Origin of the sequence: Pseudonocardia acidicola (assembly GCF_012911935.1) — a bacterium.
Classification (GTDB): domain Bacteria; phylum Actinomycetota; class Actinomycetes; order Mycobacteriales; family Pseudonocardiaceae; genus Pseudonocardia; species Pseudonocardia acidicola.
Map to the genome: position 1 here is coordinate 1 of NZ_JAAXLA010000043.1, position 56,160 is coordinate 56,160.

The following is a 56,160-nucleotide window of genomic DNA, read 5'->3' on the forward strand; positions in this document are numbered from 1 at the left end:
GGTGGTTACATGGCGCGGTAGTCGCGGGGGGAGTAGCGGGGGCCGAACCGGGGGCGGCGGAAGCCCGACAGCTCCACGTAGCGCACGGCCCGATGCCGCTGCGGGGCGTACGGCGCCAGGACGGTGAGCATGCCCGCGTCGTCCAGCGGCCGACCCACCAGCGCCCAGCCCACCACCGTGGGTATGTGGAAGTCGCCGAAGCTCACCGCGTCCGGATCGCCCCAGACCCGCTGGGCGATCTCCGCCGCGGTCCACACCCCGATCCCGGGGACCTTGCGGAGCAACTCACGGCCTGCCTCCCCGCCGAGCTCGGCCGCGGCCTCCAGCCGGTGCGCGACGGCCGCCGCGGCCAGGATCGCCCGGCGCCGCGCCGAGTCCACCCCGGCCCGGTGCCACTCCCAGTCCGGCACCGCACGGATCTGCGCCGGCGTCGGCGGAACCCGCATGCCCTGCGGCGCGGGCCCGGGCGGCAGGTCGCCGAAACGCCAGCACAGCTCGCGCCAGGAGCGGCGCGCCTCCACCCCGGTGACCTTCTGCTCGAGCACCGCCGGGATCAGCGAGTCCCACACCCGCCGCGACGAGCCCAGCCGGATCCCCGGCATGCGCCGGACCGCGTCGGAGATCAGCGGGTGGTGGGCGGCGAAGGCGCTCGGGTCGTCGTCGGCGCCGAGCAGCGCGGGCAGGCCGTCGAGGGCCCACTGCGCGCCCGCACCCCACGCGGCGGCCACCACGGTGCCGTCGTCGCGGCGGTGCAGCCGCATCGTCATCGGGCCGTCCGGGGTGCTCGACACCCGCCAGATCGCCGAGCCCTCGCCCACCGAGCGCCATGTCGGATCGCCCTTGCCCCGGCGCAGCGGGGCCAGCACACCGGACAGGTCCAGCGGGAACGGCGGCCGCCATTCGCGTGCCTGTGCGCGGGAATCGTCGCCGGAGCGACTATTTCCGCGCACGAGCGCTTGGCGCCTATACATCAGGTGAGAAACGTACCCCGTGCGGTGGAAGCACGACGTCGGGCCAGACCCGCATGCCGCCGCGCAGCTCGCACTGCGCCCCGACGACGGCCCGGTCCCCGACCACGGTGTCGACCACGCTCGCGCCGTCGTCGACCCGGGCGCCGTACCCGACCACCGAGTGCTCGACGACCGCGCCCTCGCCGACCACGGCGCCGTCGAAGAGCATCGCGCCCTCCACCCGCGCCCCGGCGCCGATCCGCACGCCGCGCCCGACCGTGGTGCCGCCGAACACCAGCGCGCCCTCGGCGATCTCGGCGCCCTCCAGAACGAGCGCCTCCCCGGTCGGGCCGGGCAGCGCCGCCGACGGCGCGACGCCGCGGACCAGGTCGGCCGAGCCGTGCACGAGGTCGGCCGGGGTGCCCATGTCGCGCCAGTAGGAGGTGTCCACGTGCCCGGACACCCGGGAACCCGATGCCAGCAGCCCGGGGAAGGTCTCCCGCTCCACCGACACCGGCCGGCCCTCCGGGATCGAGTCGATCACCGAGCGGCGGAACACGTAACAGCCGGCGTTGATCTGGTCGGTCGGCGGGTCGTCGGTCTTCTCCAGGAACTCGAGAACCCGGCCCTCGGTGTCGGTCGGCACGCAGCCATAGGCCCGCGGGTCCTGCACCCGCACCAGGTGCAGGGTGACGTCGGCGGCGGTGCGCCGGTGGGTCGCGACGACGGCACCCAGGTCGGTGCCGGCGAGCACATCACCGTTGAACACCAGCACGTCCTCGGCGCTCAGGTGCTTGGCCACGTTGCGGATTCCGCCGCCGGTGCCCAGCGGGGCCTCCTCCACCACGTAGGTGATCTCCAGGCCGGCCGCGGTGCCGTCGCCGAAGTGGTCGGCGAACGTCTCCGCCAGGTAGGAGGTGCCGAGGATGACGCGACGCACCCCGGCCGCCCGGATCCGCGACAACAGGTGGGCAAGGAACGGCACGCCCGCGGTGGGCAGCATGGGCTTGGGCGCGGACAGGGTCAGCGGCCGCAGCCGGGTCCCCTTCCCGCCGACCAGCACCACCGCTTCGACGTCGTCCAGCACAGTCGGTCCCCCTCGTCTCTTGTCAGCGCGCGGCGCGCCGCACGGCTGCCCCCGCCCGCACCCGCAGCCCCAGCCTCAGCGCCACCCGCAGGGGCGCCCAGCGCAGGCCCGGATGCCGGTCGGCCAGGTAGCGGTAGGCGCTGCGGTGGTGCTCGGCGAGCATCCGCGCCGACACGTCGGCCCGCCCGGTCGAGTGCCCACCGGCATGCACCACGTCCGCGCTCGGCACGTAGATGTTCAGCCAGCCCGATCGTTGCAGCCGGTCGCCGAGATCCACATCCTCGAAATACATGAAGTAGCGGGAGTCGAACCCGTCGACCGAGTCGAAGGCCGCGCGGCGCAACAGCAGGCACGACCCCGACAGCCAGCCGGCCCGGCGCTCGGTCACCGCGGCGTCGGACTGACGGTACTCCCGGGTCCACGGGTTGCCCGGCCAGACCCGGGAGAACAACGCGTGCCCGACCCCACGACCGATCGACGGCAGTAGCCGGGCCGAGGGGTAGACCGTGCCGTCCGGGTCGCGGATCAGCGGCCCGAGCGCACCGGCCCGGGGCCAGCGCGCGGCCGCGGCGAGCAACGCGTCGAGCGAGCCCTCGCCCCACACCAGGTCCGGGTTGGCGACCACGACCCAGCCGACCTCCGGCCCCAGCTCGGCCACTCCCCGGTTGGCCGCACTGCCGTAGCCGACGTTCTCCCCGATCCGCAGCAGTTCCACACCCGCTCGCTCGGCGGCCCGCTCGGGGGCGCCGTCGACGGATCCGTTGTCGGCGAGCACGACCCGCACGGGGCGCTCGGTGGCCCCCTTCAGCGAGTCGAGGAAGCCGTCCAGGGTCTCCCCCGGCGAGTAGGTGACGGTGACGACGGCGAGCTCGTCGCCGTAGTCCCGCAGGGCTGGCTCCACGGCGGGCACCCTAGCGGCCGCACCGCAGCGTCATGCTTCCGCCGCTCGGCCTCAGTGCCCCGCTCCGGCCGCCGACCGCTCGGCCTCAGTCGTCCGTCGGGTCCTCGCCGTCGAGCTCGGCCAGCGCCCGGGCCGCGTTGCGGTCCCCCGCGTTCGCGCCGACGACCAGGTGCTCGCGGGCCTCCTCGGGCCGTCCGTCGTCGAGCAGGAACTGGCCGAGGGCGTACGCCGACCCGGGCTCACGGTGCCGGCGGGCCTCCCGGAACTCGCGCTCGGCGCCGGCGGCGTCACCGCGGCCGTCCAGCAGGAACCCGGCGTACGCGGTGTGCGCGCGCACGGCACCGAGCGCCCCGGCCCGCCGGTAGAGCTCCTCGGCCTCGTCGTCGCGGCCGGCCGCGGCGCGGGCGTCGGCGAGCGCGACCACGGTGTCCGGGCGGGCGTCGTCGACGTACCGCTCGGCGGCCGCGATGGCCGCGCGCAGGTCCCCGCTCTCGAGGTGGAACGCGACGAGGTTGTCCGGGGCCAGCGCGTCGCCGGCGTCGGCCGCACGGGTCAGGACCTGGATGGCCTCGCCCGACCGGCCCTCGTCGCGCAGCAGGAGGGCCAGGTCGTTGGCCGCCGCGAGCTCACCGTGCTGCAGCGCCAGCCGCAGCGCGTCCTCCGCCCGGTCCTTGTGGCCGAGCTCGGCCAGCGCGACACCGAGCCGGCCGGCGAACTCGACGCGGCCACGCTCGACGAGCTGGCCCAGCCATTCCGCGGCCGCGTGCCAGCTGCCGCTGTCCAGGTAGGCCCGGGCCAGCAGGTCCGGTGCGGACGGCTCCGCCGCGGCCACCGCGTGCCGCAGCACCTCCACTGCCTCGAAGGCGAGCTCGCGGTTCAGCAGGTCCCGGCCCTGCTGTGACAACGGTTCGGTCATCGGTCCCCACTCGGTCGGGTGAGGCGCGAGGATCTCACCGACCGCGCAGCGCGTCACCCTCCGCCGCAAAGGCCGCGCTCAGCGCGGCGCGCCACGATCGTGGCGGGGTCAGTCCGGCCGCCCGCCAGGCGCCGTCACCCAGCACCGAGTACGCAGGCCGCGGCGCGGGCCGGGGGAACCGGTCGGTGCCGCAGGGGCGCACCCGCTGCGGGTCCGCACCGAGTTCTTCGAACACCGCACGGGCCAACCCGAACCAGGTCGTCCGCCCGCCACCGGCGAAGTGCAGCACACCACCGGGGACGTCGGAGCCACCCAACTCGACGAGCGCGGCGGCGAGGTCCGCGGCCCAGGTCGGACTGCCGCACTGGTCGTCGACGACGTCGGGGTCGCGGCCCTCTCGGGCCAGCCGCGCCATCGTCGAGACGAAGTTCGGGCCGCCGGCGCCGTAGAGCCAGGCTGTGCGGACGACGTGGTGCCGCGGCGAGGCGGCGAGCACCGCCTGCTCACCGGCCAGCTTGCTGGCCCCGTAGACGGTCCGCGGGCCGGTCGGGTCCCCGGGCTCGTAGGGTGCGGTGGCGTCCCCGGAGAACACGTAGTCGGTGGACACGTGCAGCAGCCGCGCCCCCGCCCCGGCGCACGCCGCGGCCAGCACCGCCGGGCCCTCGGCGTTGCCGGCGTAGGCCGCGGCGTGCTCGGTCTCGGCGGCGTCGACGGCGGTGTACGCGGCGGCGTTGAGCACCACGTCGGGACGGTGCGTGGCGAGTGCCTTCTCGACCGCACCCCGTTCGGTGACGTCGAGGTCCGCGCGGCCCAGCGCGACCGGCTGCCGCCCGGCCAGGGCGGCCCGCAGCGCGGTGCCCAGCATCCCGCCCGCGCCGGTGATCAGCCAGCGCGTCACAGCGCCGCCCGGGCCCGCAGCGGCTCCCACCAGTGCCGGTTCTCCCGGTACCAGGCCACCGTGTCGGCCAGCCCGGTGGCGAAGTCCTTCGCCGGGGCGTAGCCGAGCTCGGTGCGGATCTTGGCGTCGTCGAGGCTGTAGCGCCGGTCGTGTCCGAGCCGGTCGGGCACCTGCCGGACGAACGACTCGTCGCGGCCGGTCGCCTCCAGCAGCAGGGTCGTCAGCTCGCGGTTGGTCAGCTCGGTGCCACCGCCGATGTGGTAGACCTCACCGGGCCGGCCGGTCTCGGCGACGAGCTGGATGCCCCGGCAGTGGTCGTCGACGTGCAGCCAGTCGCGGACGTTGCCGCCGTCGCCGTAGAGCGGCACCGGGATCCCGTCGAGCAGGTTCGTGATGAACAGCGGGATGACCTTCTCCGGGAAGTGGTACGGCCCGTAGTTGTTGGTGCAGCGGGTGATCCGCACGTCCATCCCGTAGGTGCGGTGGTAGGACCGGGCGATCAGGTCGGCGCCCGCCTTGGCCGCGGAGTACGGCGAGTTCGGCGCGAGCGGGGTCTGCTCGGTCCAGGAGCCCTCGTCGATCGAGCCGTAGACCTCGTCCGTGGACACCTGCACGAACGTCGTGACGCCCGCGTCCAGCGCGGCCTGCAGCAGTACCTGGGTGCCTGCGACGTTGGTGGAGACGAAGTCGGCGGCACCGGTGATGGACCGGTCCACGTGCGACTCGGCCGCGAAGTGGACGACGACGTCGGTGCCCACCATCAGCTTCGCCACCAGGTCGGTGTCGCGAATGTCACCCCGGACGAAACGCAGCCGTGGCGATCCGGCGACGGGGGCGAGATTGGCCTGGTTACCGGCGTAGGTGAGCAGGTCCAGCACCACCACCTCCGCCGCGTCGAAGGCCGGGTAGCCACCGTTGAGGAGGGTGCGGACGTAGTGCGAGCCGATGAAACCGGCACCACCGGTGACCAGCACGCGGGAAGGGGACGGCATGCCGCGAATCGTGCCACGAGCACGTTCGGGCACGCCGACACGCAGCCCGTCGCCCACTTTCCGGGGTCGGATGCTGCACCCTGGGGGCCCGAATGGTGCAGGACGGGAGGAACATGGACGACTCGGCGACGCGGAGCGGGGTGCGCGCGGGGGCCGCGCGTCCCCGCGGTGCGTCGTCCGCGTCCGGCTCGTCGCGCCGGCCCCGCGCCGGCTCGACCGCCCTCGCCGGCGCGCGGCCGCGGCCACCCGGGTCGCGCCCGCCCTCGACGCGGCCGGCACCCCGGGGCCGCCCACCGGGCGACAGCCCGCCCGCGTCCCCGGACTGGCCGCGGCGCATCCGGATCACGCTGACCGTGATGTCGGTGCTCGTCCTCGCCGTCACCGGCACCGGGTGGGGTCTCTACCGGGACCTCACCGGCGGGCTCGCCACCACCGACGTGATCTTCGGGGGCTCCGACGGCAACGGGATGAACATCCTGCTGGTCGGGGTGGACAGCCGGACCGACGCGCAGGGCAACCCGCTTCCCGACGAGGTCCTGGCCCAGCTGCGCAGCGGCGCCGAGCCCGGGGTGCTCAACTCCGACACGATCATCATGCTGCACCTGCCCGCCGACGGCAGCAGCGCCGTCGCGTTCTCCGTTCCGCGCGACTCCTACGTCGACATCCCCGGCTACCGCCGGGACAAGATCAACGCCGCGTACCCGGCGACCAAGGCGCTCAAGGCCGAGGAGTTGGTCTCCGCCGGCGTCCGCGATCCCAGGCAGGTCGAGCGCGAATCGGCCGCCGCCGGACGCAGCGCCCTGATCGGGACGGTGCAGGACCTCACCGGGCTGCACGTCGACCACTACGCCGAGGTGAACCTGCTCGGCTTCTACAACCTGACGACCGCGATCGGCGGCGTCGACGTGTGCCTCAAGGCCCCGGTCGACGAGCCGCTGTCCGGCGCGAGGTTCCCCGCCGGCCGGCAGACCATCTCCGGGGCCGACGCGCTGGCGTTCGTCCGGCAGCGGCACGACCTGCCCGGCGGCGACCTGTCCCGGATCCGCCGCCAGCAGGTGTTCCTCGCCGCGGTCGCCGACAAGATCCTCTCCAGCGGCACGCTCACCAACCCGAGCACGCTGAGCGCGCTCATCGACGTGGCGCAGAAGTCGCTGGTCATCGACTCCGGCTGGGATGTGCTCGGCTTCGCCCACCAGGCGTCGAACCTCGCGGCCGGCAACCTCGACTTCCTGACCATCCCGACCCGGGGCGGGGAGACCAACGCCCGCGGCGACGTCGTGCTCGTCGACCGCGCCGAGGTGCGCACCGCCATCGAGCAGCGGACCAGCGCGGCCGCATCGCCCGGGCCCGCCGCCCCGGCGACCCCGCCGGTGGACCCGAAGACGGTCACCGTCGACGTCGGGAACGGCTCCGGGGCCACCGGCCTCGCCGCGCAGGTGGCCGACCGGCTCGCCGCGGCCGGGTTCGCCCGCGGCAGCGTGGACAACGCCGGGCGGCGGTCCACCTCGGTGGTCCGTTACGCCGCGGACGCCGGCGAGGACGCCGCCCGGGCGGTCGCCGCCCAGCTCGGAGGCCTGCCGGTGGAGCGCTCCGACGCCGTGCCGGCCAGCCGGGTGCTGGTGCTGCTGGGACCGGACTTCCACCGCGCCGGCGGGCCGGCCACCGCGGCGGCCGCACCCGCGGGTCCCGCCGCACCGGCGACCGCCGCCGCGGATCAGCCGATCAACGCCGGCGGCGTACCGTGCATCGACTGACGCGCCCGTTCTGACCGACCCCTGCGAGGCCCCGCCGTGACCCTGACCGCCGCGCTGCTCGAACCGGCGCTGGCCGGCAACCCGGCCCGGCCGCTGATCACCTTCTACGACGACGCGACCGGCGAGCGCATCGAACTGTCGGCCGTCACCACCGCCAACTGGGCGGCCAAGGCCGCGAACCTGCTCCGCGACGAGTGCGACGTCGAGCCCGGCACGCCGGTGGCCGTGCTGCTGCCCGCGCACTGGCAGACCGCGGCGGTGCTGCTGGCGGTGTGGTGGTGCGGCGGCCAGGTGGTGACCGAACCCAGCGAGGCGGAGTGGGTGCTCTGCGACGCCGACCGCGTCGACCTGGCGCTCGCGGCCGCACCCACGGGCGGCGTCATCGCGCTCTCGCTCGACGCGTTCGGCCGCGGGCTGACCGGGCTGCCCGCCGGGGTCCTCGACTTCGCGACCGAGGTCCGGCTGCAGGGCGACGAGTTCGTGCCGTGGCAGGACGTGCCGGACGCGGCCCCGGCGCTGGCCGGCGGCTCGGTGGCCGACGTGCTCGCCGACGCCCACCACCGCGCCACCGCCCTCGGCGTGTCCGTGGGTGACCGGGTGCTCTCCACGCAGGACTGGTCGAGCCTGGACGGTGTCCTCGACGGGTTGATCGCAGTGCTCGCGGCCGGCGCGTCGCTGGTCCAGTGCCGCAACGCCGACCCGGCGAAGCTCGATCACCGGGCGGAGACCGAGAAGACCACCGTCCGGCTCACCTGAGGCCTGCTCGCCAGGGCCGAAGCATCCACGCTGCGCGCTCGTGGCACGGTGACCACCGTGACAACCGTGACTGCGCAGGATGTCGATGCCGCCGCCGAGCGTCTGCGCGCCGTGATCGGCCCCAGCCCGCTGCAGCTGTCCCCGCGGCTCTCCGACGCCATCGGCGGCGAGGTGTGGCTCAAGCGCGAGGACCTGCAACCGGTCCGGTCCTACAAGATCCGCGGGGCGTACAACCTCATCGCCCAGCTCGAGGACACCGCCCGCAACACCGGTGTGGTCTGCGCGAGCGCGGGCAACCACGCCCAGGGCGTCGCCTTCGCGTGCGCCCGGCTCGGGGTCAAGGCCCGGGTCTACCTGCCGCGCACCACGCCGCGGCAGAAACGCGACCGGGTGGCCAAGCTCGGCGGCAAGGTCGTCGACGTCATCGTGGTCGGCAACACCTACGACGACGCCGCCGCGGCAGCCGCCGCGGACTCCCGGGACACCGGCGCCACCCTGGTGCCCGCGTTCGACGACCCGCGCACCGTCGCCGGCCAGGGCACGGTGGCCCGCGAGATCCTCAGCCAGCTCGGCGGCGAGCCCGACCTGCTCGTCGTGCCGGTCGGCGGCGGCGGGCTGCTGGCCGGGACGCTCGCCTGGCTGGGCGAGCGGCACCCGGACGTCCGGGTGGCCGGGGTGGAGCCGGCCGGCGCGGCCGGGATGGCGGCGGCGGTCGCCGCCGGGGAGCCGGTCACGCTGACCGAGCTGGAGCCGTTCGTCGACGGCGCCGCGGTGCGCCGCGTCGGCGACGTCACCTTCCCGATCGTCCGCGACGCCGGTGTGGTGCTGACCCCGGTGCCCGAAGGCCGCATCTGCATGGAGATGCTCGCGCTCTACCAGACCGACGGCATCATCGCCGAGCCCGCGGGCGCGCTCGCCCCGGCGGCGCTGGACGCGCTGGACATCCCGCGCGGGACGACGACGGTGTGCGTGCTCTCCGGCGGCAACAACGACGTGAGCCGGTACGCGGAGATCGTCGAGCGCGCCTTGGTGCACGAGGGCCGCAAGCACTACTTCCTGGTCGACTTCCCGCAGGAGCCCGGCGCGCTGCGCCGCTTCCTCGACGACGTCCTCGGCCCCGACGACGACATCACGCTGTTCGAGTACGTCAAGCGCAGCAACCGGGAGACCGGGCCTGCGCTCGTCGGCATCGAGCTGGGCCGCCCGGAGGACCTCGGCCCGCTGCTGGAGCGCATGCATGCCGCCCCGCCGCACATCGAGCGCGTCCCGCCGAACAGCCCCCTGTTCCGCTTCCTGCTGTAAGCGCCGGCGCCGGCGCGGTCGTGGGCGGTACGTGGTGCTGGCGCACCACTTACCGCGCCCGGACCCGTCAGGGCACGACCTGGTAGCGGGTCAGCATGCCGGCCTCGATGTGGTCGGCGACGTGGCAGTGGAACAGCCACCTGCCGGGGTTGTCCGGGGTCATGTCGGCGACCACCATCTGCGCGGGCAGCAGGCTCACGACATCGGTGCGCATGCCGTTGGCGACGACCGTGTTGCCGTGCCAATGCGGTGTGTGCAGGTCGACCTCGTTGCCCATTCCCATCAGGTACCAGCGCACCCGTTGACCCACCTTGACCGTCATGCCCTCGCCCGCGGTTGTGCCCAGTGGCTGGTTCCCGAACACGTAGCCGTTGATGCTGTGCATCTTGTTCGACTCTTCGAACTCGGCGTCGTCCTTCGCCGGCGCAGCGGTGAGCGTGGCCATGTTCTTGTCCAGGTAAGAGCTCTTGTTCTCGTCGCTGACCTCGAAGTTCGCGATGAGTTCGCGGTCCACGTCGACCGGCGTGCCGTCGGGGCGGGCCATGCCGGCCCGGGTCACGATGACCGGCCCCACCAGCCCGCTGTAGACGTCGGCGACCTCGTCGGTGTGCGAGTGGTACATCCACATCACCGAGCTGGGGTCCATCGGCCCGGGACCCGCACGTTCGGGCACCGTGTAGTCGTAGGTGTAGATCTTCCCGGGTGCGACGGCGTCGTCGCCCTGCTGGGTGGCCGTGGTCCCGTCACTGTAGGGCGCGCCCTCGGATCCCTTGTCGTACTTCAGGCCGTGCATGTGGATGCTGACCTTGTGGTCGGCGAGGGTGAGATTGTTCTTGAACACGATCCTGACCTTGTCGCCGACGACGGCGCGGATCACGGGGCCGAGGTCACCGAGATGCTCCCACGCGGGCGGGCGCGGCGTGAGCGTCGTGAACGTGGCGTCGGTGTACTCCCGGTACAACGACTTGACGTACGTCGTGCCGATCCGGGCCGGGCCGGCGGCCGTGTACTTGCTCGCCACGGCGTCGAACGCGGCGCCGGTGATGTCGTTCTTGCCGTCGGGGGCGTAGTTCCAGGGCACCTCGTCGGCGGCGATGTAGTAGGTCCGCGTCTGCGGTGCCGACTGCTGCGACGGATCCACACCGGCTGCCGCAGCAAGGCCGGGCGGGCGCCCCACCGCAAGGACGGTGACCGCGAACGCCAGCACGACGGCGACCACCACGGCCACGATTGGCAGAAGACGACGCTCCCACGATTTCCTGGGCCCGATCGCCGACGGATCCTCGATACCCTCCACCGCATTCCCCCCTCATCGACGCACACCATCGCCGATCATGGGGAACGATGCTTTTCACGATGGAACACCGGCTCGCGGGGTGTCCACCCCCTCATTTGGGGGGTGGACACCCACTCCTCACCAGGCGGTCGACATCGAGCGCCGGCCGAACGGGCTGGGATCAGGCCCCTGGGCGGCCTGTGAACAGCACCTTTCCTCAGCACGTCGGAATCGCGAAAACGGACGATTCACAACCCCGCCGAGAAGTACCGCCGAACATTCTCCGGAGCGCCGGACGACGATTCGGCCGCCGTGCACTGCATCCGGTCGCCCCCTGACCGACCCGGTGCTCGTGGCCGGGGCAGGCGGACGAGGCGTGCGCGACCGCAGCCAGGTCCTCGCGCACCGCCGCACATCGAGCGGGTCCCGCCCGGCAGCCCGCTGCACGCCTGAGCGGCCGGGACCGCGGCATCGGAGCCGCCGGAGCGACGATCGGCGGCGGCCCGGGGACATGGTGGCCGCAGATGGCCGCCATGTCCCCGAACCGCCGGTCGATCGGCCGGTCAGCGCAGCAGCGAGCGCGCCATGACGAGGCGCTGCACCTGGTTGGTGCCTTCGTAGATCTGAGTGATCTTGGCATCGCGCATCATGCGCTCCACCGGGAAGTCCCTGGTGTAGCCCGCACCGCCCAGCAACTGCACGGCGTCAGTGGTCACCGACATCGCGACGTCGCTGGCCATGCACTTGGCGGCACTGGAGATGAAGCCCAGGTTCGCCTCGCCGCGCTCGGCGCGCGAGGTGGCCACGTAGACGAGCTGCCGGGCGGCCTCCACCTTCATCGCCATGTCGGCGAGCATGAACTGCAGACCCTGGAACTCGGCCAGGTGCTTGCCGAACTGCTTGCGCTCCTTGACGTACTGGATCGCGATGTCCAGGGCGCCCTGCGCGATGCCGACGGCCTGCGCACCGATGGTCGGGCGGGTGTGGTCGAGCGTCTGCAGCGCGGTCTTGAAGCCGGTTCCCTCAGCGCCGATGATCCGGTCGGCCGGGATGCGGCAGTCCTGGAAGTAGATCTCCCGGGTCGGCGAGCCGTTGATGCCGAGCTTGCGCTCCTTGGGCCCGACCTCGAAGCCCGGGTCGTCCTTGTGCACGACGAACGCGGAGATGCCGTTGGCCTTCTTCTCCGGGTCGGTCACCGCCATGACCGTGTACCAGGTCGACTCGCCGGCGTTGGTGATCCAGCACTTGGTGCCGTTGAGCACCCACTCGTCGCCGTCGCGGTGAGCCCGGGTCTTCATCGACGCCGCGTCGGAGCCGGCCTCCCGCTCGGACAGCGCGTAGGAGATCATCGCCTCGCCGCCGGCGATCGACGGCAGCACCTGCTGCTTCAGCTCGTGCGAGGCGGACAGCAGGATCGGGGTCAGGCCCAGACCGTTGACACCGGGGATCAGCGACGACGACGCGCAGGCCCGCGCGACCTCCTCGATGACGATGCAGCCGGCGAGCTCGTCGGCACCCTCGCCGCCGTACTCCTCCGGAATGATGATCGCGTGGAAGCCCGCCTTGGTCAGCGCATCCCGGGCCTCGACCGGGTAGCGGCCCTGCTCGTCCACCTCGGCCGCGTAGGGCGCGATCTCCTTCTCGGCGAGCGCGCGGACGGCCTCGCGCAGGGCCTCGTGCTCGTCGCTGAGCCGGTAGCTGTCGAAATCGGCGTTCATGTCCCCGTTCCTGTCCGAAGGCGGTGTCACGGAATGCGTCGACATACCGTAACGGCACTCCGTGCCATCTAGCAAACGTGATGCTACCCTCGGTGCCATGACACGCTCGGCCGACGCGCCGTCCACCGCGCGCCGCGGTCGCTCCGCGGAGGGCCGCGCCGAGGTACGTCGCGAGCTGGTGAACGCCGCAGTGGACCTGTTCACCGGACGCGGCTACGACGAGACCACCGTCGACGACATCGCGGCCGCTGCCGGCGTCGGACGGCGCACCTTCTTCCGCTACTTCCGCAGCAAGGAGGACGCGGTCTCCCCCGACCACGAGTCCTGCCTGGAACGGGTGGCCGCGGTCTTCGCCGACGCGCACCCGTCGGAACCGCTGCTGTCGGTGGTGCTGCGCGCCGGGGAGACGGTGTTCGACCTCTACTTCAACGACGCCGAGGTGGCCCGCAAACGGTTCCGGCTCACCCACGAGGTTCCCGCGCTGCGCGACCGGGAGGCCGCCAGCGTCGACCACTACCGGCGGCTGTTCACCCGGCAGCTGCGCGTGCGCCTGGCCGACGTGCCCGACGGCGAGCTGCGGGCCGCGGTGACCGCCGCGGCGGTCGTGGCGGCACACAACCACGCGCTGCGGGCCTGGCTCGCCGACGGCGCCACCGCGGCCGGTATCGAGCCCTGCCGGGCGCACTTCCGCCGGGTCGCGGACCTCCTGCCGGTCGAGGCCGCGGACGAGCTCAAGGACGTCGCGCGCCGGCTCGAGGAAGCGGTCGGACGCCTGGAGCAGCGCAACGCCGGGTCGTGAGGAGTCGCGACAGCGGTCGCGCCGGCCCCGCCGAACGCTGCGCTGCGGGTGCCGCTCACGTCACCCGGCGCCGACGATCGGCGCGGCGCCGGTCGTCGGGGCGGAGGATGGGGCGGCCCGTCCCGGCCTGCGGACATGCATGATCCCCGGGCCGCACCATGGGGTGCGCACGCCGAGCTGGACGGGCTCGGGCCCGGGGATCACGGGTGACTGCCTGGAATTCGCCGGCACTTGCCCGGCTTCCACTGGCCGTCGGAGACGCGTCCTGTAGTGCTAGCGGACAGCCACCTCACGAGTCCTGTAGCTAATCAACGCTGGACCACCTCCTCTCACGTGTACCGCCACACTACGGCCGCTCCCCCGCGGCCCGCCACACGAATTCCGCCCGCTCCCCCGAGGCCGGGCCCGGTGACGCCCCGACCCCGTACCGCCCCATTGACCACCGCCCGGCCACGCGAATCGAGAGGCCCCGCGACGTGCAGGACGAACCGCGTCCCGCGGATCCATCTCCGGACCGGGCGAGATACGCACGCGAAACGGCTCCCCGTGTGATTTCCGGCCCCGGCATCGCGGATTCGGACGGTTTCGTCTCACGCGGGCCGGGCGCTGCACCCACATCCAGCCGCTCACCCTCTGCAGCGGCTTTCGGGCACGCGGAACCACACGGTTCTCCGAGCCGGGCGCGAGGCACATCACGCCCGGACACAGCCACGGCGGTCAGCCCGCCGCGGTGTCGTTCACCGACGCCCGCAACGCGGCGTCCTTCTCCAGCACCGTGCGCTCGAGCGCCGCCTGGAACGCCTCCATCCGGGCCCGCAACTGCGGATCGGCCGCAGCCAGCATCCGCACGGCGAGCAGGCCGGCGTTGCGCGCACCGCCCACCGCGACCGTGGCCACGGGCACCCCGGCGGGCATCTGGACGATCGACAGCAGCGAGTCCAGGCCGTCGAGCTGGCGCAGCGGGACGGGCACCCCGATCACCGGCAGCGGCGTCGCCGCGGCCACCATCCCGGGCAGGTGGGCGGCCCCGCCCGCCCCGGCGATGATCACCCGCAGGCCACGGCCGGCGGCGTCGCGGGCGTAGTCGAGCATCCGCTGCGGGGTCCGGTGCGCGGAGTAGACGCCGACCTCGTGCGGAATCTCGAACTCGGCCAGCGCCTCGGCCGCGGCCCCCATCACCGGCCAGTCCGAGTCGCTGCCCATGATCACGCCGACCTGCGGCGCCCCGTCCCGCGGTTCGGTCATCGCGCGTACCCCGCTCCCTCTCCTGCCGCGCCGTCGTGCGGCGACCAGCCGTCGGACCACACCCCGGTCGACAACCACTGCGCGGCGAGCGCCGCCCGCTCCCGGACGGCGTCCAGATCGTCACCGAGCGCCGTCACGTGGCCGACCTTGCGTGCCGGGCGCTCCTGCTTGCCGTAGAGGTGCACCTTGACGTCCGGGAACCGGGCGAACAGGTGGTGCACCCGCTCGTCGACGCTCATCCCCGGCGGGTTCACCGCGCCCAGCACGTTGGCCATCACCACGACCGGGGCGGTCGGCGTGGTCACGCCCAGCGGGTAGTCCAGAACCGCGCGCAGGTGCTGTTCGAACTGCGAGGTGCGGGAGCCCTCGATGGTCCAGTGCCCGGAGTTGTGCGGGCGCATGGCCAGCTCGTTGACCACCAGCCCCTCAGGGCCGTCCCCGGTCTGGAACAGCTCGACGGCCAGCAGGCCGGTGACGCCGAGCTCGCTGGCCACCCGCAGCGCGAGCTGCTGGGCGGCCAGCGCGGTCTCCTCGGCCAGGCCGGGCGCCGGCGCCAGCACCTGCACGCACTGGCCGTCCTCCTGGACGGTCTCCACCACCGGCCAGGCCGCGGCCTGCCCGTACGGCGAGCGCGCCACCTGGGCGGTCAGCTCGCGGCGCATCGTGACGGCCTGCTCGACCATCAGCGGGGTGCCCGCGGCGAGCAGGTCCTCGACCAGCTCGGGGTCGGGGCCGTCGAGCTTCCACACGCCTCGTCCGTCATAGCCGCCGCGGACGGCTTTGAGGATCACCGGCCAGCCGTGGTCGGCGCTGAACGCCTTGACGTCCGCCGCGCTGGTCACCTCGGCGAAGGGCGGCACCGGCAGTCCCATCGCGGCCAGCCGGCGGCGCATGACCAGCTTGTCCTGGGCGTGCAGCAGGGCATCCGGGCCGGGGTGCACCGGGACACCGGCATCGACCAGCGCGCGCAGCTGCTCCTGCGGGACCCCTTCGTGGTCGAAGGTGACCGCGTCGCAGCCGCGGGCGAAGGTGCGCAACGCGTCGAGATCGTCGACCGTGCCGAGGACGATGTCGGGGGCGACGAGCGCAGCGGGCTCGTCGGAATGGACGGCCAGGACCCGCAGGGACTGGCCGAGCGCGATCGCGGCCTGGTGGGTCATCCGGGCGAGCTGCCCCGCCCCGACCATGCCGACGACAGGGACGCCGGTGGTTGTGCTCACGGTGTCAAGAGCCTACGTCGACCGGGCCGACGGCCGCGGCCCACCCCGTGAGTTCGTGAGCACATCTGGCACGATCGATCAGGTGTCCGTGGTCGAATCGGTGCTGGCGCGCTTCCCCGAGCAATACCGCGATGCCGCCATCAAGCACCGCGAGCTGGTGAAGTTCGCCTTCGTCGGCGGCGTCACCTGGGTGATCGACACCGTCGTCTTCCTGGTGCTCAAGAGCACCGTGCTGGAGCCGAAGCCGATCACCGCGAAGGTCATCGCGGTGCTGGTGGCGACGATCGTGTCCTACGTGCTCAACCGCGAGTGGTCCTTCCGCACCCGCGGCGGCCGGGAACGCCACCACGAGGCCGCGCTGTTCTTCGTCATCAGCGGCGTCGGCGTCGCGGTCTACACCGCGCCGCTGGCCATCTCGCGCTACGTGCTCGACCTCAAGGTGCCCGGGGTCAGCCTGCTCACCCAGGAGATCGCCGACTTCGTCAGCGGTCAGATCATCGGCGTGCTGGCAGGCATGGTGTTCCGCTGGTGGGCGTTCCGCCGGTTCGTCTTCCCGGACGAGAACGCCCGCCGCCGGGTGCCGGTGGTCGGGGACTGACCGGCCACCGGCCGGCTCAGCGCGGCGTCCCGACCGGGCGCGGCACGCTCACCACGTCGTCGGCCCGGGCGGCCGGCAGGAAGATCGTGAACGTCGCCGGCCGGGCCCGGGAGAGCTCCAGCCGCCCGCCGTCAGCCTCGACGAGGGCCCGGGCCAACGCCAATCCCAGCCCGGTCGACGAGCCGACCGACACGCCGCGGTCGAACACGTGCGGCACGAGCTCCTCGGGCACCCCCGGCCCGGTGTCGCTGACCTCGATGACGAGGGTGTTCTCCCCGGCCCGGGCGCTCACCGTGACCGTCCCGCCGCCGTGCTGGGTGGCGTTGTCGACGAGCGCGCCGACGGCCTCCCGGATCCGCGCCGGGGTGGCCCGGGCCAGCAGCCCGTCGGGAACCCGCACCTTGAGCGAGCGCCCGGCCGCGCGCAGCGTGGGGCGCCACTCCTCGGCGACCGCCGTGATGCCCTCCTTCAGATCCAGCGGTGCGGCGCCGGCGGCGCGCGCCAGCCGGGCGGCCTCGAGCAGCTCGTCGAGCACCCCGGACAACCGCTCGGTCTGTTCCAGGGCGGCCAGTGCCTCCTTGCGGGCACTCGGGTCGGGATGGGTGCTCAGCTCGTCGAGGCGCAGCTGCAGCGCGGTGAGCCTGCTGCGCAGCTGATGTGAGACGTCGCCCACCAGCGCCCGCTCCCGCTGCACGAGCTCGGCGAGCGCGGCCGCGGAGGTGTCCAGCACGTCGGAGACCCGGTCGAGCTCGGAGATGCCGTGCCGGTGCGGCGCCGAGCGGAAGTCACCGGCGCCGAGCCGGGCCGCGCGGTCGGCCACGTCGAGCAGCGGCTCGGCCAGCCGCCGCGCGGTCACCGTCGCGACCACCGCACCGGTGCCCACCGACAGCACCACCAGCAGCAGCACGATGACGGTCACCTGCACCTGCTCGGCCCGCATGATCGACCGGGGTTGGGCGAGCGTCACCGCGCCGCCCGGGCCGAACGGGAGCGTCTCGGCGACCGGGTTCGGGCCCACGTCGGGACCCAGCCGCTGTTCCGGGCGCCCGGGCAGGGTCAGCGTGAGCTGCCCGCCGGACGGGACGGCCAGCCCGATCGCCGCGTTGTCCACCTGGTCGTTGACGTCCGGGTCGTCGAGCCGGGCGGCGATCTGTTCGAGCCGCGAGGTCAGGTCGGTCCGGGTGAAGTCCTCGACGAGCTGCCAGGTGGTGATGGCCAGCGGGCCACCCAGCACCAGCGCGGTGATCGCCACCACGAACAGGGTCGACTGCAGGATGCGCCGGCGCATGGGTCAGTCGTGGCTCTCAATCATGGTTGAACCGGAATCCGACTCCCCGGACCGTGGCGATCCGCCGCTCCCCGCCGATCTTGCGACGCAGCCAGGACATGTGCATGTCCAGCGTCTTCGACGTCTTGAGGTCCGGGTCGTTCCAGACCTCACGGAGGATCTCCTCCCGGGTCACGACCTGTCCTGCCCGCAGCAGCAGGACCCGCAACAGCTCGAACTCCTTGTTCGCGAGGCCGACCTCGGCGCCGTCGACGAGCACCCGGCGCCCGGACAACTCCATCCGGACGCCGCCGACCTCGACGGTCTCCGGGGTCAGCCGGCGCAGGAGGGCGCGCACCCGGGCCAGCAGCTCCGCGAGCCGGAACGGCTTGCCCACGTAGTCGTCGGCGCCGGCGTCGAGGCCGACGACGAAGTCCACCTCGTCCGTGCGGGCGGTCAGCATGAGGACGGGAAGGTCGGGGAAATCCAGGCGGAGTCGCCGGCACACCTCGAGCCCGTCCATCCCGGGCAAGCCGAGGTCGAGCACGAGCAGGTCGATATGGCCAAGGCGGACCCGTTCCAGCGCGGCGACGCCTTCCGACGCCACGTCCACCTCGTAGCCCTCACGTTGCAGGGCCCGCGAGAGCGGTTCGGCGATGGCCGCGTCGTCCTCGGCCAGCAGGACGGTTGTCACATCAGGCAGCTTATGCCTGTGCGGGCCAAAGGGGCCGCGGGACGTGATGTGCAACCGTGATGGACGATCCCCGCACAGACTCGAGGCCGGCCGCCGCGAGGCTCCGATGCTGTTCAGGCATCGTTGCGCGCCGCAAGATCCCACCAGCGAGGTATGCCGGGTCGTCGCCGGGCGGGGTGTCGCGCCGTCCCCGCCGGGGCTCGGACGTCACCTCGGCGTGACCGGCGAGGGCCGCCCGCGGGCGGCCTGGGATCCTGGCTGATCGTGGATGCCGATCTGCAGCTCGCCCTGCGCCTGGCCGACATCGCCGACGCGATCACCCTCCCCCGGTTCCGCGCAGCTGATCTGCGGGTGACCAGCAAACCCGACCGCACCCCCGTCACCGACGCCGACACCGCGGCCGAGGACGCCCTGCGGGCCGCGCTGGCCGGCGAGCGGCCGGACGACGCGGTGCTCGGCGAGGAGCGCGGCGGGGCGGTACCGGCGAGTGGCCGGGGCTGGGTACTGGACCCGATCGACGGCACCAAGAACTTCTCCCGCGGCATGCCGGCGTGGGCCTCGCTCATCGCGCTCACCGAGCACGGCAAGCCGGTGGTCGGGGTGGTCAGCGCCCCGGCGCTGGGCCGGCGCTGGTGGGCCGCGGCGGGAGCCGGGGCGTGGGCGGCGGACTCCGGCGGAGCCGGCGCCGAGCCGCGGCGGATCGTCGTGTCGGGTGTGGCGGACCTCGCCGACGTCTACGTGTCCACCACGAACCTGAACACGTTCCGCGAGAACGGCACGCTCGGGCAGTGGCTGGAGCTCACCGACCGCTGCTGGGAGACCCGCGCCTTCGGCGACTTCTGGCAGCACTGCCTGGTCGCCGAGGGTGTGCTGGACCTCGCGGTCGACCCGGCCGCGAGCACCTGGGACCTGGCCGCGATCCAGGTGATCGTCGAGGAGGCCGGCGGCCGGTTCACCGACCTCGCCGGGACCCCCACCTTCGCCGGCGGGAACGGGATGTCGTCCAACGGGTTGGTGCACGATGCCGCGCTGAGCTGCTTTCGGCCATGATGCGCACGCACCGTCACTGATCGACAAGGGAGTCTCCGTGACCGACACCGTCTCCGTGTCCACCATCAGCACCGCCGCCGCGCACCGCATCATCGCGGCGGCCGAGGCCAGGGCTACCCGTTGACGGTGGGCGACGCCGTCGTCGGGGCGATCGGGGTCAGCGGCGGGCACTACGCCCAGGACCGGGAGGTCGCGCAGGCCGGGCTCGCCGTCCTGCGCTGACCCCGGCCGCGAGTGGCGAGCATCGCGTCGCTGCGCCCCGCGTCCGGCGGGGCGCACCACATAGGGTCACGCCATGCCGGAGCTCGCTTTCGAGGACTTCACCCCGGGTCGGGTCTTCGACCTGGGCACGATCGTGATCGACCACGACGAGATGATCGCCTTCGCCCGCCGCTTCGATCCGCAGCCGTTCCACCTCGACGAGCGGGCCGGCAAGGAGTCGATCTTCGGCCAGCTGGCGGCGTCGGGCTGGTTCACCTCGTCGCTGTGGATGCGCGCCTACGTCGACGCCGTGCTCAGCCGCTCCACAGCGCTCGGGTCGCCCGGCGGCGAGGAGATCTCCTGGCCGGCGCCGGTGTTCGCCGGTGACGAGCTGCACGCGACCCTGGAGATCCTCGGCGCCCGCCGCTCGCGCAGCCGCCCCGAGATGGGCCTGGTCACGCTCGGGGCCCGGCTCCGGCGCGACGGGGACGTCGTCTACCGCGCGACGTTCACCGGGATGTTCGGGGTCCGCGCCTAACCGGCCAGCGCCCGCACCACCCGGGACGGGGACGGGCGGCCCAGCTGCTCGGCCATCCAGGTGCTGGTCTCGACCAGCTTGTCCAGGTTCGCGCCGTGTGCGATGCCCAGGCCGTCGAGCATCCAGACCAGGTCCTCCGTGGCCAGGTTGCCGGTGGCCGACTCGGCGTACGGGCAGCCGCCCAGCCCGCCGGCGCTCGCGTCGACGGTGGTGACCCCGCGGCGCAGCGCGGCCAGCGTGTTGGCCAGCGCCTGGCCGTAGGTGTCGTGGAAGTGCACGGCGAGCACGTCCACGCCCAGCCCGGCCGCGACGCACGCGTCGATGACCGCCTCGGCGTGCCCCGGGGTCCCGGTGCCGATGGTGTCGCCCAGGGAGAACTGCCAGCAACCCATGTCGACCAGCCGCCTGCCCACCGCCGCGACCTGGGCCGGCGCGACCGCGCCCTCCCACGGGTCGCCGAACGCCATCGAGACGTAGGCCCGTACCCGCAGCCCCTCGCCGCGGGCCCGCTTCACGACCGGTTCGAACATCGCGAACTGCTCGTCGAGGGTGCGGTTGAGGTTCTTGCGGGCGAAGGTCTCGGTGGCGCTGGCGAAGATCGCGATGTGCTGCACGCCGGCGTCGAGTGCGCGGTCCAGGCCACGCTCGTTGGGCACCAGTACCGGGTAGTCGACATCGCTGCGCCGTTCGAGCCGCTCCAGCAGGTCGGCGGCGTCGGCGAGCTGGGGCACCCACTTCGGGTGCACGAAGCTGGTGGCCTCGAGGACACCGAGCCCGGCGCCGGCCAGCCGGTCCAGGAACTCCGCCTTGACCTCGACGGGGACGACGGTGCGCTCGTTCTGCAGCCCGTCCCGGGCGCCGACCTCGTAGATGGTGACCTGCTCCGGGAGCCCGTCGGCGGGCACGTGCATCGGCAGCCGTCGGCCGGTCGGGCTGGTCGGGCTGGTCGGGCTGGTCGGGCTGGTCGGACTAGTCACTGTCGGCCACCTCGTTGTAGAGCATCGCGTGCACCTTCTCGACGCCCGGCACGTCGTCGAACTCCAGCGGTTCGTCGGACGCCGATTCGATGACCAGGGTGCCGCACCCGAGGAGCCGTTCGACGATGGTGTGACGGAACTGGACGCTGTTGATCCGGCTCATCGGGATGTCGATGCCCTGCCGGGAGAACACCCCCTCCCGGACCAGCACCCGCCGCGTCGTCACCACGAAGTGGGTGGTCCGCCAGCGGACCACCGGTACGACCGTGAGCCAGATGATCATCGCGCCGGCCACGGCGGCCAGCCCCAGCCAGCCGTACGAGGCCCAGCTCTGGTTGCGGACCAGCGCGGCCAGATAGCTGGCGAGGCCCACCGTGATCAGGAAGACCAGCACCGGCGGCACCAGCATCTTCCAGTGCGGGTGCTTGTGCATGACGACCTGCTCGCCCTCGACGAGCAGGTCGTCCGGATACGCCATCCGGCCAATGTAGTGGCCGGATCAAACCGGGCGGATCACTCCGCGGGGCGCAGGTGCACGACGTCGCCCGCCGCGATCGGCTGCCGCCGACCGTCCGCCCCGAGCAGCAGCAGGCGGCCGTGTGCGTCGACGTCCTCGGCCATCCCGACCAGCGACGTGCCGCCGGGCAGCTCGACCCGGACCGCTGAGCCGAGGCTCGCGCAGCCGGCCCGGTAGTCCCCGCGCAGCCCGATCGCCTCGGCGTCGCCGGCAGCGGCGCGCCACTGCTTCTCCCGTGCGGCGAGCCGGGTGAGCAGCGTGATCAGCAGCGCGCCGCGGTCCACCTCGGCGCCCTCCGCGGCGAGCGAGGTGGCCCCGGGGGGCAGCTCGTCGAGGGCCGCGCCGACGTTGAGGCCGATGCCCAGCACCACGCCCGGGCCCCCGCCGGTGACCGCGGTCATCTCGGCCAGGATCCCCGCGGCCTTGCGCTGCCCGGGGCCGAGCAGCAGGTCGTTGGGCCACTTCAGCCCGGCCTGGACGTCGGTGACATCGCGGACGGTGTCGAGCAGGGCCAGCCCGGCCAGCATCGGCAGCCAGCCGAACCGGTCGGCCGGCACCCCCTCGGGCCGCCACAGCACGCTGACCGTGATCCCGGACCGCGGCGGCGACTCCCAGATCCGGGTCAGCCGCCCGCGACCCGCCTCCTGGTGCTCGGCGACGAGGACGGTGCGATCGACCGCGCCGGCGGCCGCGGCGGCGAGCAGGTCGGCGTTGGTCGAGCCGGTGCGCTCGACGAGGTCCAGCGCCGCCCACGGGCCGATCGGAGCGAGGAGCGCCGCACGCAACGCGTCGACGTCCAGGGGTGGGGCTTCGCAGGTCACGGAGGGCGACGGTAGCGGCTGGTGCGGGATTTCTCCGGGTGCACCGGTGCCGGACGCGGCGGGCGGCCCCGGGCGGGCGCCCGGCGAACCCCCGGGCGAGCCGAACGCGCGAACCCGCTCACCCATCCGATACAACGGCGTGACTCAGACCGCTCCGCGGCGGCGTCCCGGGAGCATTACCCGCGGGTTAGGCTCCGCTCCTATGAGCGCCGCCACCGAGCCGATGGGGGACCCGTCGGCCGCACCCGACGTCGAGCCCGATCTGCACACCACCGCCGGCAAGCTGGCGGATCTGTATCAGCGTTTCGACGAGGCGGTACACGCCGGGTCCGCGGCGGCGGTCGAGCGCCAGCACGCCAAGGGCCGGCAGACCGCGCGGGAGCGGATCGACCAACTGCTCGACCCGGGCTCGTTCGTGGAGCTCGACGCGCTGACCCGGCACCGGTCGACGAACTTCGGGATGCAGGACAAGCGCCCGTTCGGCGACGGCGTGGTGACCGGCACCGGCACGATCGACGGGCGGCCCGTCGCGGTGTTCAGCCAGGACGCCACGGTGTTCGGCGGTTCGCTGGGCGAGGTCTACGGCGAGAAGATCGTCAAGGTGATGGACCTCGCCGCCAAGATCGGCTGCCCGGTCATCGGCATCAACGACGGCGGCGGCGCACGGATCCAGGAGGGCGTGGTCGCGCTCGGCCTCTACGGCGAGATCTTCATCCGCAACGTGCGCAGCTCCGGCGTGATCCCGCAGATCTCGCTGATCATGGGCCCGTCCGCGGGTGGCGCGGTGTACTCCCCCGCGCTGACCGACTTCACCGTGATGGTCGACGAGACCAGCCACATGTTCATCACCGGCCCCGACGTCATCAAGACGGTCACCGGCGAGGACGTCGGCATGGAGGAGCTCGGCGGCGGCCGGGCGCACAACACGAAGTCCGGCGTCGCGCACTACCTCGGCTCCGACGAGGAGGACGCGATCTCCTACGTCAAGGAGCTGCTGAGCTTCCTGCCGTCGAACAACCTCTCCGAGCCGCCGGTCTACCCGGCTCCGGAGCCGGTCGCCGGGTCCATCGAGGACGGCATCACCGACAGCGACCGCGACCTCGACACGATCATCCCGGACTCGCCGAACACCCCGTACGACATCCGCGAGGTGGTCAACCGGGTGGTCGACGAGGGCGAGTTCCTCGAGGTCCAGGAGCTGTTCGCGCCGAACATCGTCGTCGGCTTCGGCCGCATCGAGGGCCGCAGCGTCGGCGTGGTCGCCAACCAGCCCACCCAGTTCGCCGGCTGCCTGGACATCGACGCCTCGGAGAAGGCGGCCCGGTTCGTCCGCACCTGCGACGCGTTCAACATCCCGGTCGTCACGTTCGTCGACGTGCCCGGCTTCCTGCCCGGCACCGAGCAGGAATGGAACGGGATCATCCGCCGCGGCGCCAAGCTGATCTACGCCTACGCCGAGGCGACCGTCCCGAAGGTCACCGTCATCACGCGCAAGGCCTACGGCGGCGCGTACGACGTGATGGGCTCCAAGCACCTCGGCGCCGACGTCAACATCGCCTGGCCGACCGCGCAGATCGCGGTGACCGGCGCGTCCGGCGCGGTGGGCATCCTCTACCGCAAGGAGCTCAAGGGCCTGGAGGGCGACGAGCTCGCCGCCAAGCGTGCGGAGCTGCAGCAGGAGTACGAGGACACCCTCTGCAACCCATACATCGCCGCCGACCGCGGCTACATCGACGCGGTCGTGCCCCCGTCGCACACCCGCGGGTACGTGGGCCGGGCGCTGCGGATGCTGACCACCAAGCGGGAGGCGGCGCCGGCCCGCAAGCACGGAAACATCCCGCTGTGACCGAACGCAGCGAGAGCCCCGACGACGCTGCGGTCGAGCGCCGCGAGGAGACCGTTGACGCGGTGGGCACCGAGGAAACCTCCGAGCCCACCGGGGCCACGGAGGCCGCAGGGGCCGCCGAGGCCACCCCGGAGGAGCGCCGTGCGCTGTTCCGGGTGGTCCGCGGCGAGCCGACGGACGCCGAGGTCGCCGCGCTGACCGTGGTGCTGGCCGCGGTCGCGGCGGCCTCCGGCGAGGCCCCCTCCGCCGGGCCGCGCAGCGCCTGGAACGACCCGGTCGCCCGGCTCCGCGCGCCGCTGCGCCCGGGGCCGGGTGCCTGGGCCATGTCCGCCTGGCCGCGCTGAGCACGAGCCCGATCCCCACCCCGGGGTGGAGATCGGATCAAGCCGGGTCCCACCTGCGGCCCGACGCCGCGCGGCCGGGCGCGGAGCGGCGTCTCCAGGCATGGGGACATCGGGCAGCTCCTGCTCATCGCCCTGGCCGCCGTGTGGGCCGTGGCCGGCCGGCCAGGTCACCGGCCGGTACGTCGCGCTGCGCCGGATGACGGCACTGCCCGTGGTGATCACGGTGCTCGGGCTGTACGCGCTGGTACAGGCGCATCCGCCGGTCGCACCATTCGTCGCCACCTCGATGAATCGGCCGCACCGGACGGCCCAACGGGTGCGGCAGAGGGCTGCGTCCGCAGCGGTCGCCCGGAGTCGCGCAGACAGGTTCTCGCCGGGGGTGATCGGCGGGCGTGTTCCCCGCTGCCGCGGGGCCGACACGAAACCGCGGGACCGGCGCCGGCCGCATCCCGGTTCCCGGTGCGTCGTACAGTCTGCCGACGTGCACGTCGTGCTGGCTTCCGCTTCCCCCGCCCGGCTCTCCGTCCTCCGCGCGGCCGGGCTCGACCCCCTCGTCGAGGTCTCCGATGTCGACGAGGACGCGCTGCTGGCCACCGTCCCGGACGCCACCCCCGGTGAGAAGACCACCCGGCTGGCGGGGGCGAAGGCCACGACGGTCGCGCGCCGCATCGCCGACGCCCACCCCGATGCGATCGTGATCGGCTGCGACTCGATGCTGCACATCGACGGTGAGCTCCTCGGCAAACCGGTGGACGCCGATCAGGCGCGCAAGCGCTGGCGGGCCATGGCCGGCGGCGTCGGCGAGCTGGTGACCGGGCACGCGGTGCTGCGACTGGCCGACGGTGAGATCGACCGGGTCGCCGAGGGGCACGCCGTCACCACGGTCCGGTTCGGCGAGCCGACCGAGGAGGAGCTGGAGGCCTATCTCGCCAGCGGCGAGCCGCTGGCGGTCGCCGGGGCGTTCACCCTGGACGGCCTGGGCGGGTGGTTCGTCGAGGGGATCGACGGCGATCCGTCGAACGTGATCGGGATCAGCCTGCCGCTCACCCGCAGACTGCTCGCCGGAGTGGGGGTTGCGGTCACCACGCTGTGGTCACCGCAACCCCGCCGCGGTTAGGAGGCGACCGCGGTCCGGGCCAACGCGTGCTCGACCAGCACGATGAGCGTCCGCAACCCGGACTCGGGCTGCCGGGCATCCATCCGCACGACCGGGCAGCCGGGCGGCAGCGCCAGCGCGTCGAGGACGGTCTCGTCGTCGTAGGTGTCGGCGCCGGGGAAGCTGTTGACCGCGACGACGAACGGGATCCCGCGGTTCTCGAAGTAGTCGATCGCCGGGAAGCAGTCGTCCACCCGCCGCAGATCGACCAGCACCACCGCACCGACGCAGCCACGGGCGAGCTCGTCCCACATGAACCAGAACCGCGACTGCCCGGGCGTGCCGAACAGGTACAGCAGCAACGACTCGTCGACGGTGATCCGGCCGAAGTCCATCGCCACCGTGGTGGTCCGCTTCTCGGGTACGAGTCCGGTGTCGTCGACGCCGATCGACGCCGTCGTCATCTCCTGCTCGGTCAGCAGCGGCGGGATCTCCGACAGTGCGGTCACCAGCGTGGTCTTGCCGGCCCCGAATCCACCCGCGACCAGCACCTTGAGCGGGATCAGCTCGGTCCGATCCGTGTCACCGCGCACGTAGTCCATCCAGCAATCTCTCCAGGATCTCCGGGTCGGGCCTGCCGTTCGAGCTCGCCGAGGGCGGCAGGTGCACGGCGAGGTAGCCGGCCTCGGTGAGGTCACCGACCAGGACCCGGGCCACCCCCACCGGCACCCGCAGGGTCGCGCCGATCTCGATCACCGAGATCGGCCTGGCAGCCAGCTCCACGACGGCGTGGTACTCCAGTTGCAGGTCGGCCCGCCCAGCTGCCCCGGTCCGGGTCACGAGTGCCTCCACCGGCAGCTCCCGGCCCGTCGAACGGGTTCGGCCACCGGTGACCGCGTACACCGGGACCACCCGGCCGCCCGAGGGGCCGCCGACGGCCGGCCGCTCGCTGTGCCCGCGGCCGGCAGCGTCCTGCGCTGCCACCGCGTCAACTCCCGGCGGTGCGGGGGGCCGGGTTCAGCACATGCCCGACGCGAGAGGCCAGCATCGTCATCTCGTAGCCGATCATGCCGATGTCGCAGCGCCGCTCCGCGTACACCGCGAGCGTCGCGCCGGGGCCGACGGTCGTGATGAACAGGTAGCCGCCGGCCATCTCCAGGATGGTCTGGGTCAGCGCTCCGGCCCCGAGCAGCTGCGCGGTCCCCCGGGCGAGACTGATCAGGCCGGACGCCGCTGCGGACAACTGGTCGCCGAGCACGACGCCGACGCCGGGCGAGGCGGCCAGCCGAAGACCGTCGCTGGAGACCAGCAGGGCATGCTCCACGCCCGGGGTCTCCCGGACGAACTCTCCCAGCAGCCAGTCCAGCTGCCCCGTCACCGGGCTCACGCGCCCTCCTCATCGATGTCGTTGATGCTCGTCGACCGTGTCGGCGGCGCTGCTGCGCCCGACGGTGAGCTCGCACGCTCGCTCACGACTGCTGCCTCTCATCGGCGCCGCTGGGCGGCTCGTCGTCCGGCTCGGGATCCACCAGCGCCCTCGCGGCCTCCCGGCTCGCCTGGTAGCGCGACAGCGCCGCGGCGGCCCCGGAACTGGGTCGCTGGGCCGGGACGTCCGACGCCGGTCCCGGCTCCCGGAGCTGGGGGGCCAGGTGGGACTGCGGTATCCGGCGGCGCAGACCGGGACCGGCGGGCACGGATGCCGGCGGGCCCGGTGGGGCCGCGTCGTCGGCTGATCGCGGCCGGGGGATGGGCTGTGCGGACAGCGATCGCCCGAGCGGCCCGGACGCGTGCGGCGCAGGCGTCCCGGCGCTCGGCCGGCCATCGGGCCGGGAGGCCGGCGGCACAGCACCGGGGTCGAGAGGTGCCGCAGCGGCGGAACCCGGTCCGTGCCCGTCGGGGCCCTCTGACGCCGCGCTCCACCAGCCCGTCCACCCGCTGTCCGCACCGGCCGGCAGGATGGCATCGGCGGCCGGCGACGACGCCTGCGACGGCACCAGCAGCGGTGCCGGGACGCGATCCGGGCGCGGTCCCGCGTCCCCGGCCGCGGCGCCCGCCCGAACGGGCGCGCCCGGTCCCACGGCCCCGGCCGGGCGCACGGCCGGCATCCGAACCGGTGTGGTGATCTCGACGGCCGACTCCGCACCGCCCGCGGTGAACAGGACGGCAGGCAGGGCCACGACCGCGGTGACACCGGATCCCGGCGCCGCACTGAGCGAGACCCCGATGCCGTGCCGGGCCGCCAGCCGCGCGACGACATGGAAGCCGAGGCGCTGCGAGACCGACAGATCCACCTCGGGCGGCCGGGCCAGCAATTCGTTGGCCGCGGCCAGGTCCTCGGCCGGCATGCCGACGCCCCGGTCCTCGACGGTCAGCAGCTGCCCGCCGTCGTCCTGCGGATTCGCCCGGGCGCGAATCATCACAGAGCTCTCCGGCGGGGAGAAGCGCACCGCGTTCTCGGTCAGTTCGGCCAGCAGATGGGTCAGGTCGGCGACCGTGTGCCCGGCGATCGCCGCCCGGTCGTCGACCTCGTACCCGACCCGATCGAGGTCCTCCGTCTCCGCGATGGCCGCGCGGATCACGTCCAGCAGTGGCACCGAGGCGGACCAGGTCCGCGGCGGCTGTTCACCGGCGAGCACCAGCAGGCTCTCGGCGTTGCGCCGGATCCGGGTGGCCAGGTGCTCGAGCCGGAAGAGTTCGGCCAGCACATCGGGGTCCTGCTCGGACTCCTCGAGCTGGTCGATGATGTCCAGCTGGCGGTAGAGCAGGCTCTGGTTGCGCCGGGCGAGGTTGACCAGCATCTCGGAGGCGAACCGGCGTCGGCCGATCTCCGCGGCGGCGGTGATCAGCTGTTTGCCCAGCGCCTCCTTCTCGCTCCGCTCGTCCTCGGTCATCCGCCAGAAGATCACCACTCCGGCCCAGGCGGCCACCACGGCCAGGCAACCGATGAGCGACCAGGGCCACGGATCGGCCTGTTCCGCGGCATCCGCGAAGAGAAGCCCGGGGGACCACAACGATCCGATGCCGTAGCCGAGCACCACCACGACGACGTGCCCCACGAGCGGCACCCAGTCCTCGTAGAGCGCGATGAAGCCGATGACGACGAAGAAGTGGAGGTGCGCCTCGGTGGCGCCTCCGGTGAGGCCGACCAGCGCCGAAGAGCAGCAGGCCAGGCCACCGGTGACGAACGACGACGCCAGGCGCCGGCCCCGGACCACGTGACCCAGGACGAGCCCGACGACGGGACCGATGACCGCCAGGCCGAGTGCGGCGATCGGACGCCCGAGCCACCACCCGACGCCCAGCAGCGCGGGCACGTGCAGCAGCAGCACCCGCTCCAGCAGGCGGTGACGACGTCGCCACGCCTTCTCGTCCAGGTTGTCGCCCCGCGGCAGGTACTCCAGCAGCCCGGTCAGCACCCGGCCACCACCCTCTCACTTCCCGAACATCGAGCCGGGGGCGCAGCAGCGGAATGAATGACTTCGACTGCTCCCGTCACGGACGCGATCCGACCCCTCCGGGGGCCAGCGGGAACATACACAGAGCGTGTTGCCTAGATAGCTGGATCGGAGCAGCAACGCGGGGTGGACGCGCCATTTGGCGACGTTCAGTTGCCGTTTGGCTCACTCAGCCGTGGATCCTCCAGTGTGGAACACACGAAAGCATGAGAGGCGATCGTGACGCAGGTCGCCGACTCCGGCCGTCACCGCGCCGCTCGGCGCCCACGGCCGGCTGATCGGCGCTGCCGAGCGGGGCGACCCAGCCGGCCGTCAGCGGCGGGTGTCGCGGTAACGCCGCCGCGGGCGCGGCGATGAGGTGCACCCGGACGCCGGCCCGACGGCCCTGCGACCCACCGGACAGACGATCGGCGCACCGCTGCGACCGGCCCCGATTGGATTGCGCCGCAGGTCGGGATGCGGGACTACGCTCGTGACATGGCACTCCCCAACGACACCGACCCGAAGCTCGCTGAGTACGCCCATCCCGAGCGCCTGGTCACCACCGAGTGGCTGGCGCAGAACCTGGGCACGGAGGGCCTCGTCGTCGTCGAGTCCGACGAGGACGTCCTGCTCTACGACACCGGGCACATTCCGGGCGCGGTGAAGATCGACTGGCACACCGAGCTCAACGACCCGGTGACCCGCGACTACGTCGACGGCGCCCGCTTCGCGGAGATCCTGGGTGAGCGCGGCATCGGCCGCGACACCACGGTCGTCATCTACGGCGACAAGAACAACTGGTGGGCCGCCTACGCCCTGTGGGTGTTCGGCCTGTTCGGCCACCCCGACGTGCGCCTGCTCGACGGCGGTCGCGCCAAGTGGATCGCCGAGGGCCGGGAGATCACCACCGAGGCACCCAAGCCCGAGGCCGTCGACTACCCCGTGGTCGAGCGTGACGACAGCAAGATCCGGGCGTTCCGGGACGACGTGCTCGCCCACCTCGGCAAGCCGATGGTCGACGTGCGCTCCCCCGGCGAGTACTCCGGCGAACTGCTGCACATGCCCGACTACCCGCAGGAGGGTGCGGTCCGCGGCGGGCACATCCCGGGTGCGGCCAGCGTGCCGTGGGCCCGGGCCGCCGCCGAGGACGCGACGTTCAGGTCCCGCGCGGACCTGGAGGCCATCTACCAGCAGGAGCAGGGCCTGTCCCCCGACGACGACGTCATCGCCTACTGCCGGATCGGCGAGCGCTCCAGCCACACCTGGTTCGTACTGACCCACCTGCTCGGCTTCGGCAACGTCCGCAACTACGACGGCAGCTGGACCGAGTGGGGCAACACCGTCCGGGTGCCGATCGTCCAGGGTCCCGAGCGCGGGTCGGTGCCACAGCGGTGAGCGATCTACCCCCTCGGCTCGCCGAGCTGGTCGAGGACTTCTCCGAGGTCGGCCCGAAGGACCGGCTGCAACTGCTGCTCGAGCTGTCCCAGGAGCTGCCGGAACTGCCGCAGCGCTACGCCGACGCCGCGGACACGATGGAACAGGTGCACGAGTGCCAGTCGCCACTGTTCCTGGCGGTCGAGGTCGACCCCGACGCCGACCGGAACGTGCACCTGTTCTTCTCCGCACCGCCCGAGGCCCCGACCACCCGCGGGTTCGCCTCGATCATGTACACCGGCCTGGACGGTGAGCCCGCCGCCGACGTCCTCGCCGTGCCGGACGACTTCTACATCGCCCTCGGACTCGGCCAGGCAGTGAGCCCGCTGCGACTGCGCGGGATGGCGGCGATGCTCGCCCGCATCAAGAACCAGGTCCGCGCGGCCACCGCGGCCTGACACCCGGTCCACCCGCGTACCGGCGGTCACCGCCGGTACGCGGGTGTGCACCGTCTGCCGCCGAACGGAACGGCAACCTCAAGTCCTGGTGAAGAACGTTCCGTTCGTCCTGCGATCCTGCCCACACTGTGAGGCGTCTCATAAGGACGGCTCAGGGGGTGTTCAGATGAGCTCACTCGCGGCGGCAGGCGACACCTGGGGAATCAGCGGCACGACCTTTCTGTCGGCCTACATCGTGATCGCGACCGCGGTCTGGGTGGCCGCATCACGGGCCCGGCGGGCCCTCGCCGACCGGCGCCCCGACCGGCTGGTGGCCGATCTGAGCTCCCGGCCACACGACGTCGCCCATCTCAACGGCGGTCCCGACCTGGCCGTCTACTCGGCGCTGAGCTCGATGCACGTGAGCGGCACCATCGTCACCGCCGGGCGGGGCAACGTGCTGGCCTGCGGCCGTCCGGAAGCAGGCACCGACGAACTCGAGCGCGCCATCCACCTCACCGCGGTCGTCCCGGTGCCCCGGCACCGGTTGCGGTTCCACCGGGTCGTCGGCACCGCGCTGGCCGCCGTCGAACGCCGGCTCACCGACGCCGGCCTGCTGTTGAACGACGGCGAACGCCGTTCCATCCAGCGGGTGGGCCTGTGGATGCTCGCCGTGGCCGGCCTCGGGCTCGTCCGGCTGCTCGCCGGGGTGGCCGCAGCCCGGCCCGTCGGTTTCCTGGTCGTGGCGCTGTTCGCCGTCACGGCGGTGGCCGCCGTGCAGCTGATCCACGCACCGCGGCGCAGCCGGTTCGGCGACCGGACGCTCGCGCGGCTGCGCGACGAGCACCACAGCCTGTCCCCGGCCATGAAGCCCGATTGGGCGGCGAACGGGGCCACCGGTGCGGCACTCGGCGTGGGTGTTTTCGGGATGAGCGCGCTGTGGGCCTCGGATCCGGCCTTCGCCGACGAGCTGGCCGCGCAGAAGGTGGCCGCCGCGAGCGAGGTGGGTGGCGGCTACGGCGGCACCGTCGACAGCGGCGGCGGTGGCGGCGGAGGCTGAGGTCGTCGTGCCCCGCCTCGGGGTCCGGATCGGGTGGCGCCCGGAGATCTCCGAGCTGATCGCCGATCTGCCAGGAATGCGGTTCTGCGAGGTCATCGCGGAATCGCTCGCTCCCGCAGTTCCGCCTCGAGGGGTGGCGGAGCTGCGGGAGCGGGGGATCCCGGTGATCCCGCACGGGGTCCGGCTGTCCCTCGGCGGCGCCGAACCCGTCGACGCCGACCGGCTGGGCGCCCGCGGGGGCGCCGCGCGACGGCTGGGACCTCGCCCGAGCACTGCGCCGCGTCGGCGGGCTGACCGCGAGCGCAGCCGAGGAACTCGCCGTCCGGGAGGCCTGCTGGCGCTACGAGGGCCACTCCGCGCCCCGCAGGCGCCGGCCGTGCGCCGGGCCGGTCGGGCGGTGGTCGTGCAGATGGCGGGTCGCACGGTGTGGGCGGGCCCACCCCGGCAGCCCTGAACATCCCGCCCCGAACGGGTGATCTTCGCGGTAGGAGCGGGGAAGCGTCGGCTACGCCACAATGCCTCACACCCGGAACCTGCCGTGTGGACTCTTACACTCCCCGGTAACCAGTGCGCCGGCGCAACGGGACCGGCCGCTCACCACGAGGAGACCGACCGTGCCGCAACTGCGCAAAGTTCTCGTCGCGAACCGCGGGGAGATCGCCGTGCGGGTGATCCGAGCCGCGAAGGACGCGGGCCTTGCCAGTGTCGCCGTCTACGCCGACCCGGACCGCGACGCGATGTTCGTCCGGCTCGCCGACGAGGCGTTCGCCCTCGGTGGCACCACCGCCGCCGAGTCCTACCTCGACTTCGACAAGGTGATCGGCGCGGCCGAGCAGGCCGGCGCCGACGCGATCCACCCCGGCTACGGCTTCCTGTCCGAGAACGCCGACTTCGCCCAGGCCGTCATCGACGCCGGGATCATCTGGATCGGGCCGACCCCGCAGGCCATCCGCGACCTCGGGGACAAGGTCACCGCCCGGCACATCGCCACCCGCGCCGGTGCCCCGCTGGTGCCGGGCACCCCGGACCCGGTGGCCGACGCCGACGAGGTCGTGGCCTTCGCCGAGGAGCACGGGCTGCCGGTCGCGATCAAGGCCGCGTTCGGCGGCGGCGGGCGCGGGATGAAGGTGGCCCGCGAGCTCTCCGAGATCCCCGAGCTGTTCGAGTCCGCGGTGCGCGAGGCCACCGCGGCGTTCGGCCGCGGCGAGTGCTTCGTCGAGCGCTACCTGGACAAGCCCCGCCACGTCGAGGCCCAGGTGCTCGCCGACACGCACGGCAACGTCATCGTCGTGGGCACCCGCGACTGCTCGCTGCAGCGCCGGTTCCAGAAGCTCGTCGAGGAGGCCCCGGCGCCGTTCCTGTCCGAGGAGCAGCGCAAGACCATCCACGACGCGGCGAAGGCGATCTGCACCGAGGCCGGCTACCACGGCGCCGGCACCGTCGAGTTCCTCGTCGGCCAGGACGGCCTGATCTCGTTCTTGGAGGTCAACACTCGGCTGCAGGTCGAGCACCCGGTCTCGGAGGAGACCTCCGGGCTGGACCTGGTGCGCGAGCAGTTCCGCATCGCCGAGGGCGCCGAGCTCAACCTGCTCGAGGACCCGCAGCCGCGCGGGCACTCCATCGAGTTCCGGATCAACGGCGAGGACGCCGGGCGCAACTTCCTGCCCGCCCCGGGCACCGTCACCGCGATCTCCTACCCGGCCGGCCCCGGGGTGCGCGTCGACGCGGGTGTGGAGGCCGGCTCGGTGATCGGCGGCCAGTTCGACTCGCTGCTGGCCAAGCTGATCGTCACCGGCTCGGACCGGGCGCAGGCCCTGGAGCGGGCGCGCCGCGCGCTGGCCGAGTTCCAGGTCGAGGGCATGGCCACGGTGCTGCCGTTCCACCGCATCGTCGTCGAGGACCCGGCGTTCGCCGCCACCACCGAGCAGGACTTCACCGTCCACACCCGGTGGATCGAGACCGAGTGGAACAACACCGTCGAGCCGTTCACCGGTGGTGAGGGCGCGGACTCCGAGGAGTCGCCCCGGCAGACCGTCGTGGTGGAGGTCGGCGGCCGGCGGCTCGAGGTGTCGCTGCCCGGCGACCTCGCGCTCGGCGGCGGGGGCTCAGGCGCGGCCACGGCCCCGCCGCGCAAGCGCGGCGGCGGCAAGGGCGCGGCAAAGGCGTCCGGTGACGCGGTCACAGCGCCGATGCAGGGCACGATCATCAAGGTCGCGGTGTCCGACGGCGACACCGTCTCCGCCGGCGACCTGGTCGTGGTCCTCGAGGCCATGAAGATGGAGAACCCGGTCACCGCGCACAAGGACGGCACGATCACCGGCCTCTCGGCGGAGACCGGCAGCTCGGTGTCCCAGGGCACCGTCATCTGCGAGATCAAGGAGTAGCGCTCCGCGCCTGTGCAACGTGTTGCCCCCCATGGAGCCTGTTGAGATCAACGCCGGTACCTGGTACCTGCGTGCGCTGCGCGCCGACGACCGGATCGACGACCGGCCCGCCGTGCTGGCATCGTGCCTGGACCCGGAGATCCTCCGCTGGCGGCGACGCCCGGAGCCGACCCTCGAGGCGGTCGGTGCGCACATCGCCGAACGGGCCGCGGAGTGGGCGGGGGACACCCGCTGCTCATGGGCGGTGTGTGAGCCGACGACCGGCGACATGCTCGGTGAGGTCAGCCTCGCGAGCCTGGACCTGGCCATCGGCACGGCCGAGGTGGCCTGCTGGGCGCTGCCCGCCGCCCGCGGCAAGGGCATGATCACGACGGCGGTGTCGAGCGTGCTGCGGTTCGGGTTCGGCGGGCTCGGACTGCACCGGGTGACCTACGCCTGGGCCGAGGGCAACGAAGCCTCCGCCCGGGTCGCGGCGAAGTGCGGGTTCACGATCGAGGGCCGGCAGCGCTCCGGCTGGGTCGTCGACGGACGCCGGGTCGACGTCATGCTCGCCGGACGGCTGGCCGCCGACGGGGATTGACGACGTACGTCCCATTTATCTAACGTCATCGAGCCAGGTTCTTCCACGGCGACCGCACCGTGCTGAACAAGTGCATAGCGGACAGCAGTGACGTACCCGTGTGACCACCCACGGGGCCCGGTTACTTTCCGCCACGCGGATCGAGACCGCGCCGCGGATCCGTTCGCCACGCAGGCCAAGCCGCGCCGCGAACACGTCCCCCGTCACAACGGCGACTCAGGATCCGTCATGCCCCCCGACACCTACGTGACCAGCCACATCCACGTCGACGGGCCGATCCCCGGCCCACATTCCCTGCTCACCCTCGCCTCGGCCGCGCACAACGCGGACGGGGTCCTGCTCACCACGTTCACGGCCAACCTGCGTGAACTGCCCGGCGCCACCCTGCACCCGATCGCGCTGCAATCCTGGCGGAATCGGGCCGAGGACTGGCTCTCCACCCGCCGGGCGACCCGTCCACCCGCCATCGCGATGACCGCCTACGCCCGCTGGATCGCACAGCTCCCCGGGCGTCCGGTTCTCGTCGCCGACCCCGAAGCGCAGGACTACCTGTTCCTCTACTGGTACCTCCAGCGCTTCACCGGGCAATGGCCCTTCGCCCGGACCAGCACCGACCCGGACGTCCGGGAGCGACTCCCGTACACGCCCATGTGCACCCTCGCCGGCTGCCGAGCCCCGCTCGCGCGGACCAGCTGACGGCGAAGCCCCCGCCGGACCGGACTGCAGCCGGTTCGCCGGGGGCTTTTCCGTGTCCGAATCGCATCGCCGGAAGTGTCCGGTCCACTACCGTTCGCCCCGTGCACCGGGTTGTGGTGATCGCTGTGCTGCTGGGTGTGACGGCCGGGTGCGCGGCCCAGGATCCGGGCGCCGCCGCCCCCACGCCATCCGCTTCCGCCTCTGCCTCCGCCTCCGCCGAGCCCAGCGGGATCATGCTGCCGCCGCGGCCGCGGGAGCTGGGGTTGGACGGAGTGGATCCGTGCAGCGTCCTGTCGGCCCGGCAGCGGGCGGGGCTGGGGTTGGACGGGCGCCCGGTCGCCGGTCGGACCGGCGCGCTGTTCGGTGCTGCTTCGTCCTGCACGATCGGCGGGTCGGAACCGCGGGAGGTCTCGGCCGGCCTGGCCGTGGTCACCGATCGCGGCATCGACGTCATCACCGCTGCGGGCAGCGTGACCGATGAGCTGACCGTGATCACGGTGGCGGGTTTCCCGGCGGTGCTGGCCCGGCCGACCCGGCTCCGGGACTTCTGCAGCGTCGAGGTCGACGTCGCCGCCGGGCAACTGCTCGACGTCCAGTTCGCCCAGGGCACGCGCGACCAACCCATCCCTCAGGACCAGCTCTGCCGGGATGCCGAACAGGTCGCCGAGGCCGCGCTCACCTCGCTGCTCGCCGGCTGAGGTTCGCCATCGCGAACCGTTTCTCCGATCGGGTTCGCCCCCGCCCGCTCCGCCATAGCGTCCGGCACGACCACCCGTTCCCGCCGCGCCAGGGGGAGCCATGCCGTATCGCCCGCGAGCCGTACTCCGCCTCGAACCAGTGGCGGCAGATCGAGCAGACGATCCGCACCATCGACGCAACTCCGTCGACGGCGATCGCGAGCATCGGCGGCGGCTGGGAAGGCCAGGCGGCCGAAGCGACGGCCAACGGCCTGACCCCGCTGGGCGTCTGGGCGACCGCCGGCGCCGAGGATGCCCGGGTACTGGCCCGGCTGCTGATGCTGCTCGCGCGGCCCGACGCCCAGCTGGAGCTGCGAGCCTGGTTCGGGCGCAGCGTTCGCGCCGTCGCCGCCGGCCGGCTGGACAGCGCGGTACTCGCGGTGCGGCAGGACGCGACGATCACCCTGGAGGCGTGCGGCTCGCTACCGGCCGGGCTGCTCACGGCGCTGCCGGCCGCCGGCCCCGGGCCGGGTCGTTCGAGCACCCTGCCCACCCATGTGCTGGGCGAGGCGCTCGCGAACCCCGCCGAGCTACGCCAGGTCCTGATCGCCCGCAATGTCCCGCCGGTCGAGGCGGGGCTGCTGGCCCGGATGCTGGCCACCGCCGGCGGCCGCAGCCAGCTCACCGCGCTGGCGACCGACCGGTGGGGCGTGGCCCGGCGACTGTCCCGGGTGCTGACGGTGCTCGACGGCCCCCGCGGCCGCTACCTGCTCACCCGCAGCACTGCCGAGGACGGCACGGACTGGACAACCGTCGGCCCTACCGACGACCGCAGGCTGCGACACCGCGTCGACGAACTGCTGGACGACGCCGTCGCCGCGGCAGGCCGGTCCGCCTGATCTCGGCCCGGGTCAGGCGGTCGGCTCCAGGATCAGCGGCCGGGCCTCGGGCGCGGCGATGCGGCGCGCGTCGGCGGCGGTGTCGTCGGGCAGAGCCTGCGACTCGCGCTCCGCCTGCACCCGCGCGGTGTAGACCTCGACCTCGCGGGCGATCGTCGCCTCGTCCCAGCCGAGCACGCCGGCCATCAGCTCGGCGACCTGCCGCGCACAGTCCACCCCGCGGTGCGCGTACTCGATCGAGATCCGGGTCCGCCGGGTGAGCACGTCCTCCAGGTGCAGCGCGGCCTCGTGGCTGACCGCGTGCATCACCTCGGCCTGCAGGTAGTCCTCCGCGCCGGTGATCGGTGCGAGCAACTCGCGGCGCTCGTCGGCGGCCCCGAGCACCTGGTCGAGCAGCGAGCCGTAGCGGTCGAGCAGGTGCCGAATCCGGTACGGGTGCAGGCCGTAGCGGGTGCCGACGTGCTCGCACTGGTTGATCAGGGCGTGGTAACCGTCGGCGCCGAGCAGCGGCACCTTGTCCGTCGTCGACGGCGCGACCCGTGACGGGATGTCGACGGCGGCCGCGTCCACCGCATCGGCCGCCATGACCCGGTAGGTGGTGTACTTCCCGCCGGCGATCGCGACCAGCCCGGGCAGCACCCGAGCCACCGCGTGCTCCCGCGACAGCTTCGACGTGGCCTCGTCCTCACCGGCCAGCAGCGGACGCAGCCCGGCGTAGACGCCCTCGATGTCGTCGTGCGTCAGCGGCGTCGCGAGCACGCTGTTCACGTGACCGAGTACGTAGTCGATGTCCGCGCGGGTCGCCGCGGGATGCGCCAGGTCGAGGTTCCAGTCGGTGTCGGTGGTGCCGACGATCCAGTGGTTGCTGCGCCAGGGGATCACGAACAGCACCGAGGTCTCGGTGCGCAGGATGATGCCCGAGTCGGACACGATCCGGTCGCGCGGGACGACGATGTGCACGCCCTTCGACGCCCGCACCCGGAACCGCCCGCGGCCACCCGACAGCCGCTGGATCTCGTCGGTCCACACGCCAGTGGAGTTGATCACCGCGTGGGCCCGGACGTCGATCTCCTCACCGGTCTCGCTGTCGCGCACCCGGACGCCGGAGACCCGGTCGGCCTCCCGGAGGAACCCGACGACCTGCGTCGACGTGCGGACGACCGCGCCGTAGCGCGCCGCGGTACGGGCGACGGTCATGGTGTGCCGGGCGTCGTCGGCCTGCGCGTCCCAGTACTGCATGCCGCCGATCAGCGCGTCGCGGCGCAGCGCGGGGATCATCCGTTGCGCGCCGGCCCGGGTCAGCTGCTTGTGCCGGGGCAGCGAGCGGGCGCCGCCCATCGTGTCGTAGAGGGTGAGACCGGCGGTGACGTACGGCCGCTCCCAGAACCGGTGGGTGAGCGGGTACAGGAAGCTGACCGGCTTCACCAGGTGCGGGGCCAGCCGGGTCAGCATCAGCTCGCGCTCGTGCAGCGCCTCCCGGACCAGGGAGAACTCCAGCTGTTCGAGGTAGCGCAAGCCGCCGTGGAACAGCTTCGAGCTGCGACTCGACGTGCCGCTGGCCAGGTCGCGCGCCTCGACCAGGGCCACCGAGAGGCCCCGGGTGGCGGCGTCCAGTGCCGCGCCGCTACCGACGACCCCGCCGCCCACGATGACGACGTCGAATTCTTGATCGCGCAGCTGCTGCCAGTTGCGTTCGCGTTCCGCCGGTCCCAGCCGCCCCCACACGCCGACAACACTATCGCCGCCCGCCGGGTCGGGCCGTTCCCCGCGAGTCGCCCTTTTCGGGAGGGTGAGTCGCCCGATCCGGGAGTGGTCAGAGCGCAGGATGCGGGCGGCCGATCACCGCGCCCGCCACACCCGCGATGAGTGTCAGCGTGGCGAGCAGCATCCCCAGCAGGCCGAACCCGCCGACCAGCAGGCCGAAGCCCGCGGACACCGCACCCACGGCCAACCCGGTGCGGGCCACCGTCACACCGGTGAGCTTCCGAGTCACCAGCCGGGCCGCCCCGGCGGTGAGCAGGAGCACCAGCGCCGCGGGAAGCGGGGCCAGTAGGCCGCCCGAGGGCAGCACCATGAACAGGACGTCGTCGGCGAGCTGCGCCCCGACGCCGGCGAGCAGCACGGGAACCACCGGGATCCGGGTGGTGTCGGGCAGACTGGTCATGGCCCGAGCATCGCCGCGCACCGGGCCGGCCGTATCGGGGATGGCCCCGATACCGACCCTGGTTCCGGTCGGAGCGGGACTCAGTCCAGGTCGCTGTGCTGCATCAACTGACGGCCGGCCTCGGTGATCGACCCGGACAGCGACGGGTAGACCGAGAAGGTGTGCGCCAGGTCGTCGACGCCGAGCCCGTTCTGTACCGCCATCGCGATGGGCAGGATCAGCTCGCTGGCCACCGGCGCCACGACCACGCCGCCGATGACCACCCCGGTCGCCGGGCGGCAGAACAGCTTGACGAAGCCGCGACGTAGGCCCTGCATCTTCGCCCGCGGGTTGGTCGCCAGCGGCAGCATGATCGTCCGGGCCGGGACCTCGCCGGCGTCGATGGCGCGCTGGCTGATCCCGACGGTGGCGATCTCCGGACGGGTGAACACGGCGGCGGCCACGGTCTTCAGCTTGATCGGCGCCACGCCCTCGCCCAGCGCGTGCCACATCGCGATGCGGCCCTGCATGGCCGCGACCGAGGCCAGCATGAGCACACCGGTGCAGTCCCCGGCGGCGTAGACGCCCGGCACCGAGGTGCGCGAGACCCGGTCCACCGGGATGAACCCGCCGCGGTCGGTCTCGATGCCGACCTTCTCCAGGCCCAGGTCGGTGGTGTTGGGCACGGAGCCGACGGTCATGAGAGCGTGCGAACCGCGCACCTCGCGGCCGTCGGAGAGGGTGACGACCACGCCGTCGCCCTCCCGGGTCACGGACTTCGCCCGGGCCTGGCCCAGGATGTGCACACCGCGCTCGGCGAACACCTCCTGCAGCACCGCGGAGGCGTCGGCGTCCTCACCGGGCAGCACCCGGTCGCGGCTGGAGACGAGCGTGACCTCCGAACCCAACTCGACGTAGGCGGAGACGAACTCCGCACCGGTCACCCCGGAGCCGACGACGATCAGGTGTTCGGGCAGCTCATCGAGGTCGTAGAGCTGGCGCCAGGTGAGGATCCGCTCGCCGTCGGGGCGGGCGTCGTCGAGCACCCGCGGGGTGGCGCCGGTCGCGACCAGCACGACATCGGCCGCGAGTTCCTCGCGTTCGCCGCTGAGGTGGCGGGCCTCGATCACATGGGTGGCCCGGATCGTCGGCGCGTCGGCGAAGGCCGCGGCTCCGTTGATGATCCGGACACCCTCGCGCTCGAGGCGGGCCCGGATGTCGGCGGACTGGGCGAGCGCGAGGCCCTTGACCCGCCCGTGCACGATCGGCAGGTCCACGGGGACGTTCTTGCGGTCGACGAGCACGCCGAGGTCGGGGGCGCGGTGCAGCTCGACGCGAATGCTCGCCGACGAGATGAACGTCTTCGACGGGACGCAGTCGTCGAGCACGCAGGCACCGCCCATGCCGTGCTGCTCGATCACCGTCACGTCACTGCCATGCTGAGCCGCGACCAGGGCCGCCTCGTATCCGGCCGGGCCCCCACCCATGATCACGATCCGGGTCACAACGTCCGTCCCTCCCGTGCCGACGCCTCACGAGCACGGTACGCGGGGGGCGCTGGGCACCTGCGAAGTGAGGTCCGTCGGTCACACGCACGGTGCGCGCCACTAGTCTGTCCCGGTGCCGCTGTATGCCGCCTACGGATCGAACATGGATCCGGCGCAGATGAAGGAGCGTGCCCCGCACTCGCCGATGGCGGGCACGGGGTGGCTGCAGGGCTGGCGACTCACCTTCGGCGGTGAGGATTTCGGCTGGGAGGGCGCGCTCTCCACGGTCGTCGAGCACCCGGGTTCGCAGGTCTTCGTAGTGCTCTACGACGTCCCGGAGCACGACTCCGCCCAGCTGGACCGCTGGGAGGGTGGCGAGCTCGGCCTGCACAAGAAGCTGCGGCTGCGGGTGCACACCCTCGAGGGCGACGTGCTCGCCTGGATCTACGTGCTCAACGACTACGAGGGCGGCATGCCGTCGGCCCGCTACCTCGGCGTGATCGCGGACGCCGCCGAGCAGGCCGGCGCCCCGGCGGACTACGTGGCCGCGCTGCGCAGCCGCCCGAGCCGCAAGTCCCTGTAACGCCCTCCCTCCCGCGAGTCGGCACTTCCGGGAGCGCGAGTCGGCACTTCCGGGAGCGCGAGTCGGCACTTCCGGAACACCGAGTCGCCCATTGCGCGAGTTCCGGTCACGACACGCGCCTCTCCCGGTGCCGACGAGGCCGCCAGCAGCCCGCCGTCCGGCCCGTGAGATCGATTCCACGGGCCACGAACGCCTCGTGCAGTTCGCGCTCGACGCGCGCGATGTCGTGGAGATCATCGGCTCCGGCCCGCACCACCGTCCAGCCCCGGCTCCGAAGGTCCTCCTCCCGACTCTCGTCCTGCCCGGTACGCCCGAAATGAGCGGCATGCCCGTCGTACTCCACGAGGATGCGGAGAGCGGGCCACGCCAGGTCGACGCGGTACAGCCGCTCGCCGTCCGGCCCGCGGATCCACCAGTTGACCTCGGGGACGGGGAAGCCGAGATCGGCGATGCGCCACAGGATCCGACTCTCCGCCGGTGACTCCGCGCGGCCGGTGGCCAGGCCCAGAAGCCTGGCCCCGATGCGCGTCCCGCGCGGATCGGGCCGCTCGGCCAACCGCTGCTGGACCCGTGCGCGGAACTCGTCGCGGCGCCCGTCGTCGAGCTGGGCAAGTGCCTGGTCGGTGACGGCGAGGACGTCCGGTGGGCGGGCGGTGCAGAGCAGGTCGGTGACCACACGCTCCAGCCCGAGCAACGGCAGCCCGTCGACCGTTTCCCGATCCGCTTCCACGAAACGGCCGTTGTGCACGACCATCCCGGGCCGGGATCGTCGGCGGCTGCCGTAGGGGACCATGAGATGGACCGGCGCGGGCTCGGACGCGGTACAACCGTGCAGGAAGGCAGCGGTCGGGCCGGCCACGACGGCGGTGGGCCCGCAGATGAGCCAGGCGGCAGCCGTCACGGTCAACGGCTCGGTCGCCCGGTGCGGATCGACGAGCACCCCGGGCCACGGCGAAAGGAGCTCGCCCGACTTGATCGCGGCCCGCACCCGGTAGTCGCCGAGCGCCTCGACAGCGGCGCGGCGCAGGCACGCACCCGCGAGGCCCACATCCGGTGGAATCATGGGCTCGACGGTGTCCGACGACGCAACTCAGCGGCAGGGCATGCCGCTCAGCTGTGGACAGCTGCTCCCGGATGTGGACAGACTCGGACGACCACGCGCGACGGACTCACCCGAATCCGCCGACTCACCCTCCCGAAAGTGCCGACTCGCGGGGTGGGGTCAGGCGTTCAGGGCGGCGAGGGCGGCGTTGGTCAGGATCCGGACCCCGACGGGCAGGGCACGCTCATCGAGGTCGAACGTGGGCTGGTGGATGTCGCGCATCAGGCCGTGGCCCGGCCACACCCCGAGCCGCGCCATCGAGCCGGGCACGTGCTCCAGGTACCAGGCGAAGTCCTCGCCCCCGCTGGACTGCTCGGTGCCGGTCGCCGCGTCCGGGCCGAGGGCGGCCACCGCGGCATCGGCGAGCATGCCCGCGCTGACCGCATCGTTGACCACCGGCGGCACGCCGCGGACATGGTCGAGCACGTAACCGACGCCGGTGGGCGCGAGCAGCGCCGCGATCAGTGAGCGGATCTTGCCCTCGAGCTCGCCCCAGGTGGCGTGGTCGGCGGTGCGCAGGGTGCCGCGCAGCACGCCGTGCTGCGGGATCGCGTTGGCCGCCTCACCGGCCTCCACCGCACCCCAGACGAGCACGGTGCCCGAACGCGGGTCGACCTGGCGGGTCAGCAACAGCGGCAGCTGGGTGATGAGCAACCCAATGGCCTGCACCAGGTCGGCGGTGAGGTGGGGACGCGCGGTGTGCCCGCCCGGCGAGGTCAGCCGGATCTCGAGCAGGTCGCACGCCGAGGTGATCGGACCGACCCGGGTGCCGAGCCTGCCCACCTCCAGCCGCGGGTCGCAGTGCAGCGCGAAGATCCGCTCGACGCCCTCCATCGCGCCGTCGGCGACCATGTCGATCGCGCCACCGGGCTGCACCTCCTCGGCCGGCTGGAAGATCAGCCGGACCCGCCCCGGCAACGACGGTGCCGACGCCAGCGCGAGCCCGGCGCCGAGCACGATGGCGGTGTGCGCGTCGTGCCCGCAGGCATGCATCACGCCGGGCACCGTCGAGGCGAAGGACAGCCCCGTGTCCTCGGCCAGCGGCAGCGCGTCCAGGTCGGCGCGCAGGGCGACGCAGCGGTCGCCGTAGCCGACGTCGCAGACCAGACCGGTACCGCCGGGCAGGGTGCGCGGTTCGAGCCCGGCGGCCATCAACCGGCGGGCGACCAGCGCGGTCGAGCGCTGCTCGGAACGGGCCAGCTCAGGTACGGAGTGCAGGGAGCGCCGCCAGGCGACCACGTCGGCCCGGTGCCGGTCGAGCCAGGAATCCAGCCAGGACGGCCCGGTGCCAGCGCCCAGGTCGGCGACCGAGAAGTCGCCCGAGGACGCGAGGCCGGCGTGCGCCTCCAGCAGGGTCACCGGGCACCCCCGATCCTCACGGCCCCGCACGGGGCGGTCGCTGTTCCTTGCAGCATCAACCCATGGTGCTCACTCGGACAGCGGTGCACCAACCCGAAACCGGGGTCTTGCCCGGATCCTCGACGAGGGGTTGCGGATCTGCTGCAGGCGGGCGGCCAGATGGTGACGAACGGTAGGCGCCATTCGCGACGAGCGGACGTTCTGGCCGCTCGTCGCCCTGCGCAGGGTGCTCGTTCGGTCACGGCGCGTGGCCTCGACTGCTCCGTGTCGGGGGTTGCCGCGCTCCGTGACCGGCGACCGGAACAATAGGCCCGTGTCCACGGCGGGTGACGACGAACAGCGCCGGATCGGCGGCCGCTACCTGCTCGCCGCCCAGCTCGGCAGCGGCGCGATGGGGACCGTGTGGTCCGGCTACGACGAGGTGCTGCGGCGCCGCGTCGCCGTCAAGGAACTGAAGGTCCCGCCCGGCATCCCCGAGCGCGAGGCGGCGGCCATGCGCGAGCGGATGCTGCGCGAGGCGCGCGCCCTCGGCGGGCTCTCCCACCCCAACGTCATCACCGTGTACGACGTCGTCGACGTCGGCGGGGAACCGCTCGTCGTGCTGGAGATGCTGCCGTCGCGCAATCTGGCCGCGCTCATCGCCGAGCAGGGCTCGCTGAATCCCCGCCAGGCCGCGGTGGTCGGCTTCGCGACCGCGGGCGCGCTGCGCGCGGCCCACCGGGCCGGCATCACGCACCGGGACGTGAAGCCGGGCAACATCCTGATCGCCGACGACGGCCGGGTGAAGCTGACCGACTTCGGCATCGCCCGCAACGCCGCCGACGCGCCGATGACGACCGCGGGCCTGGTGCTCGGCTCGCCCGCCTACATCGCGCCGGAGGTCGCCGCCGGGCAGGCGGTCACCCCGGCCGCCGACCTGTGGGGACTGGGCGCGACCTTGTTCGCGGCGCTCGAGGGCCGCCCGCCCTACGACGTGCGCGGCGACCCCGTCTCCACGATCACCGAGGTCGTCGACGGCGACGTCCCGCGGCCCCGCGACGCCGGGCCGGTCTCCGCGGTGATCGCCGCGCTGATGGTCAAGGAGCCGGGGCAGCGGATGTCGCTGGAGCAGGTGCGGCACCGGCTGCGCCCGCTGCTGGCCGATCCGGACGACCCGCTCTACCCCGGTTCCCCGGACGCGCCGACGGTCCACGCGATGGCCCCGCACCCGGTCCGACCGCGGTCCACCGACACCGCCGGGCCGGTCGGGGCGTCCGGCCCGCAGCCCGGCGCGGTCGCGGCCTCGGGCCCGCAGCCCGGCGCGACCACGGGGTCCGGCCCGCACCGCACCGCGGTCTCGGACTCGGGCCCGGCCCGGCCGGCGGCCCCGCTGGCGGTCGCACCCGGCCCGCTGCCGGGCGCGCCGTTCACCGGCGGTCCGGCGGTCGCCCGCAGCGCACCGCACCGAGCGGCCGCCGCACCGGCGCAGCCGGGCACGGGCGCGCGGGGCCGCCCGCCCGGCGCGGCCGCGGCGAGCACTCCGGGCTGGTGGGCGGCCGCGCTCGTCGTGGCCGGGGCGCTGATCGTGCTGCTCGGCGCGGCCGGGGGCTGGGCGGTGACCCGCATGCTGGCCGGCCAGTCGCCGCTGAGCACGGTCACGGTGACGACCGACCGGGCCTCGCTCATCGAGCACCGCGACCCGCTCGGTTTCTCCGTCAGCGTGCCGGACAGCTGGGCGCAGTACCGGTACGAGGCCCAGGACGGAACGCGGGTGAGTTTCGTGAGCCCGGACGGCAGCGAGGAGCTCAGCGTGCAGCGGCGCGGCTCGGCCGCCGAGGTGCTGGACGCACTGACCACGGAGAAGCTCGGTGCGGACACCGTCGCCGTCGATCCGGTCCAGCCGGTCGCCGGGGCCCCCGCGGGCGTGCAGCAGGTCGGCTACCGCACGACCGAGGGTCCGTTGCAGCGGACCACCTGGCTGCGGCTGGTCCCGGCCGGGAACGGCGTGTGGGCGGTCGGGTTGACGGTGCCGACGGGCCCCGCCGAGAGCACGTCGGCGGATCTGTTCACCGCCCTGGCCGGGGGCTTCACGCCGACCGGCGTGTGATCTGCCGCGCCGGGGCACCGACGTAGGCTGCGCCGCATGAGCATCCCGGAGGCCCCGCCGCCCGCCGTCACGGAGATCGCGAAGGAGGCGGCCGGGGCGCTGGCCCGCGCGACCGGGGTCGTGGCGCACGACGTCGCGATGGTGCTCGGGTCGGGTTGGCGGCCGGCCGCGGACCTGATCGGCGAGCCCGCGCACGAGGTGCCGATGGCCGATCTGCCCGGTTTCGTGCCGCCGGCGGCGTCCGGGCACGGCGGGACGATCCGCTCGGTGACCGTCGGCGACCGGCGGGTCCTGGTGCTGCTGGGCCGCACACACCTCTACGAGGGCCACGGTGTCGGCCCGGTCGCGCACGGCGTGCGCACCGCCGCGGCGGCCGGCTGCCGCACCGTGGTGCTGACCAACGCGGCCGGCGGGATCCGGGAAGGGCTCTCGGTCGGCGAACCGGTGCTGATCTCCGACCACCTCAACCTGACGACGACCTCGTCGCTGACCGGGCCGCGGTTCACCGACCTGACCGACCTCTACTCGCCGCGGCTGCGCGCGCTGGCCCGGGAGATCGACCCGTCGCTGGCCGAGGGCGTCTACGCCGGGCTGCCCGGCCCGCACTTCGAGACCCCGGCCGAGATCCGGATGCTGCGCGCCCTCGGCGCCGACCTGGTCGGCATGTCGACGGTGCTGGAGGCGATCGCGGCGCGCGCCGAGGGCGTCGAGGTGTTCGGGTTGTCCCTGGTCACGAACCTGGCCGCGGGGATGACCGGGGCACCGTTGAGTCACCAGGAGGTCCTCGACGCGGGCCACGCGTCCGCAGCCCGGATGGGCGGGCTGCTGCGCGAGCTCATCGCCCGGGCATGAGCGTGGCGCCCGCGCTGCGCGACGCGGCGATGCGCTGGATCGCCGACGACCCGGACGCCGCGACCCGCGCCGAGCTGCAGCAGGTGCTCGCGCGGGCCATGGTCGGCGACGCGGACGCGATCCGGGATCTGTCCGACCGGATGTCCGGGCCGCTGCGGTTCGGCACCGCCGGTCTGCGCGGGCCGGTGCGGGCCGGGCCGTCCGGCATGAACGTCGCGGTGGTGCGCCGGGCGACGGCCGGCCTGGCCGGCTGGCTGGCCCGCGACGGCGCCCGGGGAACGGTGGTCGTCGGGCGGGACGCGCGGCACGGGTCGGCGGCCTTCGCCGAGGCGGCGGCGCAGGTGCTGGCCGGCGCCGGGTTCGACGTCCGGGGGCTGCCGGGGGCGCTGCCCACCCCGGTGCTGGCGTTCGCGGTCCGGGAGCTCGGGGCCGTCGCCGGGGTGCAGATCACCGCGTCGCACAACCCGCCTGCCGACAACGGCTACAAGGTCTACCTGGCCGACGGCGCCCAGCTCGCGCCGCCGGGTGATGCCGAGATCGAGGCCTGGATCGCCGCCGCGCCTGCGGCGGGCGCCGTCCCCACCGCCGCCACGGTCTCCACGGTGGACGTCACGGAGTCCTATCTGGACCGCGTCGCCCGGCTGCCCCGGGGCGCGGCGCGCACGCTGCGGATCGCGCTGACCCCGCTGCACGGCGTGGGCGGGGCGGTCGCGGTGCACGCGCTGACCCGGACCGGGTTCACCGACGTGCACGTCGTCGGCGCGCAGGCGGCGCCGGACCCGGACTTCCCGACCGTCGCCTTCCCCAATCCGGAGGAGCCGGGGGCGACCGACGCGCTGCTGGCGCTGGCCGCCGAGGTCGGCGCCGATCTGGCCGTCGCGCTCGATCCGGACGCCGATCGGTGCGCGCTCGGCGTCGCGGCGCCCGACGGCTCGTGGCGGATGCTCACCGGCGACGAGACCGGCGTGCTGCTCGGTGATCACCTGCTGCGCTCCGGCGGCTACGACGACCCGCTCGTCGCGACGACCGTGGTGTCGTCGTCGATGCTGCGCTCGGTCGCCGCGCAGTACGGCGCGCGTTACACCGAGACGCTCACCGGCTTCAAGTGGATCGTGCGCGGCGGACCCGGGCTGGTGTACGGCTACGAGGAGGCGCTGGGTTACTGCGTCGACCCGGATGCCGTGCGCGACAAGGACGGCATCGCCGCCGCCGTGCTCGCCGCCGATCTGGCCGCGGGACTGCGCGCCGCGGGCAGCGGCCTGCTCGGCCGGCTCGACGAGCTCGCCGTCGCACACGGCGTGCACCGCACCGAGGGGTTGTCGCTGCGGCTGGAGCCCGCGGCCCGCGACGCCGTGCTGGAGCGGCTGCGGGCGACCCCGCCGCCCGGGTGGGACGTGGAGTGGCCGGCGCCCGACGTGCTGGTGCTGCGCGGCGCGGGCCGCCGGGTGGTGATCCGCCCGTCGGGCACCGAGCCGAAGCTCAAGGCGTACCTGGAGGTCGTCGAACCGGTGCCGGACCCGGCCGCGCTGCCCGCCGCCCGGGCCGCGGCCGAGGAGCGGCTTGAGCGGCTTCGCCGCTCGTGCGCGGAAATAGTCGCCCCGGCAGCGATTTCCGCGCACGGGCGAGAATCGCCCCCATGGCCCGGTTGCTGATCGTGCACCACACGCCGTCCCCGGCGACGCAGGAGATGTTCGACGCGGTACTGCGCGGGGCGACCGATCCGGAGATCACCGGCGTCGAGGTCGTCCGCCGGGCGGCGCTGGCCGCGACCGTCTCCGACCTGCTCGCCGCGGACGGCGTCGTGCTCGGTACACCGGCGAACATCGGGTACATGTCGGGAGCGCTCAAGCACTTCTTCGACCAGGTGTACTACCCGACGCTGGACTCCGGGCGGGGGCTTCCGTACGGCCTGTACGTGCACGGCAACCTCGGCGTCGAGGGCGCCGTCCGGGCCGTCGAGTCGATCGCCGACGGCCTCGGCTGGCAGCGGGCCGTAGCGCCGGTGCAGGTCAGCGGGACGCCGGACAAGGCCGCGCTGGAGGCGTGCTGGGAGTTGGGCGCAACCGTCGCCGCCGGGCTCATGCCGTAGCCGAGGCGCGCCGCCCGGCCAGGTAGGTCTCGATCTCGCGGGCGAACATCCGCGCGATCCGCGCGTACCCGGCGGCGTTCGGGTGCACGCCGTCGGCGAACTCCGACGGGGACACCAGGTCGGAGGTGTCCACGAACGTGATCGAGTGGCCGAGCGTGCGGTGCCGGGTCACCACACCGGGGGTCCGGGCCGCGAGGTCGGCCCGCGCGGCGGCCCGCGAGCGCATCTTGGCCCACACCCCGGCCACCACGACATGCACCGACGGCGCCTGCCGGTAGATCCGGTTCAGCAGGTCGTCGAGGCGCTGCGCGACGACCGCGCCGCTCGCTCCGCCGCCCAGGTCGTTCGTGCCGGCGTGCAGCAGGATGACATCCGGCCGGGCCGCCCGTACCCAGCCGGCGACCCGCGGGACCATCATCGCGACCGTCCACCCGGAGTGGCCTTCGTTGTCCCGGTCGGCCAGCGACGCCGGGCCGCTGCGTTGCGACCCCACGAAGTCGACCGCGACCCCGTCCCGGCGCAGCATGGCCAGCAGCGGCACGCGGTAGCCGGCGGTGGCCGGGCTGCCCAGCCCCTCGGTGCTCGACGCGCCCAGCGGCATCACCCGCAGCGGCACCGCCGTGCGGGGCTCCGCGGCGGGCCGCACCCCCGCGGTCCGCTCGCCGGCCGGCGGCTCGACGCGCGGCACCGTCGGCAGTGCGCCGATCAGCAGCACCGCGAAGATCAGCACCACGGTTCGGGCACGCCCGATCGCGCTTCGCACCGTCACACCCCCACCCCGGGCCCGCCGCGATCCGCGGGGCCGCCACCAGTGATCTCGAACGCGCCGCCGGACCGTTACCGCGGCGGCGCCCCGGCGGAACGGAAACGCCGTGGCGATAGCCTCGGGTGATGCCTCGCCCGAAGGTGCACGACGAGTCGTTGCGGCTCCGGCTGCTGGAAGCAGCCGGTCACACGCTCTCGACGCAGGGACTGGCGGCGCTGAGCCTGCGCCGGCTGGCCGCCGAGGCCGGCACGTCCACGACGGCGGTGTACTCGCTGTTCGGGGGGAAGCCCGGGCTGCTCAAGGCGTTGTTCGACGAGGCCTTCCGTCGCCTGGGCGAGCACCTCGCGACCGTCACCCCGACCGATGATCCGATCGAGGACATGGTGGCGCTCGGCCTGGCCTACCGGGACAGCGCACTGGCCGACCCGCACTTCTACGACGTGATGTTCACCAGCCCGAAGACCGACCTGCCGCTCGACGAGGAGTCCGTGGCGCTGGCCACCGCGGCCTTCGAGCAGCTGCTGCGGCTGGTCGAGCGCGCCGTCGGGGCCGGGACGCTGCGCCCGGAGGCCGACGCGGCCACGGTCTCGCTGGCGTTGTGGGCGATGGTGCACGGCCTGGTCTCGCTGCAGCTGCGCGACTTCCTGCCGCCCGGCGCAGGCGACCCCAAGGTCGTGTTCGAGGCCGCGGTCCGCGCCAACCTCGGCGGCTGGCGGGCCCGCCCCGGACCGGCCTAGACCGCGCCGAACTGCCGGTCCCCCGCGTCGCCCAGGCCCGGGACGATGAACGCCGAGTCGTTGAGCCGCTCGTCGATGCTCGCGGTGACCACCCGGACCGGCAGGGCGCTCGCCGCGAGGTGGTCGATGCCCTCGGGTGCGGCGAGCACGCAGACCGCCGTCACGTCGCCGGCCCCACGCTCGGTCAGCAACCGGATCGTGTGCACCATCGAGCCGCCGGTGGCCAGCATCGGGTCGAGCACGAAGACCGGCCAGCCTGCCAGCGACTCGGGCAGCGACTCCATGTACGGCACGGGCTTGTGCGTCGTCTCGTCCCGGGCCAGGCCCACGAAGCCCATCTGCGCCTCGGGCATCAGCCCCTGCGCGGCGTCGGCCATGCCCAGCCCGGCGCGCAGCACCGGCACCAGCAGCGGGGGGTTCGCCAGCCGGTAGCCGGTCGTGCGCGCCACCGGGGTGTGCAACGGCTCGGTGACGACGGCGGCATCCCGGGTCGCCTCGTAGATCAGCATCAGGGTGAGCTCGCGCAAGGCCGCCCGGAACGCCGCGTTGTCGGTACGCGCATCGCGCATGGTGCTCAACCGCGCCTTGGCGAGCGGGTGGTCGACGACACGGACGTCCATGCGCGCAGGCTATCGGGCCTACGGAACCGCTCTGCCCGGTGTCTCGCTCGTCCAGCACCAGCGCCCGTCGGGCCCGACGCGGGCGCGTACCCGGTCCTCCAACACCGGGTCGCGTTCGTGCTCCAGGCAGCCGGTGGCCGCCCAGCAGTCGATCACCATCTCGTCCGCGGACGCGTCGAGGCGCAGGAAGCTCTTGAACATCGGCGGGGTGTCGGAGTCGAACAGCACCGACATCAGATTGTGCGCGGCCGGCGCGCCGCGGGCCGGCAGCGGGAACACCCGTTCCAGCGCCCGCCGGGCCCGGGCGCTGATCTGCTCGGGCGGGGTGCCGGTGCGCGGCGGGGTGATGCCGATCCGCTCGGCCATCATGGTCGTGGCGTCCTCCGGCGAGATCCGCAGCAGGCCCCGGCCGAACGCCAGCAGCGCGTCGTAGCGGCGGCTGAAGTGGGCCAGCGAGTCGCCACGCAGCGGGTAGCAGCGGAAGTCCTCCTCGCGACAGGCCGGTGCCAACCGGTCGACGTCCGGGATCTGGTGGGTGGCCGACAGATACGCCCCGCCACCGCCACTGACGATGTACTGGATCACGCGCCCGTCGCGCAGATGGACGGGGTAGCGCTGGTAGTTGTGGTCGTCGCCGCCGATCGCCGCGACGTAGTTGTGCGCCGGCTCGGTGACGATCTCGTTGACGTCGCCGCCGCCTCCGATCGGGCAGCGCCCCAGCGTGCCGTAGCTGTAGATCGGCGTGCCGGTGAGCAGGATCTTCGGCTTGTCGCTCGGCGCCGAGACCGCGCGCAGCCACTCCCCCTGCTCCCGGTCGATCCGGCCGGTGATGCCGGTGTCGATGAGGACCAGCCGCACCGGGCCGGCGTCGATCGCGCAGTACGGGCCGGGCTGCACGGCCTGCTGGGACTCGGCGTCGCGGTACCAGCGCATGTCGGCGACCTCCGCCACGGTCGCCGTGGGCGGGCGGCGCCACGCCAGCCTGCGCAGCGTGCGCTGCAGCGCCGAACCGGGCCCGCGGACGGTCGGTGCGCCGGCGTCGGGCGGGACGTCGCAGAACGTGGTCATGAACCCGGTCAGCCCGTCGTACCAGTCGTGGTTGCCGGGCAGTCCGTAGATCGGGCCGGGGTAGTCGGCGTAGGGGCGGTAGAAACGATCCGCGTAGGCACCGATACCGCCGGCCGGGTAGATCAGGTCGCTGCACAGCACCGCGAGGTCGGTGTCGGCCGCGACGTGCTGCAGGACGGGCACGACGGCGTACTGCGACGCGTCGCCCTCCCCCGGGTCGCCGAGCACGGCGATCGAGATCCGGTCCCGGCCGGCGAACCGGTCGATCACCCGGGTCCGCAGGTCCACGTCCGGCGCCGGCAACGTGGCCCGCTGCAACGCGGGCAGCCGCTCGAGCCAGGCCCGCCGCATGTCGTCGGTCGGGTCGCCGAACCGGCGCGCCAGCCAGTCGTTGCGGGACGCGACCAGCGGCCCCGGGCGCAGCCAGTTGAATCGCTTCTTGCGTGGCGTCAGCCGGCTGAACTCGCCGATCTGCCGGCATCCCCACCCCGCATTGGCCGGTGACCGGCGCGACGGGGGGTGCGGGCTCACCGGACCGCGCTGACGAAGCGGGCGACCTCGGCGGCCAGCGCGGGCCCGGCGTCCTCCTGCAGGAAGTGCCCGGCCCCGGTGATCGTCGGATGCTCCCGGCCCGCCGCGCCGGGCATCGTGCGCTGCAGGATCGGGCCCATCGCACCGGTGATCGGATCGCCGTCGCTGAACGCGCAGAGGAACGGCACGTCGCTGCCGCTCAGCGCCGCCCAGGCCGCCCGGTTGGCCTCGGTCGCGGGGTCGTCGGGGCGGGTCGGGACGAGCGTGGGCATCGCGCGCGGGCCCGCCTTGTAGCTCTCGTCGGGGAACGGAGCGTCGTAGGCGGCACGGACCGCGTCGTCGAGCCGGGTGCGACAGCCCGACTGCACCAGCCGCGCGATGTCCAGCGTCTCGGCCTTCTCCACCGCGCGCCGGAACTGCCACCACACCTCGGGCATGTCGACGTCGCCGGTGGGCAGACCGGTGTTCGCGGCGACGACGGCGGCGAACCGGTCCGGGTGCTCGGCGACCAGCCGCAGCCCGATCAGCCCGCCCCAGTCCTGGCCGACGAGGGTGACCTCGCGCAGGTCCAGCGCGTCGAACGCCAGCGCCCGAACCCATTCCACGTGCCGGGCATAGCTGTGGTCGGCGAGTTCGGTGGGCTTGTCGGAGCGGCCGAAACCGACCAGGTCCGGCGCCACCGCCCGCAGCCCCGCGTCCGCGAGCACCGGGATCATCGCTCGGTAGAGGAACGACCAACTCGGTTCGCCGTGCAGCAGCAACACCACCGGCCCGTCCGACGGCCCGGCCTCGACCCAGGCCATCCGCAGCGTTCCGCCGTCCGGGTCCGGGACGTCGGCGTACCGCGGAGCAAGATCGAAGCCGGGCAGATCAGCGAACCGCGCGTCAGCGGTGCGAAGGGTGCGCATGGTCGAGATCCTGACATCTTTGCGGCGCTGTGGCGCCCTTCCGCCGGGCGGCCGGGCGATGCGGCCGGATCGCCACAGACCACGGCGAGTGATCAACAGCTGCTCCGGGACGCGCAGCGGCAGCCCCGATCCCGCGCCACCGCCGCCCCACACGATCACCTTTGTCCGGCCGCCGACGGACCCGCGCTCGCCGGACCGCCGCTGCCGACCATGATCACGAAGCGTGTCAGAACCGTGACGCACGTCCACCGCTCAGCCGGATCATGCGCACTGCGTTCCCATATCGGCACGGTTGGTGATCAACGCCGATAATCACCCTGACCCGAACGGGTGGTAAGCCACAAACACTGTCACGCCGGAGCCCCCGCCGACGCTGTACTAGATGACTAGGAGGTGATCCGGTGCCGGAGAACACGACTTCCGACGAGGCGACACTGGTCGCGGCGGCGGAAAAGCTCACGCAGTGCGACGGATACGTCGTGCTGGCCGTCGACCCCCAGACTGGGGAGGTGGACGCCCATGGCCCGTACGACGGCCTGACGGCGACCATCAAGGCGGACCAGCTTCGACGTGACTTCGACCGCGGCGGGCTCGAGGACGTCACCGTCGGCGTTGTCCGACTGCACAGTTCAACCTGATCGACACCGGCATCGGACCCTGGCCACCGCCCGCCGCGCCCCAACTGCGGCGGGCGGTCGACCGCCCGGGGCCGGCAGCCGGCCGAACGCTCTCGCGGGCGGGTGCACGCCCCGGTTCCGCGCCCGGTGCCCGGCGCCGTCCCCGGGGCAGCGCGCTCCCCGGCCATCGGTCGAGGCCGCAGGCCATCGACCTGGCGATCTCGATGATGGACCCGACCACCCTGGAGGGGCCGACGCCCCTCAGCACGGTGCGGTCCGGCTGCGTCTCCACCCGGCCGTGGGAACCGGACCCCAGCCGGGCGCCCGACGCGTCCCGGCCGCGGGCGTGCTGCGAGATCGGGCGGTCCGGCCTCCGGTCGGGCGCTGACCTGCCCGTTCGGACATCCCCCGGTCCTGGCTAGGGTGGCGGCCGTGGCAAGTGACATCGTCCCGATCCGGCTCTCGCTCACCGAGGGCGACCTGGTCACGCTCTGGGCCCCGCGCTGGCGCGAGGACGGCGAGGAGTGGGAGGCCTTCCTCGGCGACGAGGACGCGCTGTTCGCGTTCCCCGAGGTCGCGCAGCTCGCCGCCTACGTCCGCACCGCGGAGGAACACGACCTCACCGACCACCCCGCCTGGTCCGTGGTCCCCGACCTGTCGGTCGCGGAGCTGACCCCGGAGGAGACCCAGCGCTACGACATCATCGGGGTGCCGGAGCTGGCCGCCCAGGACGCGGACACCTGGACGATCGGTGAGCTCGCCGAGATCACCGAGATGATCCGCTCACTGGCCGAGGTGTGCGGCCTGGAGAAGGTCACCGAGATCCTCGACTCGACGCCCGGGTTCGCGCTGCTGAACGAGGGCACGCTGCCGTTCACCGGCCGTGAGGGGGCCCGGCTGTGGGCCCGGATGGTCGAGACGATCGCCGAGCGCTGGGACGAGGTGATCGACACCCTCGACGAGCTCGTCACGACCCCGGAGGTCGATGCCACGGCGCTGGCCGCCGCGGCGGCCGAGGCCGCGGCGCTGGCCGAGCGGGAGGCCGAGCAGGAGGTCCTCGCGCGGGCCGAGCACCCGGACGCCGACGATGCGGAGATCGAGACCGAGGCGGAAGAGGCCGCGGTCGCCGAACAGGTCGCCGAGGACGAGGCGGACGACGTTCCGGCCGGCTTCTGGGAGGAGGTCGGCATCGACCCCATCCGGATCACCACCCGGGACGGCGAGTTCGTCACGTTGCGCTGCTACTTCGCCGAGAGGCCGGTCTTCCTGGGTTCGGACGGCAAGATCGACGTGTTCGGCAGCGAGCGTGCGCTGGCCCGGCACCTCGCCGGCGACGGCAAGGACGGGCACGACCTCGTCGCCGCGTCGACCTGGTCGCAGGTGGTCGAGAAGGCGGAGGTCGGCGAGCTGGAGGTCACCGTCGACGAGCTCAACAGCTACGTGCTCACCGGCATCGACCACGACATCGTCGAGGGCACCCTCGCCGTCGACCCGACCCAGCTCGAGCTGGCCACCGAACTGCTGCTCGACGTGGGCGCGTGGGCCGACGACGACGAACCGGAGCAGGCGCTCGCCGAGTCGGAGCGCCTGGGCTGGCTGGTGTCGTTCGTGGTGCGCCCGGACCCCACCCGACTGGCCCCGAGCCCGCCGTTCGACGCCGAGGCCGCCCGCTGGCGAGAGCTGGTCGAGGACCTCGGCGCACGGCTTCGGGAGCACTGACGTGCCGGTGCGCGGGAATCGTCGCCATGACGACGATTCCCGCGCACGAGCGCGCTAGTTGTAGCGACTCACCACGTTGTTGACAGGTCGATCCGGCGTGGCGGCTTGATCGAGGGGAGGGCCTCCGGGCGGAGTGGGTGTGTCTGACGCACCTACTCGAAACCCAGGAGGCCCTCCGTGGGGCAC

56 protein-coding genes are annotated in these 56,160 nt (G+C 73.3%); 28 read left to right on the forward strand and 28 right to left on the reverse strand.

Annotated features, from left to right (window positions below):
• Positions 1-5: 5 nt before the first annotated feature.
• The 6 genes from HF526_RS21175 to rfbB form a co-directional block, all read right to left on the reverse strand.
• Complete coding sequence (locus tag HF526_RS21175; RefSeq protein WP_239028965.1) at positions 6-971, reverse strand: DNA-3-methyladenine glycosylase family protein; 966 nt, start codon at positions 969-971, stop codon at positions 6-8.
• The gene (manB, locus tag HF526_RS21180) at positions 964-2,034 is read right to left on the reverse strand and encodes a mannose-1-phosphate guanylyltransferase (RefSeq protein WP_169383337.1); all 1,071 of its coding nucleotides are present in this window, start codon (positions 2,032-2,034) and stop codon (positions 964-966) included. Before manB ends, HF526_RS21175 begins: the two co-directional genes overlap by 8 nt.
• A gap of 25 nt (positions 2,035-2,059) precedes the next feature.
• Complete coding sequence (locus HF526_RS21185) at positions 2,060-2,938, reverse strand: glycosyltransferase family 2 protein (protein WP_338051636.1); 879 nt, start codon at positions 2,936-2,938, stop codon at positions 2,060-2,062.
• Positions 2,939-3,023: 85 nt separating this feature from the next.
• Complete coding sequence (locus HF526_RS21190; RefSeq protein WP_169383292.1) at positions 3,024-3,854, reverse strand: tetratricopeptide repeat protein; 831 nt, start codon at positions 3,852-3,854, stop codon at positions 3,024-3,026.
• 34 nt (positions 3,855-3,888) lie between these two features.
• Entirely contained in the window at positions 3,889-4,752 is an 864-nt protein-coding gene (gene rfbD / locus HF526_RS21195; protein ID WP_169383293.1) for a dTDP-4-dehydrorhamnose reductase, read from the reverse strand.
• Positions 4,749-5,744, reverse strand: a complete 996-nt coding sequence (gene rfbB, locus HF526_RS21200) for a dTDP-glucose 4,6-dehydratase (RefSeq protein WP_169383294.1) — start codon at positions 5,742-5,744, stop codon at positions 4,749-4,751. The genes rfbD and rfbB overlap by 4 nt, the downstream gene beginning before the upstream one ends.
• Before the next feature lie 356 nt (positions 5,745-6,100).
• Between rfbB and HF526_RS21205 the strand changes: the two genes are divergently transcribed.
• The 3 genes from HF526_RS21205 (at position 6,101) to ilvA (ending at position 9,556) form a co-directional block, all read left to right on the forward strand.
• A complete protein-coding gene (locus HF526_RS21205) occupies positions 6,101-7,498 on the forward strand; it encodes an LCP family protein (RefSeq protein WP_169383295.1) in 1,398 nt (465 codons plus the stop codon).
• Positions 7,499-7,534: 36 nt separating this feature from the next.
• Complete coding sequence (locus HF526_RS21210) at positions 7,535-8,254, forward strand: TIGR03089 family protein (RefSeq protein ID WP_338051637.1); 720 nt, start codon at positions 7,535-7,537, stop codon at positions 8,252-8,254.
• A 66-nt stretch (positions 8,255-8,320) separates the two neighbouring features.
• Positions 8,321-9,556 carry a threonine ammonia-lyase IlvA gene (ilvA, locus tag HF526_RS21215; RefSeq protein WP_338051638.1) on the forward strand — a complete coding sequence of 412 codons (1,236 nt, stop codon included), beginning with the start codon at positions 8,321-8,323 and terminating at the stop codon, positions 9,554-9,556.
• 67 nt (positions 9,557-9,623) lie between these two features.
• Here the strand turns inward: ilvA and HF526_RS21220 are convergent, their stop codons facing one another.
• Entirely contained in the window at positions 9,624-10,784 is a 1,161-nt protein-coding gene (locus HF526_RS21220; protein WP_211177582.1) for a multicopper oxidase domain-containing protein, read from the reverse strand.
• A gap of 611 nt (positions 10,785-11,395) precedes the next feature.
• Positions 11,396-12,550 carry an acyl-CoA dehydrogenase family protein gene (locus HF526_RS21225; protein ID WP_169383297.1) on the reverse strand — a complete coding sequence of 385 codons (1,155 nt, stop codon included), beginning with the start codon at positions 12,548-12,550 and terminating at the stop codon, positions 11,396-11,398.
• Positions 12,551-12,647: 97 nt separating this feature from the next.
• Here HF526_RS21225 and HF526_RS21230 point away from each other — a divergent pair, with 97 nt between their 5' ends.
• The gene (locus HF526_RS21230) at positions 12,648-13,349 is read left to right on the forward strand and encodes a TetR family transcriptional regulator (RefSeq protein WP_169383298.1); all 702 of its coding nucleotides are present in this window, start codon (positions 12,648-12,650) and stop codon (positions 13,347-13,349) included.
• A 717-nt stretch (positions 13,350-14,066) separates the two neighbouring features.
• On the opposite strand, the gene purE is transcribed toward HF526_RS21230, so the two are convergent.
• Together purE and HF526_RS21240 are read right to left on the reverse strand one after the other, a co-directional pair.
• Positions 14,067-14,594: a 5-(carboxyamino)imidazole ribonucleotide mutase gene (gene purE / locus HF526_RS21235; RefSeq protein ID WP_169383299.1), complete on the reverse strand. Its 528-nt coding sequence runs from the start codon at positions 14,592-14,594 to the stop codon at positions 14,067-14,069.
• Positions 14,591-15,814, reverse strand: coding sequence for a 5-(carboxyamino)imidazole ribonucleotide synthase (locus HF526_RS21240; RefSeq protein WP_169383300.1), 1,224 nt, complete (start codon positions 15,812-15,814; stop codon positions 14,591-14,593). Before HF526_RS21240 ends, purE begins: the two co-directional genes overlap by 4 nt.
• A gap of 82 nt (positions 15,815-15,896) precedes the next feature.
• Between HF526_RS21240 and HF526_RS21245 the strand changes: the two genes are divergently transcribed.
• The gene (locus tag HF526_RS21245) at positions 15,897-16,412 is read left to right on the forward strand and encodes a GtrA family protein (protein ID WP_169383301.1); all 516 of its coding nucleotides are present in this window, start codon (positions 15,897-15,899) and stop codon (positions 16,410-16,412) included.
• A gap of 16 nt (positions 16,413-16,428) precedes the next feature.
• Here the strand turns inward: HF526_RS21245 and HF526_RS21250 are convergent, their stop codons facing one another.
• Both HF526_RS21250 and HF526_RS21255 read right to left on the reverse strand, forming a co-directional pair.
• Complete coding sequence (locus tag HF526_RS21250; RefSeq protein WP_169383302.1) at positions 16,429-17,700, reverse strand: ATP-binding protein; 1,272 nt, start codon at positions 17,698-17,700, stop codon at positions 16,429-16,431.
• Positions 17,701-17,716: 16 nt separating this feature from the next.
• Entirely contained in the window at positions 17,717-18,373 is a 657-nt protein-coding gene (locus HF526_RS21255; protein ID WP_169383303.1) for a response regulator, read from the reverse strand.
• Between the two features lie 264 nt (positions 18,374-18,637).
• Between HF526_RS21255 and hisN the strand changes: the two genes are divergently transcribed.
• From hisN to HF526_RS21270, 3 genes are all read left to right on the forward strand, one after another.
• Positions 18,638-19,423 carry a histidinol-phosphatase gene (hisN, locus tag HF526_RS21260; protein ID WP_338051639.1) on the forward strand — a complete coding sequence of 262 codons (786 nt, stop codon included), beginning with the start codon at positions 18,638-18,640 and terminating at the stop codon, positions 19,421-19,423.
• A 120-nt stretch (positions 19,424-19,543) separates the two neighbouring features.
• Positions 19,544-19,645 (forward strand): heme-binding protein, encoded by a 102-nt coding sequence (locus HF526_RS21265; RefSeq protein ID WP_169383305.1) that lies wholly within the window; start codon positions 19,544-19,546, stop codon positions 19,643-19,645.
• A gap of 73 nt (positions 19,646-19,718) precedes the next feature.
• Positions 19,719-20,162 (forward strand): MaoC family dehydratase, encoded by a 444-nt coding sequence (locus HF526_RS21270; protein WP_169383306.1) that lies wholly within the window; start codon positions 19,719-19,721, stop codon positions 20,160-20,162.
• On the opposite strand, the gene HF526_RS21275 is transcribed toward HF526_RS21270, so the two are convergent.
• Genes HF526_RS21275 through HF526_RS21285 form a run of 3 tightly spaced genes read right to left on the reverse strand, consistent with a single transcriptional unit; the run spans position 20,159 to position 22,477 of the window.
• Positions 20,159-21,073, reverse strand: coding sequence for a hydroxymethylglutaryl-CoA lyase (locus HF526_RS21275; RefSeq protein WP_169383341.1), 915 nt, complete (start codon positions 21,071-21,073; stop codon positions 20,159-20,161). The two genes, HF526_RS21270 and HF526_RS21275, sit on opposite strands and share 4 nt — an antisense overlap.
• 58 nt (positions 21,074-21,131) lie before the next feature.
• On the reverse strand, positions 21,132-21,617 hold the full coding sequence (locus HF526_RS21280; RefSeq protein ID WP_169383307.1) for a PH domain-containing protein: 486 nt from the start codon (positions 21,615-21,617) through the stop codon (positions 21,132-21,134).
• 35 nt (positions 21,618-21,652) lie between these two features.
• Positions 21,653-22,477 (reverse strand): biotin--[acetyl-CoA-carboxylase] ligase, encoded by an 825-nt coding sequence (locus tag HF526_RS21285; RefSeq protein ID WP_338051640.1) that lies wholly within the window; start codon positions 22,475-22,477, stop codon positions 21,653-21,655.
• Between the two features lie 202 nt (positions 22,478-22,679).
• Here HF526_RS21285 and HF526_RS21290 point away from each other — a divergent pair, with 202 nt between their 5' ends.
• From HF526_RS21290 to HF526_RS21300, 3 genes are all read left to right on the forward strand, one after another.
• A complete protein-coding gene (locus tag HF526_RS21290) occupies positions 22,680-24,323 on the forward strand; it encodes an acyl-CoA carboxylase subunit beta (protein WP_169383309.1) in 1,644 nt (547 codons plus the stop codon).
• The gene (locus HF526_RS37020) at positions 24,320-24,667 is read left to right on the forward strand and encodes an acyl-CoA carboxylase subunit epsilon (RefSeq protein WP_338051641.1); all 348 of its coding nucleotides are present in this window, start codon (positions 24,320-24,322) and stop codon (positions 24,665-24,667) included. Before HF526_RS21290 ends, HF526_RS37020 begins: the two co-directional genes overlap by 4 nt.
• Before the next feature lie 481 nt (positions 24,668-25,148).
• Positions 25,149-25,784 carry a Maf family nucleotide pyrophosphatase gene (locus tag HF526_RS21300; RefSeq protein ID WP_169383310.1) on the forward strand — a complete coding sequence of 212 codons (636 nt, stop codon included), beginning with the start codon at positions 25,149-25,151 and terminating at the stop codon, positions 25,782-25,784.
• Here HF526_RS21300 and HF526_RS21305 read toward each other — a convergent pair.
• The 4 genes from HF526_RS21305 to HF526_RS21320 form a co-directional block, all read right to left on the reverse strand.
• The gene (locus HF526_RS21305) at positions 25,781-26,365 is read right to left on the reverse strand and encodes a GTP-binding protein (RefSeq protein ID WP_169383311.1); all 585 of its coding nucleotides are present in this window, start codon (positions 26,363-26,365) and stop codon (positions 25,781-25,783) included. The genes HF526_RS21300 and HF526_RS21305 overlap by 4 nt on opposite strands.
• A complete protein-coding gene (locus tag HF526_RS21310) occupies positions 26,346-26,747 on the reverse strand; it encodes a DUF742 domain-containing protein (protein WP_169383312.1) in 402 nt (133 codons plus the stop codon). The genes HF526_RS21305 and HF526_RS21310 overlap by 20 nt, the downstream gene beginning before the upstream one ends.
• 4 nt (positions 26,748-26,751) lie before the next feature.
• Positions 26,752-27,150 carry a roadblock/LC7 domain-containing protein gene (locus tag HF526_RS21315; RefSeq protein ID WP_338051642.1) on the reverse strand — a complete coding sequence of 133 codons (399 nt, stop codon included), beginning with the start codon at positions 27,148-27,150 and terminating at the stop codon, positions 26,752-26,754.
• 82 nt (positions 27,151-27,232) lie between these two features.
• Positions 27,233-29,179 (reverse strand): ATP-binding protein, encoded by a 1,947-nt coding sequence (locus tag HF526_RS21320; protein ID WP_169383313.1) that lies wholly within the window; start codon positions 29,177-29,179, stop codon positions 27,233-27,235.
• 516 nt (positions 29,180-29,695) lie between these two features.
• Here HF526_RS21320 and HF526_RS21325 point away from each other — a divergent pair.
• From HF526_RS21325 to HF526_RS21365, 9 genes are all read left to right on the forward strand, one after another.
• Positions 29,696-30,595, forward strand: coding sequence for a sulfurtransferase (locus tag HF526_RS21325; protein ID WP_169383314.1), 900 nt, complete (start codon positions 29,696-29,698; stop codon positions 30,593-30,595).
• Positions 30,592-31,032 (forward strand): SufE family protein, encoded by a 441-nt coding sequence (locus HF526_RS21330; RefSeq protein ID WP_169383315.1) that lies wholly within the window; start codon positions 30,592-30,594, stop codon positions 31,030-31,032. The genes HF526_RS21325 and HF526_RS21330 overlap by 4 nt, the downstream gene beginning before the upstream one ends.
• A 166-nt stretch (positions 31,033-31,198) precedes the next feature.
• Positions 31,199-32,071 (forward strand): TIGR04222 domain-containing membrane protein, encoded by an 873-nt coding sequence (locus HF526_RS21335; RefSeq protein ID WP_169383316.1) that lies wholly within the window; start codon positions 31,199-31,201, stop codon positions 32,069-32,071.
• Entirely contained in the window at positions 32,055-32,525 is a 471-nt protein-coding gene (locus HF526_RS21340; protein ID WP_169383317.1) for a multinuclear nonheme iron-dependent oxidase, read from the forward strand. Before HF526_RS21335 ends, HF526_RS21340 begins: the two co-directional genes overlap by 17 nt.
• A gap of 160 nt (positions 32,526-32,685) precedes the next feature.
• Positions 32,686-34,455: an acetyl/propionyl/methylcrotonyl-CoA carboxylase subunit alpha gene (locus HF526_RS21345; RefSeq protein ID WP_338051643.1), complete on the forward strand. Its 1,770-nt coding sequence runs from the start codon at positions 32,686-32,688 to the stop codon at positions 34,453-34,455.
• Between the two features lie 31 nt (positions 34,456-34,486).
• A complete protein-coding gene (locus HF526_RS21350) occupies positions 34,487-35,035 on the forward strand; it encodes a GNAT family N-acetyltransferase (RefSeq protein WP_169383319.1) in 549 nt (182 codons plus the stop codon).
• Positions 35,036-35,263: 228 nt separating this feature from the next.
• Positions 35,264-35,731 (forward strand): hypothetical protein, encoded by a 468-nt coding sequence (locus HF526_RS21355; RefSeq protein ID WP_211177584.1) that lies wholly within the window; start codon positions 35,264-35,266, stop codon positions 35,729-35,731.
• 101 nt (positions 35,732-35,832) lie between these two features.
• The gene (locus tag HF526_RS21360; protein ID WP_169383320.1) at positions 35,833-36,429 is read left to right on the forward strand and encodes a DUF3558 family protein; all 597 of its coding nucleotides are present in this window, start codon (positions 35,833-35,835) and stop codon (positions 36,427-36,429) included.
• A gap of 203 nt (positions 36,430-36,632) precedes the next feature.
• Positions 36,633-37,307 (forward strand): ESX secretion-associated protein EspG, encoded by a 675-nt coding sequence (locus HF526_RS21365; protein WP_338051646.1) that lies wholly within the window; start codon positions 36,633-36,635, stop codon positions 37,305-37,307.
• A 12-nt stretch (positions 37,308-37,319) separates the two neighbouring features.
• Here the strand turns inward: HF526_RS21365 and HF526_RS21370 are convergent, their stop codons facing one another.
• The 3 genes from HF526_RS21370 to HF526_RS21380 form a co-directional block, all read right to left on the reverse strand.
• Complete coding sequence (locus tag HF526_RS21370) at positions 37,320-39,032, reverse strand: FAD-dependent oxidoreductase (protein WP_169383321.1); 1,713 nt, start codon at positions 39,030-39,032, stop codon at positions 37,320-37,322.
• Between the two features lie 88 nt (positions 39,033-39,120).
• The gene (locus HF526_RS21375; RefSeq protein ID WP_169383322.1) at positions 39,121-39,471 is read right to left on the reverse strand and encodes a hypothetical protein; all 351 of its coding nucleotides are present in this window, start codon (positions 39,469-39,471) and stop codon (positions 39,121-39,123) included.
• Positions 39,472-39,551: 80 nt separating this feature from the next.
• Complete coding sequence (locus HF526_RS21380) at positions 39,552-40,955, reverse strand: NAD(P)H-quinone dehydrogenase (RefSeq protein WP_169383323.1); 1,404 nt, start codon at positions 40,953-40,955, stop codon at positions 39,552-39,554.
• Between the two features lie 115 nt (positions 40,956-41,070).
• On the opposite strand from HF526_RS21380, the gene HF526_RS21385 reads away from it, so the two are divergent.
• On the forward strand, positions 41,071-41,520 hold the full coding sequence (locus HF526_RS21385) for a gamma-glutamylcyclotransferase (protein WP_169383324.1): 450 nt from the start codon (positions 41,071-41,073) through the stop codon (positions 41,518-41,520).
• 106 nt (positions 41,521-41,626) lie between these two features.
• On the opposite strand, the gene HF526_RS21390 is transcribed toward HF526_RS21385, so the two are convergent.
• Positions 41,627-42,583, reverse strand: a complete 957-nt coding sequence (locus tag HF526_RS21390; protein ID WP_169383325.1) for a DUF559 domain-containing protein — start codon at positions 42,581-42,583, stop codon at positions 41,627-41,629.
• A gap of 159 nt (positions 42,584-42,742) precedes the next feature.
• Positions 42,743-43,981, reverse strand: coding sequence for an amidohydrolase (locus HF526_RS21395; RefSeq protein WP_338051644.1), 1,239 nt, complete (start codon positions 43,979-43,981; stop codon positions 42,743-42,745).
• A gap of 313 nt (positions 43,982-44,294) precedes the next feature.
• On the opposite strand from HF526_RS21395, the gene HF526_RS35565 reads away from it, so the two are divergent.
• The 4 genes from HF526_RS35565 to HF526_RS21415 are packed head-to-tail and all read left to right on the forward strand — an operon-like array spanning position 44,295 to position 49,008.
• Complete coding sequence (locus HF526_RS35565) at positions 44,295-46,067, forward strand: serine/threonine-protein kinase (protein ID WP_338051645.1); 1,773 nt, start codon at positions 44,295-44,297, stop codon at positions 46,065-46,067.
• Between the two features lie 36 nt (positions 46,068-46,103).
• Entirely contained in the window at positions 46,104-46,919 is an 816-nt protein-coding gene (locus tag HF526_RS21405) for a purine-nucleoside phosphorylase (protein ID WP_169383327.1), read from the forward strand.
• The gene (locus tag HF526_RS21410; protein ID WP_169383328.1) at positions 46,916-48,571 is read left to right on the forward strand and encodes a phospho-sugar mutase; all 1,656 of its coding nucleotides are present in this window, start codon (positions 46,916-46,918) and stop codon (positions 48,569-48,571) included. The genes HF526_RS21405 and HF526_RS21410 overlap by 4 nt, the downstream gene beginning before the upstream one ends.
• Positions 48,556-49,008, forward strand: a complete 453-nt coding sequence (locus HF526_RS21415; RefSeq protein ID WP_169383329.1) for a flavodoxin family protein — start codon at positions 48,556-48,558, stop codon at positions 49,006-49,008. Before HF526_RS21410 ends, HF526_RS21415 begins: the two co-directional genes overlap by 16 nt.
• On the opposite strand, the gene HF526_RS21420 is transcribed toward HF526_RS21415, so the two are convergent.
• Complete coding sequence (locus HF526_RS21420) at positions 48,998-49,777, reverse strand: GDSL-type esterase/lipase family protein (protein ID WP_169383330.1); 780 nt, start codon at positions 49,775-49,777, stop codon at positions 48,998-49,000. The genes HF526_RS21415 and HF526_RS21420 overlap by 11 nt on opposite strands.
• A gap of 122 nt (positions 49,778-49,899) precedes the next feature.
• Between HF526_RS21420 and HF526_RS21425 the strand changes: the two genes are divergently transcribed.
• The gene (locus tag HF526_RS21425) at positions 49,900-50,511 is read left to right on the forward strand and encodes a TetR/AcrR family transcriptional regulator (RefSeq protein WP_169383331.1); all 612 of its coding nucleotides are present in this window, start codon (positions 49,900-49,902) and stop codon (positions 50,509-50,511) included.
• On the opposite strand, the gene upp is transcribed toward HF526_RS21425, so the two are convergent.
• Genes upp through HF526_RS21440 form a run of 3 tightly spaced genes read right to left on the reverse strand, consistent with a single transcriptional unit; the run spans position 50,508 to position 53,638 of the window.
• Positions 50,508-51,131 (reverse strand): uracil phosphoribosyltransferase, encoded by a 624-nt coding sequence (gene upp / locus HF526_RS21430; RefSeq protein WP_169383332.1) that lies wholly within the window; start codon positions 51,129-51,131, stop codon positions 50,508-50,510. The two genes, HF526_RS21425 and upp, sit on opposite strands and share 4 nt — an antisense overlap.
• 18 nt (positions 51,132-51,149) lie before the next feature.
• Positions 51,150-52,730, reverse strand: coding sequence for a metallophosphoesterase (locus HF526_RS21435; RefSeq protein ID WP_169383333.1), 1,581 nt, complete (start codon positions 52,728-52,730; stop codon positions 51,150-51,152).
• On the reverse strand, positions 52,727-53,638 hold the full coding sequence (locus HF526_RS21440) for a haloalkane dehalogenase (RefSeq protein ID WP_211177585.1): 912 nt from the start codon (positions 53,636-53,638) through the stop codon (positions 52,727-52,729). Before HF526_RS21440 ends, HF526_RS21435 begins: the two co-directional genes overlap by 4 nt.
• 401 nt (positions 53,639-54,039) lie before the next feature.
• On the opposite strand from HF526_RS21440, the gene HF526_RS21445 reads away from it, so the two are divergent.
• Both HF526_RS21445 and HF526_RS21450 read left to right on the forward strand, forming a co-directional pair.
• Positions 54,040-54,276, forward strand: a complete 237-nt coding sequence (locus tag HF526_RS21445; protein ID WP_169383334.1) for a hypothetical protein — start codon at positions 54,040-54,042, stop codon at positions 54,274-54,276.
• Between the two features lie 411 nt (positions 54,277-54,687).
• Positions 54,688-55,974, forward strand: coding sequence for a primosomal protein (locus tag HF526_RS21450; RefSeq protein ID WP_169383335.1), 1,287 nt, complete (start codon positions 54,688-54,690; stop codon positions 55,972-55,974).
• Positions 55,975-56,160 lie beyond the last annotated feature (186 nt).

Bases quoted from the DNA above. Each gene is read 5' to 3' on its own strand.
- HF526_RS21175 (WP_239028965.1), bottom strand. From the start codon at position 971: ATGTATAGGCGCCAAGCGCTCGTGCGCGGAAATAGTCGCTCCGGCGAC.
- HF526_RS21190 (WP_169383292.1), bottom strand. From the start codon at position 3,854: ATGACCGAACCGTTGTCACAGCAGGGCCGGGACCTGCTGAACCGCGAG.
- rfbB (WP_169383294.1), bottom strand. From the start codon at position 5,744: ATGCCGTCCCCTTCCCGCGTGCTGGTCACCGGTGGTGCCGGTTTCATC.
- HF526_RS21205 (WP_169383295.1), top strand. From the start codon at position 6,101: ATGTCGGTGCTCGTCCTCGCCGTCACCGGCACCGGGTGGGGTCTCTAC.
- HF526_RS21225 (WP_169383297.1), bottom strand. From the start codon at position 12,550: ATGAACGCCGATTTCGACAGCTACCGGCTCAGCGACGAGCACGAGGCC.
- HF526_RS21230 (WP_169383298.1), top strand. From the start codon at position 12,648: ATGACACGCTCGGCCGACGCGCCGTCCACCGCGCGCCGCGGTCGCTCC.
- purE (WP_169383299.1), bottom strand. From the start codon at position 14,594: ATGACCGAACCGCGGGACGGGGCGCCGCAGGTCGGCGTGATCATGGGC.
- HF526_RS21250 (WP_169383302.1), bottom strand. From the start codon at position 17,700: ATGCGCCGGCGCATCCTGCAGTCGACCCTGTTCGTGGTGGCGATCACC.
- HF526_RS21270 (WP_169383306.1), top strand. From the start codon at position 19,719: ATGCCGGAGCTCGCTTTCGAGGACTTCACCCCGGGTCGGGTCTTCGAC.
- HF526_RS21275 (WP_169383341.1), bottom strand. From the start codon at position 21,073: ATGCACGTGCCCGCCGACGGGCTCCCGGAGCAGGTCACCATCTACGAG.
- HF526_RS21280 (WP_169383307.1), bottom strand. From the start codon at position 21,617: ATGGCGTATCCGGACGACCTGCTCGTCGAGGGCGAGCAGGTCGTCATG.
- HF526_RS21290 (WP_169383309.1), top strand. From the start codon at position 22,680: ATGAGCGCCGCCACCGAGCCGATGGGGGACCCGTCGGCCGCACCCGAC.
- HF526_RS21305 (WP_169383311.1), bottom strand. From the start codon at position 26,365: ATGGACTACGTGCGCGGTGACACGGATCGGACCGAGCTGATCCCGCTC.
- HF526_RS21325 (WP_169383314.1), top strand. From the start codon at position 29,696: ATGGCACTCCCCAACGACACCGACCCGAAGCTCGCTGAGTACGCCCAT.
- HF526_RS21335 (WP_169383316.1), top strand. From the start codon at position 31,199: ATGAGCTCACTCGCGGCGGCAGGCGACACCTGGGGAATCAGCGGCACG.
- HF526_RS21350 (WP_169383319.1), top strand. From the start codon at position 34,487: ATGGAGCCTGTTGAGATCAACGCCGGTACCTGGTACCTGCGTGCGCTG.
- HF526_RS21355 (WP_211177584.1), top strand. From the start codon at position 35,264: ATGCCCCCCGACACCTACGTGACCAGCCACATCCACGTCGACGGGCCG.
- HF526_RS21375 (WP_169383322.1), bottom strand. From the start codon at position 39,471: ATGACCAGTCTGCCCGACACCACCCGGATCCCGGTGGTTCCCGTGCTG.
- HF526_RS21390 (WP_169383325.1), bottom strand. From the start codon at position 42,583: ATGATTCCACCGGATGTGGGCCTCGCGGGTGCGTGCCTGCGCCGCGCC.
- HF526_RS21405 (WP_169383327.1), top strand. From the start codon at position 46,104: ATGAGCATCCCGGAGGCCCCGCCGCCCGCCGTCACGGAGATCGCGAAG.
- HF526_RS21410 (WP_169383328.1), top strand. From the start codon at position 46,916: ATGAGCGTGGCGCCCGCGCTGCGCGACGCGGCGATGCGCTGGATCGCC.
- HF526_RS21415 (WP_169383329.1), top strand. From the start codon at position 48,556: ATGGCCCGGTTGCTGATCGTGCACCACACGCCGTCCCCGGCGACGCAG.
- HF526_RS21425 (WP_169383331.1), top strand. From the start codon at position 49,900: ATGCCTCGCCCGAAGGTGCACGACGAGTCGTTGCGGCTCCGGCTGCTG.
- upp (WP_169383332.1), bottom strand. From the start codon at position 51,131: ATGGACGTCCGTGTCGTCGACCACCCGCTCGCCAAGGCGCGGTTGAGC.
- HF526_RS21440 (WP_211177585.1), bottom strand. From the start codon at position 53,638: ATGCGCACCCTTCGCACCGCTGACGCGCGGTTCGCTGATCTGCCCGGC.